Source organism: Paenibacillus cellulositrophicus, from assembly GCF_009363095.1.
Taxonomy (GTDB): domain Bacteria; phylum Bacillota; class Bacilli; order Paenibacillales; family Paenibacillaceae; genus Paenibacillus_AQ; species Paenibacillus_AQ favisporus.
Genome location: NZ_CP045295.1, coordinates 5,987,536 through 6,045,206 on the forward strand (window position 1 = coordinate 5,987,536; position 57,671 = coordinate 6,045,206).

Genomic DNA, 57,671 nt, shown 5'->3' on the forward strand with positions numbered 1-57,671 from the left:
ATGTTTGATGCCACTGTGCATCGGAAACTCCTTCAACCCATCTTCGAAGCCAGTAGGGCATTACGTTGATGCTCGGATTTTTCTCGTGGATTTTCATCCAGTTGATTTGAATTCCGGATAAGAGACCAATACTTAAAACCGTGCCGTTTGGACGAATACAATCAATAAGTGATTCTCCATCTGGCCCTCCTATGCTATCTATTCCTGCGGTTGCACCTGCCCCATCCGTTAATTCCATTACTCTATCGATCAAGAGTTCTTTCGCTGTATTAATCACCGCCCAAGCACCTAGCGATTGCAGTTCCTCGGTATGAACATCATTTCGTACAACAGCAATGAGCCTGAATCCCAAAATGTTTGAAAATTGCGCAAACAGACGGCCGATTGCAGATCCGCAAGCATTTACGAGCAGTATGTCGTCCGCATTCAGCTGCAGTTCATCTGAGCAAATGAGCCACGCCGTTACAGGATTGATGTACATTTGGCTGGCCGTTTCGTCTTCAATTCCATCCGGAACAAGGACGGCAAAATTGGCTTTGGTTTTGACATACTCTTGCCAAGTCCCTTCACCACGAAGCGGCAGTACCCGCTTGCCCAATAAAGACGCTGATACAGACGAACCGATTTTTTCAACAATGCCCACGCCTTCATAGCCTGGAATTGCCGGCAGTCGAATTCGATGTTTATAGGCGCCGCGAATCGGGATTAAGTCGGAGGGATTAATTGGACTCAGCGACATTCGAACCCAGACTTCGTCGTACTGGAGCGGGACATGCTCCCGATATTCCGTTTCTATGACTTTCCGGGGATCTCCAAACTCGTTATATTGTAAGGAAACAAATTTCATGGCGGGTCTATCTCCCTGCTGCATTAAATCGTTATTTAATAAATTAGGCAATATCATCAGTCTTTTAAGTATACACGTTAATCTTCTTTTTTCTTTTCTTATGAACGTCGTTATATAGATTAATCATATTTAAAAAAATTTCAATCGATTTCTCAATCTCACGCGTCTATATTATAGAGCGGCCGCCAAGAGGCCCGTCGGTGAACGGGTTGTAGAGATACAGAGGGGGGAGTGGGGACGCTGAATGCTGATAGTACATGGAGCGAGATCCATATGAATAGAACCACGCTGACGGAAGCGGAAGCGTTTTTTGAGCGTCTGACCGCCGAGCAGCGAAAATTGTATTCCATCGCCTACAGTTATTTGCGCAGTGAAGCCGATGCGCTGGAAGCCGTGCAGGAGGCGTCATACCGGGCGTGGGTGAAGCGGAAGAAGCTGAAGGACCCGCAGTCCTTCACCCCGTGGCTCATCCGCATCACGATTAACTGCTGCATGGACGAGCTGCGGCGGAAGAAACGGGTGTTTCCGGTGGAGGAGCCGCAGGAAGGGGCCGTGCAGGAGATGAAAAGCAGCGAGCGGATCGACCTGCAGCGCGCGCTGGAGCGGATGAAGCCGAAGTACCGGCATGTCGTCATGCTGAAATATTACCAGGACATGACGTCCGTTGAAATCGCGAAGGTGCTGGGCAAGCCGGAAGGAACGATCAAGACCTGGCTGCGGGAAGGCCTGAAGCAGCTCCGGAAATATATGTAGAGGCTGAGCAGAAGGGAGGGACAGGTTATGCCCGAAAAAGAACAGCGCATCCTGCTGCAGGATGCCTATGAAGTAAACAAGCATGCGGAAACGTTGCCTGAGATGAAATTGACTCTGGCTATGCGTAAAGGAATGGAGAGAGGAAAAATGCGTGAAAAGCGGCGTTTCTATTTTTGGAGTACGGGGACGGTTATGGCGCTCGCGGCGGCCCTGCTAATTATCAATTACTCGATCGGCAGCTTGGCCCATCGGGCGGAGCCGGCGCCGAAGCAGACGGCGGGGATACCAAGTCAGTCCGCCTTAGATCCGTACCGCTCTACCTATCTGGAGGGTCTGGCGAGCGCAATGGACCGGGGGCTCGTCAAGCCGATTGCCGAAAGCGTCGAACAAAAAGGGTATCGCGTAGAGGTGGACGGTGCCGTCACGGATGGCCGGATGGCTTATGTGCTGTTCGGTGTCCGCAACCAAACGGATAAAGAGGTCATCAACGCCGACGTATCCCTTGAGCTTGGCGGCGTGGAAGCCCCGTCCAAAGGAGCGTCGGTCGAATTGGCAGGAAGCAACAGCAACAGAATTTCGGCGAATGGAGCCAATCATTTTATTTACACCGTGCCCCTGAACCCGTCCGTTCAATATACCAAGGATGCCAAGTTTCATGTGACCTTGACGGAGACGTCAAACGAAGCGCTGATGTCCAGCTCCAATAAATACCGCACGGCGTTCGACATTTCGTTTGAGCTCGATCCCGGCATGTTCAAGGACAAAGAGCGCGTGCTGCGCCCAGATCGGACCCTGACAGTAGACGGCCAGCAGGTTCGTGTGACTCAGGTCATCTATACGCCGCTGCACACGTACGTCGACCTGGACTATGATCAGGCGAACGCGAAACAAGTATTCCGTCTGCTCAGTCCGGTGCTCATCGGAAAAGTCGGCGACGAAATCGAAAAGCTGTATTATCCGAAGTGGTACTCTCGGGACAATTCGGAGGCCCTCACGGAGGGTACAGATGCGATGCTGATGTACGGCAGCGGCCAGAAATACGCCGAGTATGATTCTATTAGGCTCAAGACGGAGGGCACTGCTGCGGTGGACAAGGACCAGCTGCAAATCGTGATCGACCTGAAGAAGAAGCAGATCGTGGAGGCGCCGGACGACCGATTTACCCTGATTTCATACACCCGGACGGCTGGCCCCGGCGAGGTGCTGATTCACCGTGAGCTCGAAAACGCCTATGCCGGCGAGAGCCTGTCGCTGTCGCTGGATGACAGCTTCACCGATGCCGACGGCAACGTCCACAAAAGGCAGTCTCCTGAAGGATACTCACAAGGTGGACATAGCTGGTCCAACAAGAAGGACACGATGGGAGACGATTACGATTACAACTTCGGCAAGGATGCGGTAGACTATCCGCAGCCGCTGACCATTAAGGTAAAGCAGATATGGATGCCGAATCGCGATACGCAGGCGGTTGAGCTGCTGAAATAGCCAGCGTACAACCGCGTACAACCACAAAATATACAGACAGGCAGTCTGAAGGCTGAGGAGCCCGAAGGCTGCCTTTTTGTTCCCTCAGAAAAGCCCGGCCGGTGGGATTGAAATGCGCCAGCAAAATTTGTATGTTGGATGCATACTATTTTTTCAACTGAACAAAAGGGGCTATGTCCGGTGAAATTGGCAGAAGATTACCTTCGGCTGCGAAGCGCTTATTCCGGTGAAAAGGAAGGGGAGCCGTTCCGGGTGACGATCGACGGGCTGGCCGAGGCCCTGTACTGCACGCCCCGTAACGCCAGGCTGATCCTGCGCAAAATGGCCGACGCCGGCCTGATCCGGTATGCAGCCGGGCAGGGCAGGGGCCATCGGTCGGAGCTAACGTTCCTCACGGACAGGCGGGAGCTTGTGATCCGGGAAGCGCAGCAATACGTGAAGCAGGGGGACGTGCAGGGCGCGCTGCTCTGGGTAAAAGAGCAGGCGGGCGAACCCGAAGCGATGCAGCGGTTTGTGGACTGGCTCACCGGCTATTTCGGATACCGGACGGAAACGACCGGGGAGGGCCGTATGGTGGAGACGCTCCGCCTGCCGGTATACCGGCCGATCGTGACGCTGGACCCGGCGGACGCAATGTATGCTTTCGATACCCATCTGATCCGCCAAATCCATGCGACTCTGGTCGAGCTGGAAATGGACACCGGCAAGGTTATTCCGGGCGTCGCGCACCACTGGGAGTCCAGCTCCGATGCCTGTTGTTGGACGTTCTATTTGCGAAAAGGCGTGACGTTTCACGATGGTACGGAGCTTACGGCCGATGACGTCAAATACAGCCTGCTGCGCGTCCAGCAGGAATCCAACAATCATTCCTGGCTGTGCAGGGATATCGTTGAGATCTACGCGGAATCGCGTTACACCATCCGCATGGAGCTGCGTCAGCCCAACGTCCTGTTTGCGGCATTTATGTCGCATACTGCGGCAGCCATCCTTTCCCGCGCCAGCGATGAGTCCGGGGCCGGAACGGTTCCCGGCAGCCTGCCCGTCGGGGCCGGGCCTTACCGGATCGCTAAGCTTACGCCGGGGATGTGCATGCTGGAGATTTTCCCGGATTATTATGCGGCCCGGGGCCTGATCGATCGAATCGAAGTGATGATCATCCCGGACACCGGCGGAGAATGGACGGTGGAGACCAATCCGGGCGTACTGGTCGTCGAGACGGGTGAAGCGCGCCGTCAAGAGCTGAAGACATGGCGGCGCAGCCGTCTCGTCACCGGATGCAGCATGCTGACGATTAACCTTGCGAAACCGGGAATTTTGCAAACCGGTTCCTTCCGCAGGGCGCTTGCACTTGCGGTTGACCGGAGCCGGATGGTCCGGGAGCTGGGGTACCCGCATGCTTCCCCTTGCCTTGGTTTTCACCTTGAGCCGCAGCCGGCTGCCGCTGATCCGCTGTATGATCCGGAAGAGGCATCCAGGGAATTGAAACGGTCCGGGTACGGCGGAGAGGCGCTGAAGCTGTATGCGTACCGTCGCCATGAGCAGGCGGCTTACTGGCTTCAACAGCAATATGGTCAAGCAGGAATCCAGCTGGACGTGCATATTCTGCCTTGGGAGGAATTAATGAAGGAAGAGCGGATCCGGGAGGCGGACCTGATCCTGTTCGAGGCGCTGCTGAGCGAGGGGCTGCTCCGGCAGATCGAATATTTGCTGTCCCGGTACAGCTTCATTCGCAGCATGCTGGATCCCGGATCGCAGGCGGAAGTAGGCCGGCTTGTGGAGCAACTGCTTCAGGAGGCGGAACCGGATGCCCGGGACGAGGCGTTTCAGCGGCTGGAAACCTGGCTGATTGAGCGCAGCACGGCCGTCTATTTGACCTACAACGAGGCCCGGGTGCTGTCCCATCCTGCGCAGCAGGGCGTTCGGTTGAATGCCGCCGGGTGGGTAGATTTTAAGGACATCTGGTTTAAAGGGGAAGGTTAACAGCAGGAGATCAATCGCGATTACGGTACGGGAAAACATGACATCTGGCGAAAGGGGAAATGTTTCCCGGAAAGATTGCCTTTTTCTGAAGCTCGTCCGGCTGTACAATGATCACAGCACATGAGATGAAACTTACCAACGGAGTGAAGGTGAACGGTATGAAAATTATGCTGGACGATTTAAGCGGGCCGGAAATAGCCGCGTTGATCCGCGAGCATCTTCAAGGCATGGCGGAGGAGTCGCCGCCGGAGAGCGTACACGCCCTAGATCTGGACGGGCTGCGGCGGCCGGATGTGACATTCTGGAGCGCATGGGAACAGGGGGAGCTGCTTGGCTGCGGGGCACTCAAGGAGCTTGATCCCAGTCACGGCGAGATCAAATCGATGCGGACCTCATCCGCCCACTTGCGTAAAGGAGTGGCCCGATCCATCCTGGCGCACATCATTGAGGAGGCCCGGCGGCGGGGATATCGGCGGCTGAGCCTGGAGACGGGCTCAATGGCGTCGTTCGAGCCGGCCCGACGGCTGTACGCGGCCTTTGGATTTGAGGAGTGCAGCCCATTTGCGGATTATAAGCTCGATCCTTACAGTACTTTTATGACCCGAGATCTGTAACCTAAATATGCGGAGCTTGATGTGAAAAAAGGACATGCTTCCTGTCATCGACAGGTTGAGCATGTCCTTTACTTCATGGGACGGAAGACTCAGCAAGGAATGACAGCGGTGAAGGTACTGCCTTGGCCGGGCGTGCTCTGCACGCTCAAAGTGCCGCCGTGGGCTTCGGCAATCCATCTGCCGATGGACAGCCCAAGGCCGTGGCCGCCCAGCTCCCGGGCGCGGGATTTATCCACGCGGTAAAAGCGTTCGAAGATGCGCGGCTGCTCCTCCGGCGGTATACCGATTCCGTTGTCACTGACGGTCATATGCAGCATTCTCCGTTTGTCCTCCCGGATCTCCAGGGCAAGGGAGACGGTGCCGCCTTCCGGCGTATACTTGATGGCATTGTCCAGCAGGATGACCATCAACTGCTGCAGGCGCTGGGCATCGCCATGAACCGTCATGCCGTCTTCCGCTTGTAGCTTCAGTGTAATTTGCTTGGCCTGCGCCAAAGGAAGCAGGGATGCCATCGTCCGCGAGGCTTCGGCCGCCAGATCAAAATTTGTTATGCTCAGCTGAACCTCATCCGAGTCGGAGCGTGCCAGCGTCAGAAGGTGGCTGGAGAGGTCGGTCATCCGCTTGGCTTCTTCCCGCATGTTGTCCAGCACCCTCCGGCTGAACGGATCATCCTTCAGGCTGTTTTCCATTTCGAGCACCTCAATGGAGGACAGGATGACGCTGAGCGGCGTGCGCAGCTCATGCGAGGCGTCCGCGACGAACTCGCGCTGCCTCGTATACGAGCGGGCGATCGGAACCATCGCCTTGACCGACATGTTCCGGCTGAGAAACACGGCCAGGACGCAGAACAGCAGCGCGAGCCCGATCAGCACAAGCAGGAGCCAGCCGAACAGCCGGTACTGGCTGCCTACCTCCTTGGCCACGTACAGCGTGCCTATAAAGACTCCGTTATCGTAAACGGCCTTGCCGGCCAGAAGCATGCGGACATTTCCGGGAGCCGCCTTACGGGGATCGTTCCCGTGTCTTGGCGGCCCTGCATCCCGGCCGGTTTCCTTGATCGTAACGGTCTTGTACTCCGTCTGATCGCCTTCGGGCGTCCACTCCGCCACCGCGCTGCCGACCGCTGCGCTCAGTCCCATCCGCTGCTGTGCTTCGTACAGAAAATTCCCATGAGGGTCCTTGAAGCAGCCCACCGTCTGGTTCGCTAACGATGGATAGCTGCTGCCGAGATTACCTTCTATATTATAGGAGCCGGTATGCTCCATCGATTCATGAAACGCATAGGACATATCCTGAATCCAGTCGTTCAGCTGATTTTTCTGGTCGTTGATCAGCAGAAAATACAGCAGCCCGTACACCGTTCCGATGAACAGGGCGAGGAAAGCGATAAGCACCGCGGTATACTGCAGCGTTAACCGGTTCTGGGTTCTTTTGAACAGGTCACTCCCCTGCCGGGGCCAGACGAAGGGGGATTTCCATTTCCATTTAGGCTTCAATTTTATAGCCGACCCCCCGGATGCTCTGAATCAGCTCTTGATCCAGTCCGCTGAGCTTCTTGCGGAGCAGCTTGATCATGGCGTCGATCGCTTTGGGGCCGACATCGGCGTCGAGTCCCCAAATCCGGTCCAAAATGACTTCCCGGGTCAAGGTGATGCCCTTGTTCTGGATCAGCAGGTCCAGCAGCTGAAACTCCCGTGGCGTCAGCTGGATGAGCGCTCCCGCGATGCTTGCCGTCTGGTTGGTCCGGTTCAGGATAAGGCCGGTAACCTGAACTTCCTCACCTTGAATGGGCGCAAAATTCCGCCGCGACAGGGCGCGGAGCCGGGCGAGCAGCTCCTCGATTTCAAACGGCTTGACCAAATAGTCGTCGGCGCCCGCATCCAGCCCATTGATCCGGTCCTGTAGTCCGTCCTTGGCGGTCAGCATCAGGATGGCGCCCATGTATCCTTCCATCCGCAGCTGCCGGCAAGCCCAGACGCCGTCGCCATCCGGCATCATCCAGTCGAGAATCAGAACGTCGTAATTGGTGGCCTCGGCATACTCGCAGGCTTCCCTGCCGGTAGTGACCCAATCCGCGGTATGGCCGCCTTTTTTCTTCAGCATGTGCACGACCAGCTCTCCCAGCCGCATATCGTCTTCTGCCAGCAATATTTTCATCCATATCCGATCCTTTCCCGCATCTATATAGATTGAACTAAAGTTTTGCATCAAGCTTCCTGTTAAAAAAGTCTAATACGGCCTGAACATTTCTTTCTTTAGTTCATTCGATCTAGCTCCTGAAATAGTGCCGGTTTTAAAGTTTAATAAGAGCATACTTCCGGCGGACAAACCGAGTCAAGATTCGGGGGCTGGCGGGTGCTACGACCGTCCCTTTCAGCTTGGGTGCAAGCCATGGATTGGGGGCTAAGCACGATTTTGAGGACTCTGCATATCACAAAAGCCCCAAAACCCAAGGCTTTGGAGCTCTTGAAGGTTTGGGGCTGATGACGAAGGCGGCATACCCCCCCGTTATACAACGGAGAGATGCGCTTTTTGATAATACGACGGGTTATGTCGTTAACTTCGCGTAGACGATGAAGAAAATCATGATCTCTCCGACGATGGCGTAATTGGGGACGGGGAAGATCAGGTCAATTACGAAGCAGCAAGCAAGAATCCCCAGCATGATAGCCAGATGATAGGGCTTCAGCCGCAAATGTTTGTGTCTGTACCGGTGAAACACCACAGAGGTCGATAAGAAATACAGGAGCACGGACCCAAACACGAATGCCAGCAAGAAGGAGTAGTCCATCTGGTCTTTGTATAACAGCTGAATGGCTGCCGCGATCATGCTCATCGACAAATACACAAATAAGTGACCGTAAATAATCATTTGGCCGGCCGTGTGGATTTCCCGGCTTACCTTTTTGTCGATGTTATCAAAGTACTGCCACCACATGGCGATGACCAGCAGGCTGGTAAAGGCGACGAATAAGACGGACGGCAGATCCCAGTGGTTAAACTGCAGCACAGCCAGAATACTGACGACCGATTCGCCTAGAAGAATCAAGGTAAACAGGGCGAAGCGTTCGAACAAGTGGTGCGTATTGATCGGCGTTTTGACCAAATGCCGGCGCCCGATTAAGGGAAGCAGAATATCTACGGCGATCCCCGCGTACAAGACGGCATACCGGATCCAGGAGTCGAAGAACAGCGAGCAGGCCGAGATCAGGATGCCGATCAAAAAGTGGGTGCCCAAATAGGAGGCGGTCACTTGCTGATGCGCCGCTTTGGCCCGATGGACCAGAAGATACTGCAGGGCCGTCAGCGCCCTTGAGCCTATGTATCCTACAAAGAAGGGAACATAGTATTGGTCAAAATCTGGGGACAAACTCGCCGTCATGACGAGAACGAACAACAGCTGAAGGATCATGAAGACCCTGTGAATTAAAATATCCTGGCCGAACCGATTCACAAAGAGTGTTTGTCCTACCCAACCCCACCAGATCGGGATAAAAATCAACACGAATTTGCTCAGGTACTCCAAGGGAATGGTCCCGTGTTCCGCATGCAGCAGGACATGCGTTGCTTTGGACACGGCTGCGACTAAGAGAAGATCGTAAAACAGCTCCAGCCAAGTCACCTTTTTTTCAATCATAGCCTTATAGATCCCCTCCTTGATGTGATGAATGCCGTCAAATGAGTCACAAGCGAATCCGCCGCTCATCCGAAGAATCAATTTATTATATCAATTTTCAAATCCCGGTCTACTACATTTTCGGAAATAGGACTGCAGGCTGTAACCGAAGTCCCGGATTGTTAAGCAAGGGTAAATGCAACGGCCTTTTTTACTGATTTTTTGTACATTAGAGAGAAAAACATAGTTAATATAATTTTATATACACAAAAAACATTATGTGCTATTCTAACGTTGCCAAAGAGATGTTATGCGTCAAGCATGTTTGTCGATTGCCACTACGCTTCTTGGCTGCACGGAGCACCGGATCAACATTCGAAGGTCCTTAGCCTGATAGACGGGCATCATGGGATGCCGTGGCCCTTACCGGGTGATTTTATGCTTTTTGAAACTACGCATTGTAGTATAAATTAAGGGAGGGAATACATATGACAAAGAAGGTTGTTTTGGAACCCGCTGCTTTGAAATTTGCACAAGATACCGCCAATCCGCCGTATTTGTTTGATCTTGGACCGGAAAAAGGGCGCGAAGCCGTAGACGAGGTTCAATCGGGCGACGTCCCGAAGCTCCCGGTTGAAATTCAGGATATCACCGTTGAGGGAGGGCCGAGCGGACAGGTTTCGGTCAGACTGCTTCGTCCCGAAAACGTTACAAATAAGCTGCCGGTCATTCTTTATATCCATGGCGCCGGCTGGGTGTTCGGAAATGCGCATACCCATGATCGCCTGATCCGGGAGCTTGCAGTCGGTGCCGAAGCCTGCGTCGTATTCCCGAATTACAGCCTGTCACCGGAAGCGAAATATCCGACAGCGATCGAAGAAATCTACGCGGTTCTGACCTGGATTGCGGAACATGGCGAGGTGTACGGCCTGGATACGGACCGCCTTACCGTGGCTGGGGACAGCGTTGGGGGAAATATGACCGCTGCGATCACGCTGATGGCGAAAGAACGGAAGGGCCCCGCCATTCATAAACAACTGCTGTTCTACCCGGTGACGGACTCGGGCAACGACACAGAGTCCTATCATCAGTTTGCGGAAGGTTATTTCCTGCGCCGGGACGCCATGGCCTGGTTCTGGGAGCAGTATATTGCGAAGCCGAGCGATAAAGAGGAGATCTATGCTTCCCCGCTGCGGGCAACGCGCGAACAGCTTGAAGGCTTGCCTCCTGCACTGGTCATTACCGCTGAAGCGGATGTTCTTCGCGATGAAGGCGAAGCTTATGCCAACAAACTGCGCGAAGCCGGCGTCCGGGTGACCGCTGCCCGTTTCCAGGGGGTCATTCATGACTTCGTCATGCTGAATGCTCTTGCGGATACCGCAGCGGCTAGAGGCGCGATCGCGCTGGCGAACGCTTGGCTCAAAGAATAGCAGGGGCGGTGAAAATAGAAAATGGCGACAACCATAGGCATTATGGTGGGGAGTTTAAGGGAGCATTCGTATAACCGGATGATTGCGGATACGATCCCGGAGCTTGTGGATTCCGCACAATATGTATTCATCTCGATAGCGGATCTCCCCTTGTACAACGCGGATTTGGACCGGGAGGAAAGCCCGGAGCCGGTCAAACGCTATCGCGAAGCGATTCAACAGGCGGACGGAATCATCATCGTGAGCCCGGAATATAACTCAGGCATCCCGGGTGTGCTGAAAAATGCGCTGGATTGGGCCTCAACCCCGACCAAAACCGCGGTCCTTATTCATAAACCGGCCGGGGTCATCGGTGCGACGCCGGGCGTTAAAGGGACGATTTTGTCGCAGCAGCAAATCCGGCAAACCTTGGACGCCGTTCAGTCTTATGTGATGCCGTTTCAAAAAATGTATATATCGCAGGCGATGGAGAAGGTTGATCCGGAGAGCGGTAAGCTGACCGATGAAACGACCCGCAGGTATGTACAGCGTTACGTGCGGTCGTTCATCCAATGGGTCGATCAGGTACAGCAGATGAACGGGCAATAACCATTTTAATCAGGAGCTGAGGCTATTATGGGTAACATTGCAATTTATGGATTCGGTCGGATCGGAAGACAGCTGCTTCGGGCGGCGTTGGAACAAAACTTGTTTGTTCCTTATTCCATCTCCGATATCAAAGATGAAGCGACGCTGGCGGCGCTGTTTGAAGTGGACACCAACTACAAGCGCTGGCCTGAGAACGTATCGGGCGGCGAGGGCGCGATCGTGATCGGCGGCCGGGATATCCGGTATTTGAATTCGGCCAAGGAAGTGCCTCATTGGGGTGAGCTCGGCGTCGACCTGGTCGTCGACTGCACCGGGCGGGCCGTGACGCGGCCTGTGGCCGAACAGCACCTGGAGCGGGGAGCCAAACGGGTGCTGGTCAGCGGACCAAGCAAAACGCTTGATGACTGCGACGCCGTTCTGCTGAAAGGAATCAACCTCGACAGCTTCGATCCGGAAAAGCATAAAATCATCAGTATGGCGAGCTGCACGACGAATGCGCTGGCTCCGGTCGTCAAATTGGTCCGGGAAAACTACGGGATCAAATACGGCTTATTCTCCACGGTACACTCGTATACGAACACGCAATCGTTAACCGATCAGCCGATGAAGGACCGCCGGGATTCCTGGGCTGCATCCGAAAACATCATTCCGTCGTCTTCCGGCGCCGCCAAAGCGCTCAAGTTCATCTGGAACGATCTGCAAATTACCGGCAAAGCGTACCGCATTCCGACGCGTACGGGCAGCATTGCCGAGCTGAACCTGATCACGGAGAAGCCTTGTACCGTTCAGGAGATCAATGATATGTTCCGGCAGGCCGCAAGCGAAGGCGATCTGAAGGGTGTGCTCGACGTTTTGGAAGGGGAATGGGCATCGTCACGCATCGTCGCCGATCCGCATTCCTCGATTATCGACCTGCCGTTAACCCAGGTGCAGGGGGAAATGCTGTCCGTCGCCACCTGGTACGATAACGAATGGGGTTATGCCTCCAGATTGGCGGAAGTTGCTGCTTATTTGGCAGGGAAATAGGATGAAATAAGATTGCAGTTACAGAGGACAGGGGCTGCCGGTGAGTGCCGGCGGCCCTAATTTGCTTGAGGATCGGATTCGCTCCGAAAAAATGGATTGACAATGAGAAGAACATCATATATCTTTAATTTAAGATAAATAAATTCGAAATAAAAAACCGGATCCAAACATCCTAAAGGAGCGATACAGATGTTCACGCGCACGGCAGGTATTCATCACATTACGGCATTTTCAAGAAATCCCCAGGAAACGATTGATTTCTACAGCGGTATCCTCGGACTCAGCTTGGTGAAGAAGACGGTCAACTTCGATGATCCTACGGTGTATCACCTGTATTTTGGCGACCCGGCGGGATCTCCGGGAACGATCCTGACCTTTTTCCCCTATCCTCGGGCCCGGCAAGGGCAGATTGGGGGCGGTCAGGTGGGCATCGTGACCTTTGTCATTCCGCCCGGGTCCATCGATTTTTGGCAGGAACGGCTGGCTTGGTTCGGACGGGATGCAGCAAGCAGCAAGCGGTTTGGCGAGAGCTATCTGCAGTTCTCGGATCCGGACGGACTGCGCCTGGAACTGGTGGAGCGGGAAGACGGAGCCGGGGGCGCAAGCCCGCTTGAAAGCATTCCGGATGACCAGGCCATCAAGGGATTAGGCGGTGCGGTTCTGTTTAGCGAGGCTTATGCCGACACGATCGACGTGCTGGAGAACCTTCTCGGACTGGCCAAAATCGGGGAAGACGACGGATACGCCCGTTTTCAAGCGACGGCTGAACTCGGCAACCTGATCGATGTCCGTATGGAGGACATGGAAGCGGGACATGGCACTGCCGGAACCGTACATCACATCGCCTGGCGGGCAAGCGATAACGCGGAGCATGAAGCGTGGAGGGAACGCGTGTCGGTCATTGGCTTTGACGTCACTCCGATTAAGGACCGCCAGTATTTTAACGCCATCTATTTCAGGGAACACGGCGGAATCCTGTTCGAGATTGCGACGGATCCTCCCGGATTCGCCCGGGACGAATCCCCGGATGCGCTGGGACGCAAGCTGATGCTGCCGGAATGGTTTGAACCGCAGCGCGGTGACATTGAGGCCCGGTTAGAGCCGGTTACGACCGAGAAAGTATGGAATTGACCGCGAAAACAGGCGGTGTGCGATATCGTGAGACAATCAGCATTTGGACATGAGGTGGTTTAGAGCCGCCGGCCATCGATGATCCCTGCAAGGACAGGGGTCATCTTTTTTTTAGCAATCTTCTGCCTGAACGCTAGACTTTATTGTGAGACATTGCCTTTTCACCATCTTTTCACCATCGCCCTGTACAATGACAGCATAACGGGAATGAACATACTTGAAACAAGGTGGTCTGTATATGGCAAATTCCAAATGGATCAAATGGACGGCAGGCATGGCGGGTGTGGTCATGTTTACAGGTTTCGTTGGATATATCTCCAAATTTAATCCGGCCGACACTGCAAAAGGGAATGTGGCGAGCGCTTCCCCGATCTTCGGAGCGGGACAAGATGACTCAAGCGGCGACGTCGAGAACCAATGGCGGGACGAAGCTTCCGGCGGGGACGCAGGGTTCTCCGGACAGGAACGCGGATTTATGGGCGGCCGCTCCCGGTCGGGCATGGACTTCGGTTCTGGGGAAAGCAGCAGCGGGGAAGGCTCCATGCGCACCCACGCTTCCTAGCGGCAGGCGGTGGACGGAGGTGATTGAAGATGCATACATTCAGAGCCATGAACACAGAATTCGTCACGCATGGACTGTCTGAGGCGGAGCAGAGGGATGCGGAGTCCTGGTTTGCTTTTGTAGAAAAGCATTTGACCCGCTTCGACCCGGGCAGCGAGCTGTCCCGGCTGAATCGTTCGGCAGGCAGACTGTTTATGGCGACGCCGATCCTGTTCGAAGCCGTCAGCGTGGCGGTGGATTATTACCATAGGGCCGACGGGTTGTTTAACCCTTTTCTCGGACAGCTCCTGACTGATCTGGGCTACGGCCGAAGTTTCGGAGAGGCAGCCGCGGAGGAGGTTTTTTCACAGGCACCCGACCGAACGGAGGCTAATGCAAAGCTGCTGGGCGCTTTTGGCCCGGAGATGGGGGCCAAGCTGAACCCGCTGCTTCGCAGCATCGAGCTGCCTCCGGCATGGTCGGTGGATCTCGGTGGCATCGCCAAGGGCTGGAGCGCCGAGAAGTTCGCGGGCATGATGCGCAGAAAGGGCATTGCACACGGGGCGGTCAGCGCCGGCGGGGACATGATGCTGTGGGGCGGGGAGGACCGTCCGCAGCAGGTTAACATAGCGGATCCATTCGCTTTGGACCGCGACATTGACTCGCTCGTTATCCGCAGGAACGCGGGCGTTGCCACAAGCAGCCGGCTAAAGCGGAAATGGCTGAACGGGGAGGGACAGGAGCGGCATCACATCCTTGATCCCCGCACCATGATGCCGAGCCTGACGGATGTGGTGCAGGCGACAGTCATCCATCCGTCGCTGACGGCGGCCGAGGTCTATGCCAAATGCCTGCTGATCCTTGGCCTGCAGGCCGGGACGGCATGGCTTGAACGCAAACATCCCGCCGCGGCGGCTGTACTCGTCTGCGAAGACGGCTCCGTCTGTACGGCGGGATTCATCGAAGCATATCGACAGGAGAATGGAAAGGAGGCGGGATGATGGCGGTCTTTCATCATTTCGGCAGCAGCATCAGTCAAATTTTATCGGTATGGGTCACGACGAGGGCGGCGGGGCTGACCTCTTATATGCTTCTGTTCGCTTCCATCGCGGCAGGGCTGCTGCAGGGAGGGTCGTGGGCCAAAGGACCGGTTAAAGCGAAGCTGAACATGGCCCATCAATGGTGCGGCTGGTTCGGTCTGTTATTCGGCTTGGCTCACGGACTCGTTCTCCTGTTCGACCGGTATGTCGGGTATTCCTTGGCGGATCTTTTGATCCCCTTTAAGGCGAGCGGCGACCGGTTGTGGATGGGGCTGGGGATTGTGTCGCTGTACTTGATGCTGCTGCTAATCATCAGCTCGGATCTAATGAAGAAGCTCGGCAAAAAGGCCTGGCGCTTGATTCACTTTCTGGCGATGCCCACCTATTTGATGGCGCTGGTCCACGGGATCGTGCTGGGAACGGACAGCCGGCAGGCTCCCGTGATTGTGCTCTATGCGGTGACCGGTGTGACGGTGCTCATCCTGCTGGCAAACCGGATCGCCGCTTCTCGCAGAAAGGGCGGGGGGAGACTGATCGTGGTGCAGGAAGGCGGGAAAACCCGCATTAAACAGATTCCTTCTTCACGCTAATAAGACAGGCGGAGTGCTTCTGCGCTCCGCCTGTTAAGCATGATCAAGCGTTATTCGGATGTTATCAAGAGTTCATATTCGCGGGGTTCGGGCCATTTAGCGGCTGTTCTCCTGCCGTCCGGCGTAGTAGGGGTCGCCTGGATCGATGTCGAGCACGACGCGGTGCGGCTCGGCCAGCGCATATTGATGCTCGCAGCGCCAGCGCATCTCTTCGGTGAAGCCGATCGTTTCGCCGTCTTCGATCACATCTCCCTGCCGGAATAAATAGTACGCCACATCCATCAGCTGGCCGGCCAACTCGGAAGGGTCGAGGTCAAAGAAGTGGCATTGGACGTCGGGAATCCCGAGCGCCGCCAGCCCAAGCGAATCCATCAGCCCTTCATTGCGCCCGCTCCCGGTCCCTTCCACGTTATAAAAGCGGATGTTCATCGCGCCGTACAGCAGCTCGCCTTGTTCCACCGCCGCCAGGTACGCCTGCGGTTCGACAAGCTTGTCGCTGGCCCGGAAATAGACGGCGTCGCATGGAGCCGCCTCCAGCACGGCCCGCAGGGCGCCGGTCATCAGCTGCAATCTGTCTTGGGGCTTAAGGCCGGAAGCCATCAGGTCGGTGAGCAGCAGCGTATAACCGCATCCGCTGACGACTTCTCCGGCTTCTCTCCAGTGCCAGGACTGCTGAACGGCGGTGGCGTAGTCGTCTACCGGGCGGTTTTGGACCGGCATCAGGCTGGTTTGCGCCGGCATCTCGCCTTCCGAATAGGCAACCTTATAGTCCAGGTGAAAAAAGTGCAGCAGATCATCCGGACCGGACTCATCCGGCTCCCACACCGCAAGGCAGGCATGTTCGCGTTCTCCGGCTTGCTGGGTGGAGCCGGTGTAACGCTCCATGCTTGCAAACAAACGGCTTCGGTCGATTTCCGGCTTGTGCCGATATTTCAGTTCGACTGCATATACCCGCGAGAAGCCAAAGCTTTGTTCTTCCTGAACTACCTCACTCGTCATGTTCCTCTTCTCCTATCGCTGTACTGTTCTCCATTCCTTATTGTAACGAATCTTTCCAATGCGTTCCAGCTCGTGCCCTGTATCCCGCCGGACAGGGAGAAGGAAATTTATTTATTTCGGCGAATCGCTGGATGTCATAAAACCGCAGGCCGGCAATAAGTTATAAAAGGCCCGGCTGAAATCGGAGTGTTCCGAAAACGCATCGGTCCCGGGACGTAGTTTTATGTCGAAAAAAGCACAATTAAAGAAGGGATTTGATGAAACATATCGAATAAAGAGAAGTGCATTTTTACCTCTATACCCAATTTTCAGGAGGATGTTTAATGATCGTTGTCATGATTGTGCTGTACCTAGCAATATATATCGCCATTTGCGGCGCGTATTTCCAGCTTGCCAAAAAGGCGGGCAGGGACGACATCGCGTGGTTTGCGTTTGTCCCGATTTTGAATTATATTCTCCAGTTGAAGCTGATCAAGGAGAGTGCATGGTGGATCCTGATCACACTGGTGCCGATTGCCAATATCGTGTTCGCCATTATCTGGCAGGTGAAGCTGCTGAACGCGTTCGGCAAGAACGGGGCCTACGTTCTTTTTGCCATTTTCCTGTCCCCGGTATATGTGATTCTGTGGATGGTTTGGGGCTATTCCAGCAAGACGACTTACCAGCTGTACAATCCGCCGGTTCCCCCAGGGCCAACAGCCGCTTTTTAAGCAGAAATCGTTCGTGGGCTCTGACCGGATCTTTGCTTACATACCGACAGAACTGAAGCGTGATTCTAAGATTTAACAACGCAGGGCATGATTCGTAATCGGGTCGGCCCAAATCATCAAGGTAAAAATGCACACAATGACCGTGACCGCTCCCGTTAGGGGGCGGTTTTTATATACCCAAGGGGCATTTCAATCGGCTGTTTCGGCAAACATCCGGAAAGAATGAGCGATTGCACATAATCCCGCTGCGGAGGTGGATACCCTATCCGTAACTGTCCTAAAGGGGGATGAAATATGGAACAACTGCTGCAATCGGAATCTTCAGCCCGGCGAATCCGCCGCGAGGCGTTGCCTTACCACAGCCCCGAAGATTTAAACCGGGTGGTCGAAGCCGCCAAGGATGCGAGGTTAGTATTGCTCGGCGAGGCTTCGCATGGGACTTCCGAATTTTATACGACCCGCGCCGAGATAACGAAACGGCTGATCACTAGCAAGACGATTCGGTTTGTGGCTGTGGAGGGCGACTGGCCTTCCTGCTACGAGGTCAACAAGTACGTCAAGGATTTGGAGGATAACGAAGCCAAATCGGCGGCAGAGGCGCTGCGGGCATTTTACAGATGGCCGTCCTGGATGTGGGCCAACCGGGAAATGGAAGCGTTCATCGAATGGCTCAGAAGCTATAACTTGGAGCGGCCCGCCAGGGAACGGATCGGCTTTTACGGCCTCGACGTATACAGCCTGTGGGAATCCATGCAGCATATCGTCGATTATTTGAAGCAAACGGAGTCGCCTCTCCTGGATACGGCGCTGCAGGCGTTCGGCTGCTTTGAACCTTATGGGGACGACTCGCAGTCCTATGGCATTTCCGCCGGACTGATCGGGGAAGGTTGTGAGGAGGAGATCGTGGCGCTGCTGCATGAAATGCAGAGCACCAGGCTCGGCCATCCGCAGAGCGAAGCGGAGCTGAACGCCATGATGAACACGATGGCGGCCGCCGACGCGGAGCACTATTACCGGACCATGGTCCGCGGAGGACCCGATTCCTGGAACGTCCGGGACCGTCATATGGTTCGGGCGCTCCGGCAGCTGCTCGATTATCATGGGCCGGATGCCCAGGCTGTGCTGTGGGAGCATAATACCCATATCGGGGACGCCCGCGCAACGGACATGGCGGCTGACGGCATGGTCAACGTAGGTCAGCTCGTCCGCGAATATTACCGTCCGGCCCAGACGTTCAGCGTCGGCTTCGGCACCCATCACGGGCATGTGCTGGCAGGCTCGGCCTGGGGTGCCCCCGTGGAGGTCATGGAAGTTCCGCCCGCCATCCAGGGCAGTTGGGAAGACCTGCTGGCCCGTGCAGGCGGAGGCGAGAACATGCTATTGCTGTTCGACGCCGATGCCCAGCCGGAGCTGCGGGAGGTATTCGGTCACCGGGCGATCGGCGTCGTCTATGACCCCGGGTATGAGCTGGGGAATTACGTTCCTTCGCGTGTGCCGATGCGTTACGATGCGTTCGTTTTTATCCATGAAACCCATGCGTTGGAACCGCTGGCACTGCCGCTGATGGTTTGATTAGCTCATATTAAAGCGTTAAAAGCCGCCTAAGAGAATTTAAAGGCGGCTTATTTATCGTTTGTTGTTTTGAAATGTCAACGATATTTAGAAGTAACTGCTATTGAAATGATAAACATGACATCAAAAAAGCGGCTCAAGGGATTTTCCCCGGTGGCCGCTTTTTGTGTGTAAAGGGATTACCAGTCCTCAGGATATCGGCAGCACTCCGTGAACAGGGGAGGAAATCAGGCATACGCTGCCGAAAACAATTAGGCGTCCAAGAACCAACCGATGGGTGATTACATCCGGAAAGGGAAGGAAGCACTGAACAGCCAGTTGAAAACTTTTTTTGAAGATATGTCGATCCGGGTTTCGTCCGTTCGTCGTCTATATAGAAACCATGAAAAAGGAGATTATTCTCATGCACACTGTCATTTCAAAAGACGGAACCAAGATCGCTTACGACCGGACCGGGAGGGGGCCTGCGCTCATCCTGGTGGCGGGAGCGTTCAGCTACCGCAAATTTCCGGCACAGGTCCAGCTGGCCCAGCTGCTGTCCAGTCAGTTTACCGTATATAACTACGACCGCCGCGGGCGGGGAGACAGCGGGGATTCCCAGCCTTACGCCGTGGAACGCGAGATCGAGGATTTGGAAGCGGTCATCGAAGCGGCCGGAGGCTCCGCGTATGTCTGGGGGCTGTCCTCGGGAGCCGTATTGGCCCTTGAGGCAGCCGCCGGAGGGGCGGCCATCACGAAGCTTGCCCTCCACGAACCTCCGTTTGTGGTCGATGCCTCGGACCGGAAGCCGCCACAGGACTTTTTGCCGCAGGTGACGGAGCTGATCCGCAGCGGGCGGCGCGCCGAAGCGATCAAGTATTTTATGACCAAAGGGATGGGAGCCCCCGGGTTCGTCGTCAGCATGATGCGAATGATGCCGAAGGTGTGGGCGAACCTGATGGCGGTGGCCCACACGCTGCCCTATGATGCCGCGCTGCTTGACGGTTACTGGGAAGGCAAACCGCTGCCTGTTGAACAGTGGAGCCGCGTGACGATGCCAACGCTTGTTCTGGAAGGGCCGGACAGTCCGGTTTCCCTTCGCCATGCCGCCGGTGCGCTGGCTCAAGGGCTGCCTAACGCCAACCTGCTGAGTAAGAAGGGGCTCGGCCATACGAAAAAGCTGGACGCTCCGAAAATTGCGGCGGAGCTGTCCGCATTTTTTGCAGACAAGGCGCAGGCATCCGGCATGTAAAGGCATGTTTGAACGATCCAGACCAAAAGAAATAAAAAAAATTTAAAAAAAATGAAGCGCTGATGTCAATTTCAGTCTCTCCCGTTCGTCGAAATGATAGAAGCTGAGTTAGGGAAGCTGTGAAGAGCACGGCGGCAGCTTCATCCAATCCTAGGAGGAATAAAACATGAGATTTATGATGATCGTCAAAGCTACAACGGATTCTGAGGCGGGAGTTCTGCCAAGTCCGGAGCTCCTCGAAGCCATGCACCGCTACAACGAGGAGCTGGCCAGAGCCGGCGTCCTGCTGGGAGGCGATGGCCTGCATCCGAGCTCCAGTGCAATCCGCATTTCTTATCCGGAGCCCGGTGGCAAACCGAAAGTGGTTGACGGGCCGTTCACCGAAGCCAAGGAGATGATCGCGGGATACACCCTGATCGAAGTCAAATCGAGAGAGGAAGCGATCGAGTGGGCGCTGCGGATGCCGGATCCCCACGGATTTGGCCAGGGACAAATTGAGCTGAGACAGGTGTTTGAGGTGGAGGACCTGACGGATAATCCGGAAGCGATCGCCAAGGAGAACGCGCTGAGACAGCAGCTGGAGGAGCAAAGAAAAGCGTGACTTCATCCCAAACGCACCGGACCATTGACGCCATCTGGCGGATTGAATCCCCTAAGCTGATCGCCGGCCTGACGCGAATGGTCCGGGATGTGGGCCTGGCCGAGGATTTGGCCCAGGACGCGCTGGTGATCGCCCTTCAGCGGTGGCCGGAAAGCGGCATTCCTGACAATCCCGGCGCCTGGCTGATGACGGCGGCCAAACGGCGGGCCATCGATCTGCTCCGCAGAAACAAGCTTCGGGATGAGAAATACGCGGAAATGGCGCAGACGACGGAATTGTATACCGAAGATGACCTGGAGCGGAATATGGACGGGGAGATTGGCGACGATCTCCTCCGTCTGATCTTTATGACCTGCCATCCGGTGCTGTCGCAGGATGCCAGGGTTGCGCTGACGCTTCGCCTGTTATGCGGCCTGACCACGGATGAAATCGCCCGTTCCTTTTTAACGGCAGAATCGACCATCGCACAGCGGATCGTCCGCGCCAAACGAACCTTAAGCAGCCGGAAGGTTCCTTTTGAGGTTCCGGAAGGAGAGGAGCTGCAGGAGCGCTTGAGCGCTGTGCTTGAGGTCATCTACCTGATGTTTAATGAAGGATACTCGGCGACGACCGGAGACCATTGGCTTCGCCCGCTGCTCTGCCAGGAAGCGCTGCGGCTAGGACGCGTTCTGGCCGAGATTGCCCCGGAGGAGCCGGAGGTTCACGGATTGGTGGCTTTGATGGAAATCCAGTCCTCCCGTTTCAAGACCCGGGTCAGCGCTTCCGGCGAGCCGGTGCTGCTGATGGACCAGAATCGGACGCAGTGGGACAGGCTGCTCATCCGCCGCGGGCTGGCGGCGCTGGAGCGGTGCCGGAAGCTGGGCCGCCCGCTCGGTCCTTACGCGCTTCAGGCGGCGATATCCGCCTGTCATGCACAGGCGCCCGCTGCAGCGGACACGGATTGGGCCCGCATCGCTGCCCTCTACGAGGCGCTGTCCAGGGTGGCGCCCTCCCCGATCGTCGAGCTGAACCGGGCAGTGGCCATTTCGATGGCCTTCGGTCCGGCATTCGGACTGCAGCTCGTCGATGAACTGATGCACGAGCCTGCCCTGACAGAGTATCACCTGCTGCCGAGCGTCCGCGGCGACCTTTTGGCCAAGCTCGGAAGGATGGACGAAGCCCGCTCCGAATTCGAACGGGCGGCCGCCATGACCCGCAACAGCCGTGAGCAGCAGCTGCTCTTGAAGCGGGCCGCGGAGTGCGGCGGTTCACCAAATTAATTATTTTTGCTGCTGCATGTCGATGAAGGACGTTCCCATTCGTCGTTATAGCAGGTGGAAGAATAAGAAGGGCAGGAAATCGTGGCCTTCGTTCTTCCTCCAACAAGGAGGGAAACGTTCATGAGATTTATGTTGATCGTCAGGGCAAACGGGTTGTCCGAAGCGGGTATTTTACACACGCACCGGTTCGAAGAAGGGATGGCCGAATATCGCAAGGCGCTGGCGCAGGCAGGCAAGCTCCTCGCTGCCGAGGAGCTCCAGCCCAGTTCAAGCGGGGTCCGAATCCGGCTTACCGGCCGGGACGCTAGTCCGGAGGTCTGCCCCGGTCCATTCCCGCTGGATCATCGGCTCATCGCGGGATACGTAGTCATCGAGGCGGAAACGGCGGACGAGGCGGTGGAATGGGCGTTGAAGATGCCGGTACCCGCAGGCTGTGAGGGCAGCGAAGTAGATGTCCGCGAGCTAAGGGAATGGGCTCAGGAAGACCGGAATCCTAGGGTGTTGGCCCTGGAAGCCGACCTGCAGGAGCAGGTCCGTATGCTGAATCAGATGCAGAAATTTTTATAAGCAACCCATTCATCGTTGACAAAGGAGCGAATTATAAATGAGTCAGGAAGTCATCGATTATATCGAGGCGTTGAAAGAACCGTGGCAAAACGAGCTGTCCACCCGTCTGCGTGAAGTGGTCCATCAGGCCTTGCCGGACGTGAGCGAGCGCATCCAGTACAAGAAACCCCATTTTTTGAAAAACGGAAAATACGCTGCCGTCATCTCCGCCTCGAAGGATGCGGTCAGCTTTACGATCTTTAATGCGGACGGGCTGGACCTTCCGGAAGGCATGTTTGAGGGACCGGAGGAAAGAAAAACAATGAAGCTGCGCAAAGGGGACTCGTTTGATGCCGGCCAACTGTCGGCTTGGCTCAGCCAGGCAGCCGAAACGCTGTAAATGTTATCCTTAGACCCGACGCGATATGGAAACCCAAACCCTTGAATGCCAAGGGTTTTTTTGTTTTTTTTCGCAGAACCGGGAATCATTCGGGCAGGATGGGACACCCTATAACAGGTCCAGGATTGACCGCCATATTATGCTTCTTGGAGTGGTTAAAGAGCTGATGAACCGATTCAAGTCTCGTTATGCCCGTTATATTGCCGCCGCCCTGTCGACTGCATTGATTGCAGGCGCGGTCCTGCTCTACCGGAACCTTCCGGCCAAGCTGCAGCCCGAAACCAAGCCGCATTCGGTGACACAAAAAGTGGTTAAGCCCCAGCGGGAAAAAACGATTCCCGAAAAACTCGAGGAGCTCGACCGGACTTATCCGTTTGGGGAGCCTCACGAGGGCAGTGCCAGATCCTATTGGGGGGCCGGAAAGGGCAAAAATCTCATTGTCGTTCAGCTGGAATCCTTTCAAAATTTTGTGATGAATGCATCGGTTCATGGGCAGCAGGTAGCACCGGTTATGAAAAAGCTGTCCAAAGAAAGCTTGTATTTTCCATACATATTCCAGCAAATCGGAGTAGGCAATACGTCAGACGCCGAGTTTGCCGCCAGCACGTCGATCTACCCCATCGGGTTTTCAGCCATGTCTACTACGTATGCCGACCGAAAGCTGCCGAGCCTCGCCAAGCTGATGGGCAGGAATCATTACGTTACGGCGACGTTCCATGTCAATGACGTGACCTTCTGGAACCGGGACCAAATGTATCCGGCGCTGGGGTTTCACGCGTATTATGACAAGCCCTATTTCAGCAAGGTCAAATTCAGCCGGTTCGGGGCGTCGGATGAGGAATTGTTCCGGGTCGGTATCCGTAAAATGAAAACGATGCGAAAGCTGGACAAGCGGTTCTACGCCCAATTTGTCACCGTGACGAGCCATTCTCCCTATAAAATCAAAGAAGCCGACAAGCGTCTTCATCTTCCCGACGACTTCGCCGATCGGTCCCTCGGGGACTACTTGACGGCCATCAACTATACCGATTATGCCTTGGGGACCTTTATCGACAAGCTGAAAAGATCGGGGCTCTGGGATACCAGCGTAGTCGTGATCTATGGAGACCATTTCGGCCTTCATAAAAGGTATCATCACCCCGCCACCGTCAGCAAAGCGCTCGGCATTCCGTACCATAAGCATATCAGCACGTACAACGTGCCGCTGATCATCCACCTGCCCGGCCAGCACGAAGGCAAGAGGATCGAGCGGACCGGAGGGCAGATCGATATTTTGCCCACAGTGGCCAATGTGATGGGCATTGATTTGAAACAGGAGAAATTTACCGCATTCGGCCACGATTTGGCCAACGTCGATCATAATATTATCGGATCGCGGTATTACATGCCGGCCGGCTCCTTTTTTAATGACGACATCGTGTTTATCGCTGGAAAAAACGGATTTGAGGACGGAAAAGCATACGATCTCCGAACGCTGCTGCCGGTGCAGAACGTCGAGCGGTACCGACCAGACTTTGAATTTATTCAAAAGCGGATGGGGCTGTCGGACCGGTACGTGAAGCGTCTGCCCGTCAGGCCCGGCGTCAAGCTGGAATCCCAGTCGAAACAGGAGCCCGTGGGGGCCAAAGCGCCGCCTAAAGCGGAAACCGGGCCGGGAGCAAAGCCGGTTGAAAAGCAGGCGGGCAATGATGGGCCAGCCGGCCCCCGTGCCAAGCCAAGTCCAAACGGAAAAGCGGGGAAGGACGGAAGCAAAGAGCGCATCAAGCAACCTGCAGCGGATCATCCGGCAAGGTGAGCGGAACATACAACGGCATGGATTCGTCATACCAAAAACAGCGGCCCCAACCGGATGCACCGGGGACCGCTGTTTTGCCGTTAAGGGGAGTGCAGCCTGGCGGAAATAGGAACTTACTCCGCCGAATCCGATTCGGAAGCGCCGGCGCTTCCGTCTGCCGGCGGCTGGCCGCCTTGGTCGCCGGGCACACCCTGCCCGCCCGGCATCCCGGCTGAGGCTCCTTGGCCCTGACCGCCGCCCATCTGTCCCTGAGGGAACTGCCCGGGCTCGAACGGACGGTGCACCATCTCACCTCCGAGGTGAGCGGTATACATCACCAGGACGACGGCTGCGAGGGTCACCACGAGGTATAGCGGGTTTCTGCCGATGTCCCGCTTCTTCCAGAGCCCAATCGCTCCGCGGACGATGCACAGCGCGATCGCCAAATACATCGTATAGACGCCGTACATTGCATGAGTTTCTACGTTCGGATTACGCATCATTTTCGGTCCGGTCAGTACCGCAGCGACCGTGCTGACCGTGCCGATGATGAGGCAGATGAGGGCTGCGGAATGCCACTCCCGTTTTTTCCAGATCAGTGCAGCCAGATCAAACAGCAAGCTGAACAGCAGGAGCACGATTGGAAAATGCGTAATGATAAAATGCTTGTTATCCCATAAATAATTCATCACCATTCCTCCTCAAGTTCAAATAACACTACATATCGTAGTTTTAAATTTCCGAAAAAACGCCGCTGCCTGATATGAAACGGCAAGGCGTTGTTTTACCGTATTATCCAATGCCAAATACGACGAATACGAATGCGATCAGCGAGACGATGCAGGGGATGAGCGGCGGACGCAGCGGCGGCTTAAAGTGCGGATCCACCAGCAGCTTCAAGCGCAGATTGATCGCATTGTCGGCAAACGACGCGCTGCTCGGTACCAGCGTGGCGGATGTCCCCCGCTTCAGCATCACGAGCAGGGCACTGCCGAGATCGGCGACGCTCCCGGTGGCGCGAACGGCCTGCCGGTCGGCCATCAGCTCGATCAGCATTTTGTATTTGCCGATCAGCCAGCGGTAGATCGGTATGTACCAGAACGTGGTGCCGACCAGCGTCAGCAGAAAAATTTTAAGCGGATGCCTCTCGCTCAAATGGTACTTCTCGTGAGCCATGACGGCCGCGAGTTCGCTCTCGCTCAGCTCGCATATGAGGCCTGTCGACAGGACGATGCGGGGCCGCAGCAGTCCCACCGTCATGGCTACCTGATCCGGATGATCGATCACAGTTAAAGCTTGGGGACCAAGACCGTGCTCTTCGCCGATCGCCTGCGATAAGTCGGGATCCAGGCAGCGGTGCAGAAGCTTCCTCCAGCGGAACGAAGCGATGCCTTCCCGGAGCCAGACGGCAAGCGACAGCAGGAGCGAGGTAAGCAGCAAAAACAGCATGACATTGATCCGGAGCGGGAACCCGATGAATCGCAAAAATTCAATGCAGACATTAAAGAGGTTGGCCGGCATACGGACATGGAAAATAAACTGAACCACAAACAGCGTCATCTGCACGTAGACCAAGCCGGCCGTCAGCATGACAAAGGCGAGCATCCCTTTCGATCGCTTTTCCCACATGGCTTACCGATCCTTTTTCCATTGTTTGATTTGCTTCTCCAGCTGGTCGAGCAGGTCGGGGTCCACCTGTTCCATCGCATCGATCATATGGGCGACGGCCCGGGAACCGAACTCCTTAACCAGATCGTAGGACAGCTCTTTCGATTGTTCCTCCAGAAACTGCTCCTTCGTCAGAACGGGGCTGTACACGTAAGATTTCCCCTGAAGCTTCTTCTGCAGAATCCCCTTGTCAACAAGCCGGTTCATAACCGTCATGATCGTGTTGAAGCTCATGGGTTTGTCTTCGCTGATCTTGGCGTTCACTTCCTTGATGGTCACCGCCTCCAGGCGGCTCCAGATCACGTCCATGACCTTGGCTTCAAGCGGGCCGAAGAATCGCTCCAATCCCCGTCCTTGATAATTGAACTTGTTCATCTTCATACAGCGCACTCCCTTTACACTACAAATTATAGTGTTATGTCGGCATGCCCGTCAACCAGGACCGGAGCACTGGCTCTCCAGGCCATCAACGCCTGCATAACCTGTGCAGTTAAAGGATATGATTTCAAGAAAAGTTCTTCTAGCAAACGGACGATGCTGTGATACAATAGGTAAGTCGTTTTTTTTGGCATACCGTAGGGAGGGAGTCACACCATTCATGAAACAGGTGCCGTTTATCGCCGTGGAAGGGCCCATTGGAGCGGGGAAAACCACGCTGGCTGCGATGCTGGCTAACAGACTGGGCTTTCCGGTGGTGAAGGAAATTGTGGAGGAAAATCCGTTCATCGAGTCATTTTACGAGAATATGGAGGACTGGAGCTTTCAGCTCGAAATGTTCTTTTTGTGCAGCCGGTACAAGCAGCTCACCCATACGGTGAACGGCTATATCGGCAAGAGCCAGCCGGTTATCTCCGATTATCATATGTATAAAAACCTAATTTTCAGCGAAAGAACGCTGCACGGCGTCGAGCGGGAGAAGTACCGGCAAATCTATCAGGTGCTGACCGGCGATCTGCCGAAGCCGAACGTCATTATCTATATCCGGGCCAGCCTGGATACGCTGCTGCAACGGATCGCCCGGCGGGGCCGCCCTTTTGAAGAAGGAATGGATCCCGCCTATCTCAAGCAGCTGATCGAGGACTATGATGCCGCGATGGGCAAGCTGAGTGCCAGCACAGACGGTGCATCGACGGTGCTGCTGACGGTTAATGGGGACGAAGTTGATTTCGTCAAGAATGAGGAACAATTTGAAACGATAGCCTCGCAAATAAAGGAGCTTGTGTATGAATCCATATAATATCCCGGATAATGCGGTCATTACGGTGGCGGGCACGGTGGGTGTCGGCAAATCGACGTTGACGGCGGCGCTGGCCGGTTCGCTCGGCTTTAAAACCTCGCTGGAGCAGGTGGACGACAATCCATACCTGGAGAAGTTCTACCACGATTTTGAGCGCTGGAGCTTCCATCTTCAAATCTATTTCCTGGCCGAGCGGTTTAAAGAGCAGAAGCGCATGTTCGAACTCGGCGGTGGCTTTGTCCAGGACCGTTCCATCTATGAGGATACCGGCATTTTCGCCAAAATGCATGCGGATAAAGGGACGATGTCGGAAACGGACTTCCGTACATATACCAGCCTCTTCGAGGCGATGGTGATGACGCCTTATTTTCCGCATCCGGACGTCCTGATCTATATCGAAGGGAGCTTGCCGTCCATTCTGTCCCGAATCCGGGAACGCGGCCGCGAGATGGAAATCCAGACCGACGTGTCTTATTGGGAAGAAATGCATGAACGGTACACGGCCTGGATTAACGGATTTCATGCCTGCCCGGTGCTGCGCCTGAACATCGAGGATTATGATGTGCACGACGAGCGGTCCATGTCCGACATCTTGACGCAAGTGGGCCGAACGATTGCAGGCACGCCGGCAAAATTATAGTTGTATAGGAAGACGGATCATGCCAGTTGGCGTGGTCCGTTTTTTAGATTATAAACGATCAGCGGAGCTGTCCAGCTACGTCAACGGTTAACGGACGAGAGTACCGGCGGGAACATCATGAAGCGCGCGTCTCCCCCGGTTAAGCAGCAGGAACACGATATACAGCAGGATCATTCCGTTCGGAATCAGAACCAATGCGGGATACGGCGGCTCCGGGACGTTCCACCATGGGTCCGGAACCAGGACGATCAGATGGGTCAGCTCCCACGGCAGCAGCTTTAGGCAGGTCCGGCCGGCGGCCTGGATGAAGGAAATCCGCCCTCCGTCTCTGCGGGTCACCGAGAGCCGCAGCAGCTTTTTGCCTAACGTCGCGCCGAAAAAATACTCCGACACGATAAAATACATCCACACGGGGAAGGACATCGTGGCGAGCACCCAGCATTCGATCTGATAGCCCTTGTCCAGCCTGTCAAACGGGAATCCTCCGCTCAGATGATAGGCCGCCAGCTGAAGACCGACGAGCACAAGCGCAAGCATCATAAAATCCAGCCCGTAGGCGGTAAGTCTTACCAAGGTCAGCTTCATGGCCGTTTCCCCTTTCCGTATCGTACGGAGCTGATGATGTTGGTCCTGCTTCTTCCAATGTACGTCGAACGCGGTTTGTCTAATCCTATTATCTATGACGGCGGGCTGCGGATCTACAACTTTTTATTCCGACTTTTTTGAATGATGTCGCTTCCTTGAAACATTATAACGTTATGTTTACTTGTGAGTGGTTCCATGCTATCTTAAACATTATAACGTTATAATAAAAAGACAGGTGATGACATGGAGCAAACTACCGTACTCCGCCAAGTGAAGCTTGTGAGTGGAGAAGAAATCGACATCGTCATAACCAAGGGCGTCATCACCGGCATAATGGCTGCCGGCGAGGGAAAAGGCGACGCCGTATGGGACGGCCGGGGCACTTACGTGTCGAGCGGCTGGATCGATATGCACGTCCACGCCTTTCCCGAATTTGACCCTTACGGCGATGACATTGACGAAATCGGCGTCAAGCAGGGCGTCACGACGATCGTCGACGCGGGAAGCTGCGGGGCCGACCGGATTGCCGATCTGGCCGCCAGCGGGCGTGCAGCCAAGACGAATCTGCTCGCCTTCTTGAACATTTCACGGATCGGCTTGCAACGGGTGGATGAGCTGTCCCGGCTGGAATGGATTGACCGCGGCGAAGCAATCGAGGCGGTGCAGGCGTATCCGGAGCTGATCGTCGGGCTGAAGGCGCGCATCAGCCGGAGCGTCGTGAAGGAGAGCGGGCTCGAGCCGCTGCGCCTTGCCCGGGGCTTGTCGGCCGATACCGGCCTGCCGCTGATGGTGCATATCGGCTCGGCGCCGCCGGATATCCGGGACGTGATCCCCCTTCTGGAGAAGGGCGACATCATCACCCACTATTTAAACGGCAAGAGCAACAATCTGTTTGACGCAGATGGCCGTCCGCTGAACGTGCTCACCGATGCCGTGCGGCGCGGCGTCCATCTGGACGTGGGGCATGGGACGGCAAGCTTTTCCTTCCGGGTGGCTGAAGACGCAAAACGGCACGGCATTCATCCGGATACGATCAGCACGGATATTTACCGGGGTAACCGGCTGAACGGTCCCGTGTACAGCTTGGCAAATGTACTTTCCAAGTTCCTCAGCCTGGGGTATTCTCTAGAGGAAACGATCAGCAGAGTCACGGTTCGTGCGGCGCAGTGGCTTGGCAGACCCGAGCTCGGGCGGATACAGGTCGGGGATGCGGCGAATTTGAGCCTCTTTACGGTGAGCGGCGAATCCGCGCAGCTTGTAGATTCCGAGGGTGTGCACAGAACGGCCGAGCAAGTCATTACTACCAAAGGAGTGGTCATTCATGGGGAATTCATTGTTTTCTAAGTATGGGCTCAAGCGGGTCATCAATGCCAGCGGACGGATGAGCATTCTCGGCGTGTCCGCGCCGACGGACACGGTCATGGAAGCGATGAAGCAGGGCGGGCAGAGCTATGTGGAAATCGCCGACCTGGTGGATAAGGCGGGCGGTCACATTGCCGGAGTTCTCGGCTCGGAGGCGGCGGTCATCGTCAACTCGGCATCCAGCGGCATCGCCTTATCGGTGGCCGGTATCGTTACGCAGGGAAACCGCCGCCGGAGCGAACAGCTGCATAAAGAGCCGATCGCGAAAAACGAAATTATCATTCTTAAAGGTCATAACGTGCAGTACGGCGCTCCGGTGGAAACGATGGTCTACCTCGGCGGCGGCAAGCTGGTCGAGGTCGGATATGCCAATGAGGGACGCGTGGAACATATCGAAGACGCGGTCACGGACAAGACGGCTGCCATCTTGTACGTAAAATCGCATCATGCCGTACAAAAAAACATGATCTCTGTTGAAGAAGCGTGGGAAGCCGCCAAGCGGGCAGGCGTCCCGCTGATTGTCGACGCTGCGGCGGAAGAAGACCTCCAGAAGTACGTGAAGTGCTCGGATCTGGCTATTTACAGCGGCTCCAAGGCGATCGAGGGACCGACCTCCGGCATTGTGGCGGGTAAACGGGAATATATCGAGTGGGTGAAGGTCCAGCTGCACGGTATCGGACGAAGCATGAAGGTTGGCAAGGAAACGTCGTTCGGCCTGCTGCAGGCGCTGGACGAATATATGGTCAAAGTCGATCGGAGCGAGGAGGAGAAGGCATCGCTGCAGGCGCTGATGCCGCTGAACGACATTCCCGGGGTCCGGGTAACGATCGTGCAGGATGAGGCCGGCCGGGCCATTTACCGGGCGCGGGTGCAGATCGATCCGCAGCAGGCGGGAACGACCGCCAAGGATGTGAACGACGGCTTGAGGCAGGGCGCCATTGCGATATATACCCGGGATTACGGCGTAAGACAGGGGTATTTTGACATCGATCCAAGGCCGTTGATGGGCGATGACATGACGGTGATTGAATCGCGAATCCGTGAATTGACAGGAGGAAAATAAAATGTCCCACATAGAGAAAAGATGGTATAAGGGCCGCGTCGCTCTGAACGTGCTGGCGAAGGATATCGCGAACGCCAAGGAGATTTTTGAAGCGGCCGAAGGCCATGTGCTTGTCGGCGTCCTGTCGAAGGACTACGCCAGCGTGGAAGAAGCTGTGGCGGCGATGAAGCAGTACGGCGAGGCGATCGACGAGGCGGTGTCGATCGGGCTTGGGGCCGGGGACAACCGCCAGGCTGCGGTCGTGGCAGAGATCGCCAAGCATTATCCCGGCAGCCACATCAATCAGGTTTTCCCGGCGGTCGGCGCGACCCGGGCGAACCTCGGAGCGAAGAACAGCTGGATCAACAGCCTTGTATCGCCATGCGGCCGGCCGGGCTATGTTAACATTTCGACCGGCCCATTCAGCGCGGCGCAGTCCGAGCCCGCCATCATTCCCGTAGCGGCGGCGATCGCGCTGGTGCGCGATATGGGCGGGAATGCGCTCAAGTATTTCCCGATGCAGGGGCTTTCGCGCGAGGATGAGTACCGTGAAGTCGTGAAGGCATGCGCCGCGGAAGGCTTTGCCCTGGAGCCGACCGGCGGCATCGACATGGACAATTTCGAAGCCATTCTCCGCATCGCGCTGGAAGGCGGCGTGCCGCAGGTCATTCCGCATGTGTATTCTTCCATCATCGACAAAGATACAGGCAATACCAACATCATGCACGTGCGGACGCTGACCGGAATCATGAAGAAGCTGGCGGACGATTATGCCTAAGCGCATCGCGGCTTTCGGAGAAGTGATGATGCGCCTGACGGTTCCGGGAGTTGAACTGCTGTCCCAGTCCGGGACGCTGCATTACACGTTCTCCGGCACCGGAGTCAACGTGGCTTCCGCGCTGTCACGCATGGGCCACGAAGGCATGCTCGTGACCCGCCTGCCGGACAATCCGTTGGGCGATGCGGCGGCAGCCTATCTCCGCAAGCTCGGCATCGACCTCTCCTTTGCCGGCCGCGGCGGAAAGTACCTCGGGATGTACTTTCTCGAGAACGGCTTCGGCGTCCGCCCGAGCCGGGTCACGTATACGAACCGGCTGGAGAGCAGCTTTAACACCGCTCCGGTGGGAACGTACGATTTCGCCGATATTGCGGGCAAGGTGGACGCCGTTCACTTCTGCGGGATCGCCCTGGCTATGAACGACGGGGTGCGTGCACATATGAAGGCGCTCGCCCAGGTGGTGAAGCAGCAGGGCGGCACGGTCATATTTGACTGCAACTACCGTCCTTCCCTGTGGGGGGAAGACGGATATGACCGGGCACGACCGCATTACGAGGAGATGCTCCGCCTGGCGGACGTCGTCCTGATGAACGAGCGGGACGCCATGCTGACGCTTGGCTTCCGTACGGAGAATGAAACCCGCCGGGAGCAGCTGGAAGAGCTGATCCCCCAGGCCGCGCGGACGTTCGGCATCCGCACGGTCGCCGGGACCCACCGCTTCGTGAACGGCGACAATTCCCATTCGCTGCAAGGATTTATGTTCACCAGCGGACAATTTGCGTATTCGGACCTGCTGACGTTCGCCGTCTATGATAGAATAGGGGCAGGAGATGCTTTTGCCAGCGGAATCATCCATGGCGAGCTGGAAGGCCTGCCGCCGGAGACGACGGTGCGTTATGCGGCGGCCGCCGGCATGCTGGCCCATACGGTGGCGGGCGATACGCCGATGTCCACCGCGCAGGACATTCTCAAGGTGATGACGGCATCCGCAGGTGACGTAGAAAGGTAGTGGAGCTGCTGTGAGCTTATCCCGCAAAGATAGGCCGTTGTACATACAAATCAAGCATATTTTGAAGGAACGGATTTTGCACGGCGTGTACCCCAAAGGCGAAAATATCCCTTCGGAGCCGCAGCTGGAGAAGGAATTTGCGGTCAGCAAAATTACGATCCGGGCCGCCGTTTCGGAGCTGGTCAGCGAGGGCTTTCTGGAGAAGGGCAGCGGCCGGGGAACGAAGGTGATCCGCAATACATCGGTATCCAAGCTGGCCAAGTGGAAGCATTTCACGGAAGTGCTGGTGGAGGAAGGGCATCAGATCCGGAAGCTGTGGCTTCAGGTCAAGCGCGTGACCAACGACGAATCGTCGGAAGCTTGGCGGCTGCTGGGAGAGACCAGTTTACTGTTGGAACGGGTGTATTTCCTGGATGACCGGCCGTACATTTATTACACGCATTATGTGACCCCGGATGCCGGCGAGGTGGATATGGACGACCTGAACGCCATGTCCCTGTATGAATGGCTCGAAGGGCGAGATATTCCCCTCGGCAATCTGCGGGATGAGTTTACGGTGGCCGTCCCTCCGGAACATGTGCAGAAGACGCTCGGCCTGGACGGGGGTACCCCGGTCCTCAAAAGGCTGCGTTACTCCTATGACGAGCTGGGCCAGGTGATCGAATACAGCATCGGTTACTATCATACCGGCCTTCAAAATTATGTGGTCACCTACGACAGATAGCGGCAGTGCGGGCTGTTCTCGAAGCGGATTCATCCGTTTTTCGGAACAGCTTTTTTGCATTTGGTTCATTTTTGGGGGAGCCACCGCCGCGTAGAATTTTGACGCCACGCAATCGCAGGTTTATGATATGATCAATTTACGGTTGTAAAATTTGGAGCCAAAATTTGCAGAGGAGGGACTTGGATTGGCGAAGCTAAAAGATATTGCCGAACGGGTGGGCGTGTCCATTTCCACCGTCTCCCGGGCGATCAGCAATGACACCAGCCGGCCGGTCAGCGAGGAAACGAAGCAGAAGATCCGGGAAGCGGCCCAAGAGCTGGGGTACAAATGGCACGGATCGCCGAAAGGCGCGCCGCAGCAGGTTGTCGAGACCAAGCGGATCGCCTGTATCGTTCCCCAGCATCTGATGGACGATCATCCGTATTTCTCCAAGGTGCTGGCCGGCTTCCATGAGAAGATGGAAGAGATGGGACAGCCGCCGGCGATGGTCCGCACATCGGAGGAAGTGTCGGATGCCGAGAGGCTGAAGCAGATGCTGAGGGAAACCGGGGCGGAGGGCGTCGTGGCCATCAGCTGGTATGACGAGGAGCTGTTCGGGCTGATTCAGAAGGAAGGGATTGCCATCCTGGGCGTGAGCCTGAACGACGATAGACTGTCGGTGCCTGTCGTGGACTGCGACCGGATCTTCTCCTCACGGGCGGCCGTGCGCCACTTGATCGAACAGGGACATACGCGGATCGGATTTGTTGGTGGTCCTGCCTATTCCAGGCAGATGGAGAGCGAGGAGCGTTTTGTCGGGTATAAATTCGCCATGCTGGAGGAGGGGCTTGCCCTGCGCCAGGACTGGCTGATCAATACGGACTGGAACGTGGACCGCAGCTACAGCGGGGTGAGCGATTTGCTGAGCCGGCTTCCGAAAGCGGAATGGCCGACGGCGATCTTCTGCGCCAGCGACATGCTGGCGATCCCGGCGATGCGGGCCGTTGTGGAGCATGAAGGCCGGATCCCGCAGGATATCGCTATCGTCGGCATGGACAATATTGATGTCGCCCAATATACAACGCCTCCGTTAACTTCAGTTTCGGTGCCCAAGCACGAAATCGGCCGGGTTGCCGCCAAATCGATTGTCGACTATTTGGACGGGCACTATCCGGCAGGGACCAAGATTTTGCTGTCCTGTTCATTGAGCGTCAGAGAGTCGTCCAGTTACAGCAGAAAATGACTTTATATGTTCGATAATGTTACATAATAATGACGCATTTTTGTGAGCAGCATCGGCTGGGAGCAGGTTCCGGCGGATGCTTTTTTGCATTTTTAAGCAAAATTTGAGCGGTTTTGAAACCAAAACAATCCAAAATAATGTTTGACATCCCCAAAAAGCTATATTATGATGAGGAAAAATTAAACAACGTTTGGATTGGTTTTCATCCTTTTGGAGTGATCGAAATCCAAACTTTCCGCGAACCATATGCTATATGATTGCGTTTTCATTTACTTTAAATAAAGGAATTATGAAAATGAGGTCATTCCTCCCTTTAACGATAACTCCCCGGGATATCCCGGTTTTGTCCTATAGATGATTGTTTATATCCAAAATTAATCCAAATTAAATCCGGATTTTTATCCAAAAATAATCCAAACCACTCCATTCCTGTAAGCGACACATCTCCAAACTCCGTTCCAATTGCTGTTATGTCATTTTATATTACATATAAACGGGTCGTTTGTTTGCGATCCCCAGTCATGACAGGGTTTGCGCTTATCCTATCCTTCATTCGAGGTGATGTCGTATGGCTGACATTCAAGTACAACCCGCCGTGCAGGCGGCAGCCGGCAAAAAACGCAAGGCGTTGAAGTGGAACCGGATCTACCGGAACTGGCAGCTCTATTTGCTGATTTCCCCGGTGATCGCTTATTACATCCTGTTCCAATACGTTCCGATGTACGGCATCCAAATCGCCTTCAAGGACTTTATTGCGACCAAAGGCATTTGGGGCAGCCCATGGGTCGGTTTTGACCACTTTGAGCGTTTCTTTCACAGCTACTTTTTCTGGCGGCTGATGAAAAATACGCTGGGCATCGGCCTGTACAGCCTGGCCGTCGGTTTTCCGATCCCGATCATCCTCGCTCTCCTGATGAACGAGGTAAGGGCCGAGAAATTCAAAAAATTCGTACAGACCGTTACCTACGCGCCGCATTTCCTGTCTACCGTCGTCGTCGTCGGCATGATGATGATTTTTCTGTCGCCGCGTTACGGGATGGTCAACCATGCCATTCAGCTGTTCGGGGGCCAGCCGATCAATTTCATGACCGAGCCCGCCTGGTTCAAATCGCTGTATGTGCTCTCCGACGTATGGCAGACGATGGGCTGGAGCTCGATCATTTATTTGGCCGCCCTGGCCGGGATTGACAACCAGCTGCATGAAGCGGCCCGCGTCGATGGCGCCACCCGGCTCCAGCGGATCTGGCACATCAACATCCCCGGCATTATGCCGACGATCGTCATCCTGCTCATTTTGAACATCGGCAGCATCATGGGCGTCGGGTTTGAGAAGGTGCTGCTGATGCAGAACAATCTGAATCTGGAGTCCTCCGACATCATCGCCACCTATGTGTACCGCAGCGGGATCCAGAACGCCGAATACAGCTTTTCCGCCGCGATCGGTTTGTTCAATTCCGTCATCAACTTCGTGCTGCTGGTCGTCGTGAATCAGATTTCCCGGCGCATCAGCGAGACAAGTCTATGGTAGGGGAGGCATGAGGCATGCTTATCGAATCCAAGGGAGACCGCATTTTTAACGTCATCAACTACGTCGTTCTGATCCTGGTTACGCTGGTGGTGCTGTATCCGCTCGTGTTTGTGCTCAGCGCTTCGTTCAGCGACCCGCAGACGGTGCTGCGCGGCGAAATGCTGCTGTGGCCCAAGGGCATTAATCTGAACTCATACGAGAAAATTTTTCAGAACAAAGACATCATCAGCGGTTTTACCAACACGCTTATTTACACGACGCTGGGGACAGCGATCAATCTCGTCATGACGATTTTGGCGGCCTATCCATTGTCCCGCCGAGACTTTGTGGGAAGAAACGGCATTATGGCGCTGCTGGTGTTCACGATGTTTTTCAGCGGCGGCCTGATCCCTACATACCTGCTGATCAAAAACCTCGGCATGCTGAACACCCTCTGGGTCATGATCATTCCGAACGCTGTCTCCATTTGGAATATCATCATTATGCGGACCTTCTTCCAGCAGTCCATCCCGCATGAGCTGCAGGAGGCGGCGACGATCGACGGCTGTTCCAACATTCAGATTCTGACGCGCATTATACTGCCGCTCTCGATGCCGATCATCGCGGTCACGATCTTGTTTTATGCGGTCGGCCATTGGAACGCGTTTTTTAGCGCGCTGCTCTACCTGACGGACAAGGACAAGTTCCCGCTGCAGCTGGTGCTCCGCGAAATTTTGATCCAGGGGCAGACGAACGACATGGTCAAAATGTCGACCGAATCGGCGATCAAGCAGCAGCGCGAGGTGGAAGGCATCAAATACGCTGTGCTGGTGGTGGCCAACATTCCGGTGCTTGTGCTGTACCCGTTCCTGCAGCGTTATTTTGTCAAAGGCGTCATGATCGGAGCCATCAAAGGATAATTCCTTGCATGGATAAATGATGGAATCGTGGTTGGAATCAGATCAAAGGGAGGAATCTTGGATGAAGCTGAAGCAATGGGGGAGTCTGCTGCTGACCTGCGTACTGACGGTATCGCTGGCGGCGGGCTGCAGCTCGGGGGACAAGGAAGGCGGCGCAGCCGCGGAATCGAAAGACGGGGGATCGGCCGGGGGACAGGTTAATGAGACCGGGATGCCGATCGTAACCGACAAGCTGACGGTGAACGCTTTTGCCGGCAAGTTTTTCGCCAATGCCGACTGGAACAACATCAAGCTGTGGCAGGAATACGAGAAAATGACCAACATTCACGTCCAGTGGGACACGGTCCAGAAGGATAATCTGGCGGAGAAGCGCAATCTGCTGCTGGCCGGCGGCGATTATCCGGAAATGTTCTACGCTTCCGCGTTTCCCCGGGCCGACTTGCTCAAATACGGCAAACAGGGCGCATTTCTTCCGCTGAACGACCTGATCGACAAATATGCGCCCAACTTTAAAGCGCTGATGGAGAAGTACCCGATCATCGAAAAAGGCATCACGATGCCGGACGGCAACATTTACGGCCTGCCGACGCTGTACGATCCGGAATTCAAGTCCGTGCTGTACGGAACGCCATGGGTGAAAAGCGAGTGGCTCACCAAGCTGGGCTTGAAGGAGCCGCAGACGCTGGATGAATTTTATAACATGCTGAAGGCGTTTAAGGAGAATGATCCGAACGGTAACGGACAGAAGGACGAAATCGCATGGGGCGCGGTCGGAGCGGCTGGCCTGGTCAATTACCTGCGCGGCTCGTTCGGCCTGAACAACCACGGAACGTCGAATATTTATGTCGATACGGATCCAGACAGCGGTAAAGTCCGCTTTATCCCGACCGATCCGCGTTACAAAGAGCTGCTTCAGTACGTCAACAAGCTCTACAAGGACGGCCTGCTGGAACAGGACATCATGTCGGTCAAGAGCACCGAAGTCGATGCAAAAGGGATGGAAGGGTTGATCGGGGTAGTGGATAACGTCGACCCGGTGGCGATTTACAACCAGAAGGGCTATGTCGGGCTGCCGGTGCTCAAGGGGCCGCATGGCGACCAAATGTTTAGCGCGACCGGATCGCCGCTCGGCAACATCGGGATGTTTGTACTGACCGATAAAGCGAAAAATCCGGAGGCGTTGATGCGCTGGATGGACTATTTTTACGGCGACGAAGGCATCAAGATGTTCTTCATGGGCTGGAAAGATGAGACCTATAAAGAAAACGCGGACGGCAGCGTGGATTACGTGGACGACATCAAAAACAACCCGAACGGCCTGAATCTGGACCAGGCGGTAGGGCAGTACCTGATTTGGCCAGGCGGTTATTATCCCGGCTTTGTCACCCAGAAATATTTCAAAGGAGCCGAAGGGCTGCCGACGTCCGTGGACAATGCCAAAAAAGCGGAGCCGCATGTCGTTCCGCAGGATCAAATCTGGCCGCCGTTCAACTTCACCGCCGAGGAGCAGGCCGACCTGACGGGCATCCAGACGGATATTACAACCTATGTCGACGAAATGCGCGACAAATTCATATCCGGCAACGCCTCCTTTGACGAGTGGGATGCGTACGTGTCCACGCTGCAAAAAATGGGCCTGGACCGCTACATCGCCATCTATCAGTCGGCGGCGGACCGTTATTCCAAATAATTGCAATGTATAGGTTGAACCCAGTTCAATTGTTCAACTTATATAGAGACTTCAAAGGAGCGAACAAGATATGACGCAACTGAAAGCGATTCTGATCGGCGCTGGCGCCCGCGGAGCCGGAGGTTATGCCCCATACGCGCTGGACTATCCGCATGAGCTGGAATTCGTGGCCGTGGCGGAGGCGGATCCGGTCCGGCGGCTCCGTTTTGCCGAGAAGCACGGCATTGAGCCGGAGCGGTGCTACGAATCCTGGGAGCTACTGCTCGCCGCAGAGCGGATGGCGGACATTGCCGTCATCTGCACGCAGGACCGGATGCATTACGTTCCCACCATGCAGGCATTGAGGCAAAAGTATCACGTCCTGCTGGAAAAGCCGATGTCTCCGGATCCCGGCGAATGTCTGGACATGGAGCAGGCGGCCAGGGACCATGACCGGCTGCTGACGATCTGCCATGTACTGCGGTACACGCCGTTCTGGAGCACGATCAAGCGGGTGATCGACAGCGGGGCGATCGGCGAAATCGCTTCGATCCAGCTGAACGAGAACGTGGGCTACTGGCATATCGCCCACAGCTTCGTCCGCGGCAACTGGAATCACTCGGACAAGGCCAGCCCGATGATTCTGGCCAAATCCTGCCACGACATGGATGTGCTGTCATGGCTTATGGATAAGCAATGCATGCGGGTGAGCTCGTACGGCTCGCTGATGCACTTCCATGAAGGCCGCGCGCCGGAAGGATCGGCGGACCGCTGCCTGGACTGCGCCGTCGAGCCGGACTGCCCGTATTCGGCGCCGAGGTTCTACCTCAGCGACCAATACAAAGGCTGGGCCGGACATTTCACGCCGGAGCTGACGAAGGCGAGCATCATCCAGGGCCTGCGCGAGACGGACTACGGCCGCTGCGTCTACCGCAGCGACAACAACGTCGTTGACCACCAGGTGGTCAACATGGAATTTGAAGGCGGAGCGACGGCGATGTTCAGCATGTGCGGCTTTACCTATGAGCAGGAGCGCCGGATTCAGATCATGGGCACGCGCGGCGAGCTCCGCGGCGAGGAAGGGAAGGTCACCGTCTTCGATTTTCTGACCCATCAGCAGACGGAAATTGCCATCCCGTCCCAGGCGAGCGGCCACGGCGGCGGGGACAGCGGCATCGTCCGCAGCTTCCTCAAGGAAGTCCGCGGCTACAACGGCCAGGAAAGCCTGACGTCGGCAAGCGCATCGGTGCGCAGCCATCTGATGGCGTTTGCGGCAGAGGAATCGCGGCTTCATCAAGGAAAATCGATCGATTTGAATGAATTTGCAAAAGCATGGACGACCAGGAAGCAAACGGCCGAGCAGCCGAAATAAGGCGATGAAGCAAACTGGCGGAAACAAGGCATCGCTGTCCTGGTTTCCATTGGACGGCAAGCCCAGAAAACAACTAAACTCCGATTGCCTCGGGTTTAGTTGTTTTTCATTTCCGCTGCTCATCAGCCCGGCAGGTGCTGTGCCCCGTAAAAAACCAAAATATTTTTGTCCTCAGTGGATGTACAAATTGAATAAAAGGTGATACATTAAAAATTAAATAAATCCTTTAATGACAAGGGATATAACGGATTTTAAATGTCTACCGTGAGAGGACATATGTATATTGAGGAGGGATTGATATGGCAAGTCAAGCATTGGACTTGTTTCTAAGCACGAACATTGAGGATCTGAAAGCCAAGGGATTGTATAACGTGATTGATACGGTGCAGGGACCAAACGGCCCGGTGATCCAAATTGACGGAAAGTCCTTGATTAACCTTTCCTCCAACAACTATCTGGGTCTCGCCACCGATTCCCGGCTGGTCGACGCGGCGGTGCAGGCAGCCAAGACGCACGGTGCGGGTGCCGGCGCCGTCAGAACGATCAACGGAACGCTGGATTTGCATAACCAGCTGGAGGAGAAGCTGGCCGGTTTCAAGCACACGGAAGCTGTCATTGTGTACCAATCGGGCTTTAACTGCAATATGGCCGCCATTTCTGCGGTGATGGACGCAAACGACGCCATTTTGTCTGATGAGCTGAATCACGCTTCCATTATCGACGGCTGCCGCCTGTCGAAGGCGAAAGTGATCCGCTACAAGCATTCTGACATGGAAGATCTGAGAAGCCAGGCGAAAGCAGCCAAGGAATCCGGCTTGTACAACAAAATTATGGTGATCACCGACGGCGTGTTCTCGATGGACGGCGATATCGCCAAGCTGCCGGAAATCGTAAAGATTGCCGAGGAATTCGACCTCATTACGTATGTTGACGATGCTCACGGCTCCGGCGTTTTGGGCGAAGGAGCGGGAACCGTCAAGCATTTCGGCCTGTCCGACCGGATCGATTTTCAAATCGGTACGTTGTCGAAGGCGATTGGCGTTGTAGGGGGCTATGTCGCCGGTTCGAAGCAGCTGATCGAGTGGCTGAAGCTGAGAAGCCGTCCGTTCCTGTTCTCGACCTCCCAGCCTCCGGCAGTCATTGCGGCCTGCATCGCGGCGGTGGACATTCTGATGAACGACAAGGAGCTCATCGACAAGCTGTGGGAGAACGGGCGTTTCCTGAAAGACGGTCTGCGCGCGCTCGGTTATGACATCGGGCACAGCGAAACGCCGATCACCCCTTGCATCATCGGGGACGAAGTGAAGACGCAGCAGTTCAGCAAGCGGCTGATTGAGGAAGGCGTCTATGCCAAATCGATCGTATTCCCTACGGTGCCGAAGGGAACGGGCCGGATTCGCAACATGCCGACAGCAGCTCATACGAAGGAAATGCTGGAGCAGGTCATCGGTGTATACGAAAAGGTCGGCAAAGAAATGAACCTGATCGGGTAAATTTTTTAGTGAATTTTCCAAGGAGGAATGACGCGTGAAAAGGATTCTGGTGACAGGGGCGCTTGGGCAAATCGGCTCCGAGCTGGTTGCCAAGCTGCGTGAAATATACGGCAACGACGCGGTCGTTGCGACAGATCTGCGTTCATCCGCCCACGAAATTACCCGGACGGGTCCTTTCGAGCTGCTGGACGTAACCAATGACAAGGCGATGCACGAAATTGCCAAGCGATATCAGGTCGATACGATTATTCATTTGGCGGCGCTGCTGTCGGCAACAGCCGAAGAGAAGCCGCTCCTGGCCTGGAATCTGAACATGGGTGGGCTGATGAATGCGCTGGAGGTGGCCAGAGAGCTGAAATGCCAGTTCTTTACGCCAAGCTCCATCGGGGCGTTCGGGCCGTCGACGCCGAAGGACAACACGCCGCAGGACACGATTCAGCGCCCCAACACGATGTACGGCGTGAATAAGGTGTCCGGTGAGCTGCTGTGCGATTACTATTTCCATAAATATGGGCTGGATACGCGAGGCCTCCGTTTTCCCGGGCTGATTTCCTATGTGACGCCACCCGGCGGAGGGACGACGGATTACGCGGTGGAGATTTATTATGCGGCCGTCACTCAAGGCAAGTACACGTCTTATATCGCCAAGGGCACCAACATGGATATGATGTACATGCCGGACGCCCTGACCGCCATCATTGATCTGATGGAAGCCGACTCGTCGCGGCTGACGCACCGCAATTCCTTTAACGTGACGGCCATGAGCGTAGATCCCGAAGCGATCGCCGCGGCGATCCGCAAAGAGATCCCCGGATTCACGCTGGACTACAATGTCGATCCGAAGCGGCAGGCGATTGCGGACAGCTGGCCGCACTCCATCGACGCTTCGGCGGCGAAGGCCGAATGGGGATTCCGGGCGCGTTACGACCTGGACGCGATGACGAAGGATATGCTGGGCCATCTTGGCGGGAGACAACTGCTCCGTAAAGCATGATTCAAGGGATACGAACATTTAATGAAGCTGGAAAGCTGTAACGGGAAAAAGCTGTACGCTCAAGGAAGGGATGCAATGGGATGCATGGACCTTGGGGGTGCGGCTTTTTTGGTTTTTTTGGCGGAAAAAAATAGGGATGATCTCCCTACCGCAGGCCGTTTTTTCGATATAATGGGAAAGAAAGCGTACAGGCGCAGCCAACACGAAGCATCATTGCAGCAGCAAGTATACAAGCGCCTAATCACAACTAATCCAAGGAGGCGAAGGTATGATATCATTTCCAAAACCGGATGTGGAGCAGTTTTTTCAGAGCTATGTCATCAGCAGCTTCGGAGTGAGCGCCGAAGAGTCGAGGCTTGTGTTCAGTGCCAGCCTGAGCGGGAAATTCAATGTGTGGGCCATGGATTTGAAAGGGGATACATCGTATCCGTACCCGCTGACGTACAACGATCAAATGGCCAGCTTCGTTAAGCCGGACCCGGAGGGAAGGCATCTGCTGACGGCGTTTGACCGCGACGGCGACGAAAACTACCAATTCCATGTGCTGAAGTGGAACGGCGGACAGCCGCTGCCGCTGTTTTCCGAGAGTGCTCCGGATGAAAAGCATTACTTTGTCCATCTGTCCGAAGACGGCAACCGCCTGTATTACAGCACCTCCCGGGATAACCCGATGTTTCTGAATTCCCGGGTGTACCGCCTGGATACGGGAGAGGACCGGCTGCTCCTGCAGGGCGAAGAAACGACGACCAGTCTTACGGCCGTCAGCCCGGATGAGCAGACCTTCGCATACACCAAGAGCTACGCCAATACATACAACGTCAGTTATTTACGCCGGGTAGGGGACGAGGCGGATCAGTGCCTGACGCCGGATCCCGGGCGGGTCCATAATGCCGGTGAGGTTCATTTTCTAAATGATGAGGAGGTGGTCTTTGCCACCGATTATGATGCGGAATTTGCTTATTTGGCTTCCTTCGATCTGGTAACCGGCACGTTTGAACCACGGCTGCACATCGAGCGGGAAAGTGTGGAGCTGATCCGTCTGCACCGGGAATCGCGGACAGCGTATCTGGTGACGGACCGCGGGGTCGAAGACCGGCTGTACGCGTATGCGCTGGACACCGGCGAGCTGACGCCGATTCCGCTGCCCGCCGATATCGTGCACCAGCTGACCGTAACCCGGTCAGGGAACCTGTACGTGCTTGCGCGCAGCGCTGTCAAGCCGCTGAATGTGTACCGTTACGCGGACGGACAGTGGACAATGCTGACGAAAAACGTGCTGACCGGACTAACCGAGGAGGATTTGTCCGCGCCCGAAGTGGTGTCCTATTCCTCTTTTGACGGGATGAAGATAGAGGCTCTTTTGTACCGGGCGAAGGAGGACGCGGCCAACGGGTATACGGTATTCTGGCCGCACGGCGGGCCGCAGGCCGCGGAGCGCAAGCAGTTCCGGTCGATGTTCCAATATATTATCGCGCAGGGCTACAACATTTTCTGCCCGAACTTCCGCGGCAGCACAGGCTACGGCAGCTCGTTTGTGAAGCTGGTGGAGCAGGACTGGGGCGAAGGGCCGCGCAAGGACTGCCTGGCAGGGATGGAGTGGCTGTTCGAGCAAGGCATTTCCTCAAGGGATAAGCTGTTCGTGGTCGGCGGCAGCTACGGCGGATATATGACCCTGCTCTTGGCCGGGCGCAATCCCGAGTATTTCCGGGCGGCCGTGGATATTTTCGGCGTAAGCAATCTGTTTACGTTCTACCATTCCGTGCCGGACCACTGGAAGTCGATCATGGAGCGCTGGCTCGGCGATCCGGAACGCGACCGCGAACGGTTCGTCAAGGATTCGCCGATAACGTATCTGGACCAGATGGTCAACCCGATGCTGATCATTCAAGGGGCCAACGATCCCCGGGTGGTCAAGGCGGAGTCCGACCAGATCGTGGAAGCGCTCCAGGCCAAGGGCCGCGACGTTGAGTATATTGTGTTCGAGGACGAGGGTCATGGCATGACCAAAAAGGCCAACGAAAAAATCGCGTACACCCGCATGGTGGAGTTCATGAACCGCTGCCAGTAGGGAGTGGAGGGGCTTTTGTAAGCCCGCGCGAATACGGTGCTTTCATCCAACTTAGGGCCGGCCGTGAAGCCGGGAGAGGAGACACAGGAATGTCGGAACGAACAGAACATGCTGGCAGGGAAGAGCGGCTGTATTGGCTTCATCATTTGGAACGCTGGGCGCGTCCGGTGCTGACGCGGCTTGCAGAGGGAAGGCTGCGCGCAGAGATGCCGGTGGAGAGCAGCGGGGAAGGGCGGGAGGCTTACACCCATCTGGAGGCCTTCGGCCGCCTCCTGGACGGCATCGCCCCTTGGCTTGGAGCGGAGGGTGGAAGCGCGGAGGAGCAGCGGCTGCGCACAGAGCTGCTGGGGCTGACACATCAAGCGCTGGAGCAGGCCAGCGACCCGGCCTCCCCGGACGTGCTGAATTTTGGCGAAGGGCATCAGCCCATCGTGGACACGGCCTTCTTGTGCCAAGCTTTTCTCCGTGCGCCCCATGTTTTATGGGATCCGTTAACGGACGGGCAAAAGCAAAGATGGCTATCCACCTGGAAGCTGACCCGCACGCGCAAGCCGTTCTTCAACAACTGGCTGCTGTTCTCGGCGGTCATCGAGACGGCTCTGGCCCGGTTTGGCGACCGGGACTGGGATCCGATGCGGATCGATTACGCCTTGAAGCAGCTGGAACAGTGGTACGCCGGTGACGGAGTGTACGGCGACGGGCCGGCGTACCACGCCGATTACTACAACAGCTTCGTCATCCACCCGATGCTGCTGGACGTGCTGGATCACGCCGGCGCGCTGCAGCCGGACTGGGAGGCGCATAAGGGACCGGCGCTCGTTCGGGCGCAGCGTTACGCGGAGCAGCTGGAGCGCATGATCGCCCCGGACGGCAGCTTTCCGGTGGTCGGCCGGTCCATCAGCTACCGGACGGGCGCCTTTCATCTGCTGGCCCAATTGGCCTGGCAGCAGCGGCTGCCGGAAGGGCTGGACGCGGCGCAGGTGCGCGGCGCGCTGACGGCGGTCATGAAGCGCTGCTTCGAGCCGGCCGGAACGTACGACGCCGAAGGCTGGCTGCGCATTGGCCTCAGCGGTCATCAGCCGGAGCTGGGCGAGGGTTATATTTCTACGGGCAGCTTGTATCTATGCGCGACCGTCCTGCTGCCTCTCGCGCTGCCGGAGAACGATCCGTTCTGGCAGGGCGCAGCTGAGTGGACGTCCAAGCGGATTTGGAGCGGCGGGCATGGCCGAATCGACCATGCGCTTGGACATTAAGCGCGGGATGACGGAACCGTGGGTGTCACAAACCAAGAGGCTGTCCCCCAGGCTACTTCGGCCTGGCGGGGACAGCCTCTTGTCCGTCATCGTACCATGGGTTCAGGTGCACCATGACGTCGGCCACCTGCTTCATGCGCTCCATGATCGTTTTTTTCACTTCCCGGCTGACGTCATGTCCTTCCTGTACGGTGAGATGGTTGGGGACGCTGACTTTGACGTCGACGATGATGGCGTTGCCGAGCTCTCGGGCCCGAATGCTGTCGACGCGCTTCACGTTGGGTACGGAGTAGATGATCGAGCTCAGCATGGTGAGCTGCTCGTTCGTGATGTTTTTGTCCATCAGAATGTCGATGGACTCCCGTCCCATTTTGTACCCGAGCCGGATCACCAGGTACGATACGATAATCCCGGCCACCGGGTCGCCGTATTCCGTATAGGGGATATGATAGGCTTCGCCAATCAGCGAAATGCCGATCCCGATGGACGCGGCTGCGGAAGCGTAGACGTCCGCGATATGGTCGTAGGCCGTGGCGATCAGGCTGCGGCTGTTCTCGGCCTTGCCGATCCGGATGCAGTACATGTACAGGATCTGCTTCCAGATCAGGGAAACCAGCGCGGCCGCAAGCGCGATCCAGCTGGCTTCGGCCGGAGGAACGAACAGCGATTCGATTGATTTATACACCATCAGCAGCGCCGCCATGACGAGAATGATCGCCACGATGCCCGATGCGATCGCTTCGGCTTTCCCATGCCCGTAGGGATGATCTTCATCCGCCGGCTTGCGGGATACCATGGCCGAGGTAAGTGCTGCGATCGTCGCCACGACATCGCCTGCATTATGAATCCCGTCGGCTACGAGAACCTTACTGCCGAATAACAGCCCGACGATGACTTTGAGAAGGGTCAGCAAGACGTTGCTGATGAGGCTGACCCATACCGCCAATATTGATTTGCTGGCCACGGACTCCAGTCTCCTCGCTCCATTCTTGGGTTTATTTCTTTTTATATAACCAAAAATAAACATTTCTTATTACGCCAAAACATGCCTCGCGGACAAAGATAACCCCCGCATGACACGACAATATCGCGCCTCGGGAGTCCTCCGAGTTAAAAGTATTCGGAAAAAGGTGGAATCGTATACATCATATTCCCACTTTCCGGCTCAAGCAACAGAACAAAAGCCTCCCGTGACATTTGTCTTCTCCGCACAAAATGAGGTGCAGGAGGCTGACAAATAACAGGAGGCTTATGCCGGTTATGAGGCCTAAATTGACGCTGCTTGGTTGATGAAACAGAAGCTTTTCCGGTACAAGGCTGGATCGTCTAACTGCGGAGGCTATTTAAACGGAAGTTTAAAGGATTTCCTGTAGAGCGGATACAGCCACTTCACACCGCTTGGCGTCATCGAATCAGCGATCAGATGGGACAAGTACCCGGCGGTGGACACGAGCATGATCCCTTCCAGATTGAGGTATGCCTCCAGTCCGGAACTGATCCAAGCCCAGAGCCAAACCGCCCAGACGGTATGGGTCATACCGCGGTGCTTGAGCCAAGGGGCGATACCCACAAATGCACCCAGTCCGGACATCCAGACCATGGCGTTATGTATTCCGGCGTAAATCAATATGCAGCCAATCAGGCTGACGAGCACGTTACGAATCATGCCGTCTTTAATGATCAGTCCGAGCAGAAACAGGACGAGCGCCAAGATGGAATATTCGAGATAAAAGCTCCCCTTAGCGATATACAGGTACCCCAGGACGATTACGAGCAGCAGCCCGGACCAGTACAGCCATTCTCTGAGCCATTTCGAGAACCGGCCGAGGGTAGAACTGAGCATGCTGGGGCCGTCGAGGTCTGCGCTGAGCGCTGATAAGGCGGAAACCGCGATGTACATCGCTGCATGCTTCAGCGTAAACGGATAATGGGCTGCGGCGGCAGCACCGATCACTACGCCTATAGCGAGATGTGTCGAACCCTTCATTTCTCCTCCTCTGACTGACATCAGGATGATTGCAGGCAAACATATGTTTGCTATCGTATTATACACGTTTTGGTGTCACGTGTATATGCCTGTCAGAGAGGATAGGACTAAAGTTCGTGAAACCATCAGGTCCGTTAATCAGCCGGATTGGCTGTATCCGAATTTTCGTCCGCTGCGGCTGCCTCTGTTCGTCCAAGCAAATAATCTATGGAGACTTGAAAATAATCAGCCAGCTTCGACAGCGTATCAAAATCCGGTTTCCTGCGGTTCTTCTCATAGTGGGACAAGGCCGCCCGGCTGATCCCAAGGGTTATGGACAATGCCTCTTGAGTCAATTTCCTCTGCTCCCTGAGCTCTGATATTCGGTTGCCGTAATTCATTTCTTTCCCCCCTTGGATACCCGGGTATGCGTGAGCAATTGGACCTGCTAAATAACGCTTGACATGATACAAAATGTATCGTAAATTAACAGTGTCGTCAATAGTGCAAGCTGTTTTTGAACCGATTTACCCAAAAAAACAGGTTCATTCTCCTCTTGGAAAGTCAATCTTTATTCATAGATTAAGCCAATTCCAGGAATAAAGACGCAATTCGTCACCATCTGTTACACCAGGAAGCCGGAACCAGTGCATATTCTGTCGAGCTTCCGTATTTAATGATACATAATGTTTCATTGTTTTTCGAAAATCAAAGGGATGGATGCTGATACGTATGATCGATACACACTGCCATATCCTGCCGGCTGTGGACGACGGGCCGAAAACGATCGATGGAGCACTTCGCTTGGCTGCGGCTGCAGTGGAAGAAGGGATTACGACGATCATCGCCACCCCGCACCACCGGGAGAGACATTATTTGAACTCCGCCAAAAAAATCAACCGCCGCGTGAAGCTGTTTAACGCCAAGCTCAAGCGCGCCGGGATCCCCCTGAAGGTGCTCCCTGGACAGGAGTACCACCTTACCGAACGTTATCCCACCGAATTCCGGCGCGGCCGGATCCAGACGCTTGCCGGCAGCCGCTATTTACTCGTAGAGCTTCCTTCCCGCAAGGTACCCGGGTATTTTACAGATTTTCTTGCCTTCATGAAGCGGGCCGATATTCGGGTCGTCATTGCCCATCCGGAACGGAACTTGGGGATTATCGATCAGCCCGATCAAGTGGCGGGATGGATTCGGGACTTCGGCGTCCTGCTGCAGGTAACGACCCAATCTCTTGCTGGATTTTTTGGGGAATCGGTACAGAGCACAGCTGCGTACTTGTGCAAACACCGGTTGGTCCATTTGATAGGAACGGATGCGCACAACACGGTCCGGCGGAAATTTTACGCACAGGAAGGGCTCGGCATCATCGACAAGCTGTGTGGAGCAAGCTTTCGGAAGAGCCTGGAGGACCATGCGGTGCAGCTCATCAGCGGAAAGGAGATCGGAACGTTTCATCAGCCCACCGTCTAGAGCGGAGGCAACCATTCGATGAAATTGGGGGGAAGGATTATGGAATTCAAGCTGCTGCTGCAAATGTTAAGAAAGCGCCTTTGGTTGATCGTATTGGTGGTGGTCTTGTGCTCGGCCGGCACCGGTGCCTACAGCATCTATGTCATGAATCCGGTGTATGAAGCAAGCAGCACGATGATCGTCAATAAGTCCAATTTGGACAGCGAGGGAAAACCGACGCTCGATATTAATGAAATCAATTCTAACATTATGCTGATCAACTCCTATAAGGTCATTATCAGCTCTGCTTCCATCATGGAAAAGGTCGTCGCCCAATACCCCGGTCTGCATGAGACCGCGCAGGACTTGATGGACCGGGTCGAAGTCGTGACGACCCAAAACTCGCAAATCATCGAATTGAAAATCCGCGATGCCTCCTACCAGCATGCCAAAGAGATCGTGAACGCCGTATCGCTCGTGTTCAAGCATGAAATCCCCCAAATCATGAAAGTGGACAATATTTCGATTCTGGACAGCACCTTGTCGACGAGTGCTCCCGATCCGGTCAGCCCGAATGTTGTCCTCAATATCATTATCGCTTTTGCCGCATCGTTCATGCTCATCGTCGGCGTGGTGCTGTTTATCGAGTACTTGGATGACACGATCAAGTCCGATGAGGACGTGGAGCAGTATCTTGAGCTTACGACCCTGGGCGCGATCCGGAAAATGAAAAAGCGGGACTTGCGAACGCGGGCGACCGCCCAATCCAAACAACAGGCAGGTGAAAAGTATGCGTCAGTCAGCCAATAGAAACAAGCTGATCATGAACGTCAACCGGAGGTCGTCGATCTCGGAAGGGTACCGCAACATTCGGACCAACATCCAATTTTCCGGCTGGAATCAAAAGCTGCAGGTGCTTGCCGTGACCTCGACCCAGGCGGGGGAAGGGAAATCGACGACGATCAGCAATCTGGCGGTGGCCTATGCCCAGGAAGGAAAAAACGTGCTGCTGATCGACGCCGATCTCAGGCACCCGTCGCTGCAGAGTATTTTTAACGTGCCGAACCGGCTTGGGCTCTCGAATCTTCTCGCCGAACAATGCGCTTTCGGTGATGTCGTGCAGACGACCGTGGTGGAGAACCTGACGCTGGTCACCGCCGGACCGGTTCCTCCGAATCCGACGGAGCTGTTATCTTCAGACCGGCTGCAGGAAGTGATCGACGGCTGGAAGCCCGTATACGACATCATCCTCATCGACACGTCACCGGTGATGGCTGTCGCCGACGGCTTGATCGTCTCCTCCATGTGCGACGGGGTGATCCTCGTTGTTCTATCGGGCAAGGTCAAGCGGGAGTACATTCAGAAAACGAAAGAGAAGCTGGAGCTTGCGAAGGCAACGATTCTCGGCGTCGTTCTGAATCAGAAAAAATACAGTAAGTCCGAGGCGAACCAGTACCGTTATTACGGTCATCAATAGTTTTTCGGGTATCAAGGAAACCATGTGTTAATGAAGCATGTTTTTACAGGTCATGTCTACTGTACCTTTATCACGGGTAGGCACTCGATCATGCTGTGGGTATTCGGATACCTTAGACGTTTATCGTCGAGAGTGTGATGTGAGGTCGGGTTCAATGCCCGAGTAACGCTCATGCTTCGGATGGAAGCATGAGCTATGCTGCCTGCAGGCGGTATAGCTCATCCTTTCATCCTGATAAACAGAAGAAAACATAAAACCGAAGGATACAACATTATGAAGTTGGGGGTTTATTCAAGTGAAAAAAGTGAAAAAGGCCATTATCCCGGCTGCCGGACTCGGTACCCGTTTCCTGCCGGCAACCAAAGCGATGCCCAAAGAAATGCTGCCTATCGTCGACAAGCCGACCATTCAATACATCGTGGAGGAAGCGATCGAGGCGGGAATCGAGGACATCATTATAGTCACCGGCAAGGGAAAACGGTCGATTGAGGATCATTTCGATTACTCCTTCGAGCTGGAGCTCAGCCTGCTGGAAAAAGGGAAGCTGGACGTGCTTGAGATGGTTCGGCGTTCGTCGGCCGTAGAGATCCATTATATCCGGCAAAAGGAAGCCAAAGGCCTCGGCCATGCCATATGGTGCGCGCGGAATTTTATCGGTGACGAGCCCTTCGCCGTGCTTCTCGGTGATGACATCGTCCGCGCGGAAGCGCCCTGCATCGGACAGCTCGTCCGCCAGTACGAAAAGCACGGCTGCTCCGTCGTCGGCGTCGGGCAGGTGCCGTCCGGGCACACATCGCGGTACGGCATCATCGACCCGAGTGCGATTCACGACACGGACAAACGTACCTTTGAGCTGCGGAAAGTGGTGGAAAAGCCCGCTCCAGGAGAGGCTCCGTCAAACTTGGCCATTATGGGCCGTTATGTGCTCACCCCGGAAATATTCAGCCTGCTGGAACACCAGGAAGCCGGGTATGGCGGGGAGATCCAGCTTACGGATGCCATCCAGCAGCTGATCGTCAAGCATCGCTGTCTGGCCTATGAGTTCGAAGGGGAGCGCTTCGACGTCGGCGAGAAGCTCGGGTACATTCTGACCACCATTCAGTTTGCGCTTCGCCAGGGAGAACTTCGGACGCCCCTCTTAAGGGAACTGGACCGGATTCTGCAAATCGAGAACGTGGAACCGAAGATTTGACCGGGATCAGCGTGCCTGATCAGCCGTATGAGCGGTGAAAGAAAGGTCATTACCATTTGAAATGAAGGCAGGGGCGGACTTATGGTCAAAAAAATTTGCGTCGTGGGACTCGGTTATATCGGACTGCCAACAGCCAGTCTGCTTGCGATTAAAGGCTTTGAAGTGCATGGCGTGGACACGAACCGGCATGCGGTCGAGCTGATTAACCAGGGCGAGGTTCATATTGTGGAACCGGATTTGGACATTATGGTCAAGGCGGCCGTCCAGAGCGGACAGCTGCATGTCTCGGAAGAACCGGAGGAGGCAGATGTATTTATTCTGGCCGTTCCAACCCCTTTCGAGGAGAACCAGAAGCCGGATTTGTCTTACGTCAGACAGGCGGCTGCTTCCGTGGCTCCTTTCCTCCGGCCGGGCAACATCGTCATCCTGGAATCTACGAGTCCGGTGGGGACGACCGAGATGGTTGCGCGCTCGATTTTGGACGCCCGGACGGACCTGACCGTGTCCGGTTCACCGCAGCAGGCCGCCCGGCGGATCTATGTCGCCCATTGCCCCGAGAGGGTGATGCCCGGGCAAATCCTCCGCGAGCTCGTGGAAAACGACCGGATTATCGGGGGGATCGATATCGAGTCGACCCAGCGAACCGTGGCCTTTTACAAGCAGTTCGTCAGCGGGAAAATCCTTGAAACCAACGCCAAAACGGCGGAGATGGCCAAGCTGACCGAAAATTCCTTCCGCGATGTCAACATCGCTTTTGCGAACGAGCTGTCTCTCATCTGTGACCAGCTGGACATTAACGTGTGGGAATTGATCCGGCTGGCAAACCACCATCCCAGGGTGAACATTCTTCAGCCGGGACCGGGCGTGGGAGGACACTGCATCGCGGTGGATCCATGGTTTCTCGTCCATGCGGCGCCGGAACAGGCCAAGCTGATTCATACCGCCAGAATCGTTAACGACTATAAGCCCGGTTACGTGGTAAATAAGGTAACGGAGCGGGCCAAACGGTTGAAGTCGCCCGTCATCGCCTGTCTGGGACTTTCCTTTAAGGCGAACATCGACGACCTGAGGGAAAGCCCCGCGCTTGCCATCGTGGAGCATTTGGCGAAGGCCCGGATAGGGGACATTTATGCGGTGGAGCCGCATATCCAGCTTCTGCCGGACTCGCTTGCGGCAGCCGGGGTTCAGCTGCTTGAAACGGTGGAGGCGGTCCGCAAGGCGGATATCGTGCTGCTGCTCGTGAATCACGACGCTTTCTCCCATATGGACCGCAACCTGCTTCAGGAAAAAATTGTGATCGATACGAGGGGCTTCTTCAGCGAATCGCCCCGGGAACGGGTCGGGGTGCACTGATGTCCACGCTGATGATGAAAGTGAAAAAACTGCGCAGGATGCCGCTGCATGCGGCGGCGGCCAAGGTCGCGGTAAAAGCGCTTGATGAAACGCGCACCGCCTATCTCAGCATCCGGCACAGGCTGGCTCCGGCAGTGCTGAAGCCGAGCCTGTTCAGCGGATTCCGAAGCTGCGGCCGCTTCCTGTTCGATCCGCAGGATAAGGAGCGGTATGCGGAGCTGCTGCGCGAATGGCGGTCCGATACGGAGATTATCAGGCAGGCGGACCGCATCCGCGTCCACGAGTTCGATCTGCTGGGATCGGGTCCCGTGACCCTTGGTGAGCGGCTTCCCTGGCACGAAGATTTCAAGACGGGATTCCGCTGGGAGCCCCGGTATTATAAACGAATTCGAACGGTCGATTTATCGAACCGGGCTGACGTGAAGGTTCCCTGGGAGCTTTCGCGTTTTCAGCATGTCTTTACGTTGGGGAAAGCTTATTGGTTGACAGGCAGAGAGGAGTATGCGCTTGAATTTCAAGCCCAGCTGGATGACTGGATCCAGGAGAATCCACCCGAAATGTCGGTAAACTGGACCTGCGCGATGGATGTGGCGATCCGTGCCGTCAACTGGATTGCGGGTATCTATTTTTTCCGGGACAGCCCTTCGCTGCCCGAAGCGTTCTGGGACCGGCTTCATGCGTCGCTGTACAGGCACGGCGGTTTCATTATGGACAATTTGGAAAACACGGGCGAGCATACGGGGAACCACTATTTGTCCAATCTCGCCGGGCTGATCGGATTGGGCCTTTATTTTGGGGATATAGAGGTGCGCGGCAAAGGAATAAGCGGCTCAAGCCCCAAGGAGTGGCTCGCTTACGGCATCCGGGAAACCGAGCGGGAAATGTTCGTGCAAGTGAACGCGGACGGATCGAACTACGAGGCCTCCACTTCCTATCACCGGCTCGTCGCCGAGCTCTTTGTCCTGTCTTCGGTCTGGTGCCGCAGCAACGGGATTGAATTCACGCCGGAATACATGAAGCGGCTCGAGAAGATGCACGAGTTCATGCTGGACCTCATGAAGCAGGATGGGCGAACGCCGGTCGTCGGCGACGCGGACGACGGACGCGTGATGATCGCGTCCGGTTACGGCCGGTGGGCGCCGGCGGATTGCCGCCATATGCTGGCCGTGGCCGGCGAGCTGTTCGACCGCGCCGATTTCCGCGCCGCCGGACGCCTGCACCGTGAGGAAGCGATGTGGATTGCCGGGCTGCCCGCGCTCCGACCTTATGCAGCGCCTGAAAGTGCGCCCTCGAGCCGGCCTTGCGCAGCGTATCCGGATGGCGGGTATTATGTGCTGCGCAGCAGCTCGGCGTACTGCCTGGTGCGCTGCGGAGAGCTGTCTTTTCGCGGCCATGGGGCCCACAGCCACAACGACCAGCTGAGCTTTGAGCTTCAGGTGTCCGGCCAGGACATCTTTGTCGATCCGGGCGCCTATATTTACTCCGCCGATTACCGGCTGCGCAACCTGTTCCGCAGTACGGGCATGCATAACACCGTTCAAGTGGGAGGGCATGAGCAAAACGATTTTGATGAACACGAACTGTTTCTGATGCGGGAGCAGACATTCGCACGCTGCGATGCGTTCAGGGAAGGCTTTTTCGCAGGCAGCCATTCAGGCTATGCCGGCAAGTGCGGCGTCATCCATCGGCGCGTGTTTGATTTTCATGAGGGGGAACTGACGCTGTCCGACCGTCTGGATCCGGTGTCACCAGAAGAGGAAGAGATCCGGGAATTTACGGCTTCATTCATGCTGGCGCCGGGTGCCGCTGCAGCCCAAACGGATGACATCGTCCTCATACGCCAAGCCGGAGTAACGATACATATGAATTTTGAGGGGGCATCCGCCATCCAGCTGGAAGATTCCTGGGTTTCGGAACGATATGGCGTGCGGCGCGCAAGCCGGCTGATCCGGGTTCGAAGCAGCCATCCGGAAGGGCTTAGCACCCGCATCCGTTGGAAATAAAACCGCAGCAGATGCACATGTTGACTTCGTAATCAAACGCAGCAGCTCAACTGAACGAGGTGATCCTTCCATGAAAGTCGTATTCATCGGTCCGCTTCCGCCTCCGCGCGGCGGCGTATCCATCCATCTCAGCCGTCTGTCCGCCGTCATGGAGCAGCAGGGCATCGATTATGAGATATATAACGAAGCCAAAGGCGCGGCCCGCAGCCCGCACGTCCATCCTTTGAACCGGTACCGGCGGTTTTTGTTCAAGATCCCTTTTCTGAAGGGGGACATTCTTCATTTCCATACGATCGACCCACGGCTGCGCAGTCTGCTTGGGCTGTATAAGCGGCTTGGCCACAAAATCATCCTCACGGTTCACGGCGTCAACCTGGAGGACCAGATCCGGCATGCCGGTCCGTTGAGGCGGCGGATTCTTCTACGCAGTCTGAAGAGCATCGACCTGATCATATGCGTCAATGAGGACACAACCCGGTTCTTGCGCGAGCTGGGATTTCGTCATGACCGGGTCGTTACCATCCCGGCATATATTCACCCGCCGGAACGAGCAGAGGAAGCCAGGGCCATCCCTGCCGGGGTGTACACGTTTTTGGAAGAAGCGGATTTTGCGATTTGTGCCAACGGCTATGTCCGGTTTTACCGCGGAGAGGATTTGTACGGGTTCGATTTGTTGATCCAGCTGATGAAGGAACTGTGCGGACGCGGCAGGCGGATCCGGCTGCTGATCGCGGTCATGGGGGTTTCCGCGCAAACCGGGGAGGAACGAAGCCACTACATGAGGCTTCAACGGGACCTCGACGCGTACGGCCTCAGCGGTGATGTCATGTTCTATGAAGTGGACGATACGGAGTTCTATCCGATTCTGAAGAAGAGCCACTTATTCATCCGGCCGACGAACACGGACGGCTATGGCATGTCCATTGCGGAGTCGCTGCACGGGCGTATTCCTTGCGCGGCGAGCGACGTATGCAGGCGGCCGGAGGGGACGGTCGTGTTCCGCTCCCGGGACTTGGCGGATCTTGCCGCCAAAGTGAGCGACATCATTGACCGCTATCCGCATTACAAGAATCAGCTGCAGAACCTTCAAGTCGGGGACTACGCGGCGGAGCTCATTCAGGTGTATTCCAGCATCGCAGGAAAGGAATCGCCGAGTGGCAAGCCGGCTGTGGAGGTCTATGGAAAATAAAAAAATTCTCTCCAACGGCGTCGCCTATTTCTGCTCCTCTCTGATGACCCAAATGGTGAACCTGATCCTCATCCCGCTGTACACCCGCAACTTAAGCCAGCAGCAGTACGGACAATATGACATCATTCTCAGCATTCAGCAGCTGCTGGCGCTCGGGATTACGCTGGGCGTATATTCGGGCATGGTCCGGTTTTACCATGAATATGACAACAAGCTGGAGCTGAGAAATACGGCGGTGAATTTTTCCCTGCTGTGGGGACTGGCATTTATCCTCTTGACGTGGGCCGTAAATCCCTGGATCTATCCCCATGTGTTCGTTCAGCTCTCGGACTCCACCCATCTGTTTATTCCCTATGTCGTGATGAGCTCGGTGCTGGCCTGTCATAACTTGATCTATACCAGCTACTACACGATGCAGTTTAAGGCGCTGCTCGCCAGCAGCATCCAAATCGCAACCGTGGTGTTCACGCTGGTCTACGCGCTGTACTTTTTTCTGGTGCTGAAGATGGGGGTTCTCGGTATTTTGCAGGCCCAGCTCTTCGGCCACTTGACGGTATTCGTCCTGCTTTTTCTCATTCATATCCGGCAGTACCGTTTCAGGCTGAGTATCCGGAAGCTGCGGATGATGCTCGGCTACGGCACGGGTTTGATGATCGGCGATGTCTCCGCATGGGTTCTGTCCCTCAGCGACCGTTTTCTGATCAAGGGCTTTCTGAACCTGTCTTCGGTAGCGGTGTATTCCATCGGTTACAAAATCGGCATG

The 57,671-nt window shown here is 55.6% G+C and carries 54 protein-coding genes and 1 pseudogene (2 of these 55 only partly in view); 43 read left to right on the top strand and 12 right to left on the bottom strand.

What is annotated here, in order from left to right:
• Positions 1–847, bottom strand: partial view of a zinc-dependent alcohol dehydrogenase family protein gene (locus GCU45_RS27235; RefSeq protein WP_152401980.1) — the 5' portion only. It extends 158 nt beyond the left edge of the window; 847 of the gene's 1,005 nt are visible here — the first part of the coding sequence; it begins with the start codon at positions 845–847; its stop codon lies off the left edge, out of view.
• Positions 848–1,120: 273 nt separating this feature from the next.
• Between GCU45_RS27235 and GCU45_RS27240 the strand changes: the two genes are divergently transcribed.
• From GCU45_RS27240 to GCU45_RS27255, 4 genes are all read left to right on the top strand, one after another.
• Positions 1,121–1,600 carry a sigma-70 family RNA polymerase sigma factor gene (locus GCU45_RS27240; protein ID WP_076168631.1) on the top strand — a complete coding sequence of 160 codons (480 nt, stop codon included), beginning with the start codon at positions 1,121–1,123 and terminating at the stop codon, positions 1,598–1,600.
• Positions 1,601–1,627: 27 nt separating this feature from the next.
• The gene (locus GCU45_RS27245; RefSeq protein WP_152401982.1) at positions 1,628–3,085 is read left to right on the top strand and encodes a DUF4179 domain-containing protein; all 1,458 of its coding nucleotides are present in this window, start codon (positions 1,628–1,630) and stop codon (positions 3,083–3,085) included.
• Between the two features lie 180 nt (positions 3,086–3,265).
• Positions 3,266–5,065, top strand: a complete 1,800-nt coding sequence (locus tag GCU45_RS27250; protein WP_167527243.1) for an ABC transporter substrate-binding protein — start codon at positions 3,266–3,268, stop codon at positions 5,063–5,065.
• Between the two features lie 158 nt (positions 5,066–5,223).
• The gene (locus GCU45_RS27255) at positions 5,224–5,679 is read left to right on the top strand and encodes a GNAT family N-acetyltransferase (protein WP_152401985.1); all 456 of its coding nucleotides are present in this window, start codon (positions 5,224–5,226) and stop codon (positions 5,677–5,679) included.
• An 89-nt stretch (positions 5,680–5,768) separates the two neighbouring features.
• Here GCU45_RS27255 and GCU45_RS27260 read toward each other — a convergent pair whose 3' ends face one another.
• The 3 genes from GCU45_RS27260 to GCU45_RS27270 form a co-directional block, all read right to left on the bottom strand.
• Entirely contained in the window at positions 5,769–7,175 is a 1,407-nt protein-coding gene (locus tag GCU45_RS27260; RefSeq protein ID WP_152401987.1) for a sensor histidine kinase, read from the bottom strand.
• On the bottom strand, positions 7,165–7,836 hold the full coding sequence (locus GCU45_RS27265) for a response regulator transcription factor (protein ID WP_152401989.1): 672 nt from the start codon (positions 7,834–7,836) through the stop codon (positions 7,165–7,167). The genes GCU45_RS27260 and GCU45_RS27265 overlap by 11 nt, the downstream gene beginning before the upstream one ends.
• A gap of 391 nt (positions 7,837–8,227) precedes the next feature.
• Complete coding sequence (locus GCU45_RS27270) at positions 8,228–9,316, bottom strand: low temperature requirement protein A (RefSeq protein ID WP_152401990.1); 1,089 nt, start codon at positions 9,314–9,316, stop codon at positions 8,228–8,230.
• A 467-nt stretch (positions 9,317–9,783) separates the two neighbouring features.
• On the opposite strand from GCU45_RS27270, the gene GCU45_RS27275 reads away from it, so the two are divergent.
• The 7 genes from GCU45_RS27275 to GCU45_RS27305 all read left to right on the top strand — a co-directional run bounded on the left by GCU45_RS27275 (position 9,784) and on the right by GCU45_RS27305 (position 15,641).
• A complete protein-coding gene (locus GCU45_RS27275; RefSeq protein ID WP_152401992.1) occupies positions 9,784–10,725 on the top strand; it encodes an alpha/beta hydrolase in 942 nt (313 codons plus the stop codon).
• Between the two features lie 21 nt (positions 10,726–10,746).
• A complete protein-coding gene (locus GCU45_RS27280) occupies positions 10,747–11,313 on the top strand; it encodes an NADPH-dependent FMN reductase (RefSeq protein WP_152401993.1) in 567 nt (188 codons plus the stop codon).
• Between the two features lie 27 nt (positions 11,314–11,340).
• A complete protein-coding gene (locus GCU45_RS27285) occupies positions 11,341–12,339 on the top strand; it encodes a type I glyceraldehyde-3-phosphate dehydrogenase (RefSeq protein WP_152401995.1) in 999 nt (332 codons plus the stop codon).
• A 189-nt stretch (positions 12,340–12,528) separates the two neighbouring features.
• Positions 12,529–13,470, top strand: a complete 942-nt coding sequence (locus GCU45_RS27290) for a ring-cleaving dioxygenase (RefSeq protein WP_152401997.1) — start codon at positions 12,529–12,531, stop codon at positions 13,468–13,470.
• Between the two features lie 238 nt (positions 13,471–13,708).
• Positions 13,709–14,032: a hypothetical protein gene (locus GCU45_RS27295; protein ID WP_152401999.1), complete on the top strand. Its 324-nt coding sequence runs from the start codon at positions 13,709–13,711 to the stop codon at positions 14,030–14,032.
• Positions 14,033–14,061: 29 nt separating this feature from the next.
• The gene (locus GCU45_RS27300) at positions 14,062–15,012 is read left to right on the top strand and encodes an FAD:protein FMN transferase (protein ID WP_152402001.1); all 951 of its coding nucleotides are present in this window, start codon (positions 14,062–14,064) and stop codon (positions 15,010–15,012) included.
• Positions 15,009–15,641 (top strand): ferric reductase-like transmembrane domain-containing protein, encoded by a 633-nt coding sequence (locus GCU45_RS27305; protein WP_244364296.1) that lies wholly within the window; start codon positions 15,009–15,011, stop codon positions 15,639–15,641. Before GCU45_RS27300 ends, GCU45_RS27305 begins: the two co-directional genes overlap by 4 nt.
• Before the next feature lie 96 nt (positions 15,642–15,737).
• Here GCU45_RS27305 and GCU45_RS27310 read toward each other — a convergent pair whose 3' ends face one another.
• Positions 15,738–16,640: a DUF4261 domain-containing protein gene (locus GCU45_RS27310; RefSeq protein WP_152402003.1), complete on the bottom strand. Its 903-nt coding sequence runs from the start codon at positions 16,638–16,640 to the stop codon at positions 15,738–15,740.
• 323 nt (positions 16,641–16,963) lie between these two features.
• Between GCU45_RS27310 and GCU45_RS27315 the strand changes: the two genes are divergently transcribed.
• The 8 genes from GCU45_RS27315 (at position 16,964) to GCU45_RS27350 (ending at position 24,754) form a co-directional block, all read left to right on the top strand.
• Positions 16,964–17,350: a DUF5684 domain-containing protein gene (locus tag GCU45_RS27315; protein WP_076168600.1), complete on the top strand. Its 387-nt coding sequence runs from the start codon at positions 16,964–16,966 to the stop codon at positions 17,348–17,350.
• A 294-nt stretch (positions 17,351–17,644) separates the two neighbouring features.
• The gene (locus tag GCU45_RS27320; RefSeq protein ID WP_152402005.1) at positions 17,645–18,922 is read left to right on the top strand and encodes an erythromycin esterase family protein; all 1,278 of its coding nucleotides are present in this window, start codon (positions 17,645–17,647) and stop codon (positions 18,920–18,922) included.
• 403 nt (positions 18,923–19,325) lie between these two features.
• On the top strand, positions 19,326–20,153 hold the full coding sequence (locus GCU45_RS27325; protein ID WP_152402007.1) for an alpha/beta fold hydrolase: 828 nt from the start codon (positions 19,326–19,328) through the stop codon (positions 20,151–20,153).
• 166 nt (positions 20,154–20,319) lie between these two features.
• Positions 20,320–20,754, top strand: a complete 435-nt coding sequence (locus GCU45_RS27330; protein ID WP_152402009.1) for a YciI family protein — start codon at positions 20,320–20,322, stop codon at positions 20,752–20,754.
• The gene (locus GCU45_RS27335; RefSeq protein WP_152402011.1) at positions 20,751–22,013 is read left to right on the top strand and encodes an RNA polymerase sigma factor; all 1,263 of its coding nucleotides are present in this window, start codon (positions 20,751–20,753) and stop codon (positions 22,011–22,013) included. Before GCU45_RS27330 ends, GCU45_RS27335 begins: the two co-directional genes overlap by 4 nt.
• A 120-nt stretch (positions 22,014–22,133) precedes the next feature.
• Positions 22,134–22,580 carry a YciI family protein gene (locus GCU45_RS27340; RefSeq protein ID WP_152402013.1) on the top strand — a complete coding sequence of 149 codons (447 nt, stop codon included), beginning with the start codon at positions 22,134–22,136 and terminating at the stop codon, positions 22,578–22,580.
• Positions 22,581–22,617: 37 nt separating this feature from the next.
• A complete protein-coding gene (locus tag GCU45_RS27345; RefSeq protein ID WP_152402015.1) occupies positions 22,618–22,959 on the top strand; it encodes a DUF1801 domain-containing protein in 342 nt (113 codons plus the stop codon).
• 166 nt (positions 22,960–23,125) lie between these two features.
• The gene (locus tag GCU45_RS27350; RefSeq protein WP_167527244.1) at positions 23,126–24,754 is read left to right on the top strand and encodes an LTA synthase family protein; all 1,629 of its coding nucleotides are present in this window, start codon (positions 23,126–23,128) and stop codon (positions 24,752–24,754) included.
• A gap of 113 nt (positions 24,755–24,867) precedes the next feature.
• Here GCU45_RS27350 and GCU45_RS27355 read toward each other — a convergent pair whose 3' ends face one another.
• The 3 genes from GCU45_RS27355 to GCU45_RS27365 all read right to left on the bottom strand — a co-directional run bounded on the left by GCU45_RS27355 (position 24,868) and on the right by GCU45_RS27365 (position 26,782).
• Positions 24,868–25,422, bottom strand: coding sequence for a DUF2231 domain-containing protein (locus GCU45_RS27355; protein WP_167527245.1), 555 nt, complete (start codon positions 25,420–25,422; stop codon positions 24,868–24,870).
• 103 nt (positions 25,423–25,525) lie between these two features.
• Positions 25,526–26,362: a M56 family metallopeptidase gene (locus GCU45_RS27360; protein WP_152402021.1), complete on the bottom strand. Its 837-nt coding sequence runs from the start codon at positions 26,360–26,362 to the stop codon at positions 25,526–25,528.
• A 3-nt stretch (positions 26,363–26,365) separates the two neighbouring features.
• Positions 26,366–26,782 carry a BlaI/MecI/CopY family transcriptional regulator gene (locus tag GCU45_RS27365; protein ID WP_089546433.1) on the bottom strand — a complete coding sequence of 139 codons (417 nt, stop codon included), beginning with the start codon at positions 26,780–26,782 and terminating at the stop codon, positions 26,366–26,368.
• 217 nt (positions 26,783–26,999) lie between these two features.
• Here GCU45_RS27365 and GCU45_RS27370 point away from each other — a divergent pair, with 217 nt between their 5' ends.
• Both GCU45_RS27370 and GCU45_RS27375 read left to right on the top strand, forming a co-directional pair.
• Complete coding sequence (locus GCU45_RS27370) at positions 27,000–27,638, top strand: deoxynucleoside kinase (protein ID WP_152402024.1); 639 nt, start codon at positions 27,000–27,002, stop codon at positions 27,636–27,638.
• The gene (locus GCU45_RS27375) at positions 27,625–28,278 is read left to right on the top strand and encodes a deoxynucleoside kinase (protein WP_152402025.1); all 654 of its coding nucleotides are present in this window, start codon (positions 27,625–27,627) and stop codon (positions 28,276–28,278) included. The genes GCU45_RS27370 and GCU45_RS27375 overlap by 14 nt, the downstream gene beginning before the upstream one ends.
• 87 nt (positions 28,279–28,365) lie before the next feature.
• Here GCU45_RS27375 and GCU45_RS27380 read toward each other — a convergent pair whose 3' ends face one another.
• Positions 28,366–28,863, bottom strand: a complete 498-nt coding sequence (locus GCU45_RS27380; RefSeq protein ID WP_152402027.1) for an RDD family protein — start codon at positions 28,861–28,863, stop codon at positions 28,366–28,368.
• Positions 28,864–29,106: 243 nt separating this feature from the next.
• Between GCU45_RS27380 and GCU45_RS27385 the strand changes: the two genes are divergently transcribed.
• From GCU45_RS27385 to GCU45_RS27450, 14 genes are all read left to right on the top strand, one after another.
• Positions 29,107–30,207, top strand: coding sequence for an amidohydrolase/deacetylase family metallohydrolase (locus GCU45_RS27385; RefSeq protein ID WP_152402029.1), 1,101 nt, complete (start codon positions 29,107–29,109; stop codon positions 30,205–30,207).
• Positions 30,185–31,288, top strand: a complete 1,104-nt coding sequence (locus GCU45_RS27390) for a DgaE family pyridoxal phosphate-dependent ammonia lyase (protein ID WP_152402031.1) — start codon at positions 30,185–30,187, stop codon at positions 31,286–31,288. The genes GCU45_RS27385 and GCU45_RS27390 overlap by 23 nt, the downstream gene beginning before the upstream one ends.
• Position 31,289: 1 nt before the next feature.
• Complete coding sequence (gene dagF / locus GCU45_RS27395) at positions 31,290–32,045, top strand: 2-dehydro-3-deoxy-phosphogluconate aldolase (RefSeq protein WP_152402033.1); 756 nt, start codon at positions 31,290–31,292, stop codon at positions 32,043–32,045.
• Entirely contained in the window at positions 32,038–33,054 is a 1,017-nt protein-coding gene (locus GCU45_RS27400) for a sugar kinase (RefSeq protein ID WP_152402035.1), read from the top strand. Before dagF ends, GCU45_RS27400 begins: the two co-directional genes overlap by 8 nt.
• A gap of 10 nt (positions 33,055–33,064) precedes the next feature.
• The gene (locus GCU45_RS27405) at positions 33,065–33,778 is read left to right on the top strand and encodes a GntR family transcriptional regulator (protein WP_076168559.1); all 714 of its coding nucleotides are present in this window, start codon (positions 33,065–33,067) and stop codon (positions 33,776–33,778) included.
• 184 nt (positions 33,779–33,962) lie between these two features.
• Entirely contained in the window at positions 33,963–35,000 is a 1,038-nt protein-coding gene (locus tag GCU45_RS27410) for a LacI family DNA-binding transcriptional regulator (protein ID WP_152402037.1), read from the top strand.
• Between the two features lie 568 nt (positions 35,001–35,568).
• On the top strand, positions 35,569–36,528 hold the full coding sequence (locus GCU45_RS27415; protein ID WP_076168555.1) for an ABC transporter permease: 960 nt from the start codon (positions 35,569–35,571) through the stop codon (positions 36,526–36,528).
• Positions 36,529–36,542: 14 nt separating this feature from the next.
• Positions 36,543–37,427: a carbohydrate ABC transporter permease gene (locus GCU45_RS27420; RefSeq protein WP_152402039.1), complete on the top strand. Its 885-nt coding sequence runs from the start codon at positions 36,543–36,545 to the stop codon at positions 37,425–37,427.
• Positions 37,428–37,488: 61 nt separating this feature from the next.
• Positions 37,489–39,117, top strand: coding sequence for an extracellular solute-binding protein (locus GCU45_RS27425; protein WP_152402041.1), 1,629 nt, complete (start codon positions 37,489–37,491; stop codon positions 39,115–39,117).
• Between the two features lie 70 nt (positions 39,118–39,187).
• Entirely contained in the window at positions 39,188–40,468 is a 1,281-nt protein-coding gene (locus GCU45_RS27430; RefSeq protein WP_152402043.1) for a Gfo/Idh/MocA family protein, read from the top strand.
• Between the two features lie 299 nt (positions 40,469–40,767).
• Positions 40,768–41,961 carry a glycine C-acetyltransferase gene (locus tag GCU45_RS27435; protein ID WP_105443752.1) on the top strand — a complete coding sequence of 398 codons (1,194 nt, stop codon included), beginning with the start codon at positions 40,768–40,770 and terminating at the stop codon, positions 41,959–41,961.
• 34 nt (positions 41,962–41,995) lie between these two features.
• Positions 41,996–42,955 carry an L-threonine 3-dehydrogenase gene (locus tag GCU45_RS27440; protein ID WP_145156660.1) on the top strand — a complete coding sequence of 320 codons (960 nt, stop codon included), beginning with the start codon at positions 41,996–41,998 and terminating at the stop codon, positions 42,953–42,955.
• 268 nt (positions 42,956–43,223) lie between these two features.
• On the top strand, positions 43,224–45,023 hold the full coding sequence (locus GCU45_RS27445; protein ID WP_152402045.1) for a S9 family peptidase: 1,800 nt from the start codon (positions 43,224–43,226) through the stop codon (positions 45,021–45,023).
• An 89-nt stretch (positions 45,024–45,112) separates the two neighbouring features.
• Positions 45,113–46,276, top strand: a complete 1,164-nt coding sequence (locus GCU45_RS27450) for a DUF2264 domain-containing protein (protein WP_152402047.1) — start codon at positions 45,113–45,115, stop codon at positions 46,274–46,276.
• A 52-nt stretch (positions 46,277–46,328) separates the two neighbouring features.
• Here GCU45_RS27450 and GCU45_RS27455 read toward each other — a convergent pair whose 3' ends face one another.
• The 3 genes and pseudogenes from GCU45_RS27455 to GCU45_RS27465 all read right to left on the bottom strand — a co-directional run.
• The gene (locus GCU45_RS27455; protein WP_425281309.1) at positions 46,329–47,249 is read right to left on the bottom strand and encodes a cation diffusion facilitator family transporter; all 921 of its coding nucleotides are present in this window, start codon (positions 47,247–47,249) and stop codon (positions 46,329–46,331) included.
• A gap of 366 nt (positions 47,250–47,615) precedes the next feature.
• Positions 47,616–48,263 carry a metal-dependent hydrolase gene (locus tag GCU45_RS27460; protein ID WP_076168532.1) on the bottom strand — a complete coding sequence of 216 codons (648 nt, stop codon included), beginning with the start codon at positions 48,261–48,263 and terminating at the stop codon, positions 47,616–47,618.
• 176 nt (positions 48,264–48,439) lie between these two features.
• Positions 48,440–48,643, bottom strand: a pseudogene (locus GCU45_RS27465) (helix-turn-helix domain-containing protein); the annotation flags it as partial.
• 331 nt (positions 48,644–48,974) lie between these two features.
• On the opposite strand from GCU45_RS27465, the gene GCU45_RS27470 reads away from it, so the two are divergent.
• The 8 genes from GCU45_RS27470 to GCU45_RS27505 form a co-directional block, all read left to right on the top strand.
• Positions 48,975–49,715, top strand: coding sequence for a tyrosine-protein phosphatase (locus GCU45_RS27470; RefSeq protein WP_208837079.1), 741 nt, complete (start codon positions 48,975–48,977; stop codon positions 49,713–49,715).
• A gap of 39 nt (positions 49,716–49,754) precedes the next feature.
• Positions 49,755–50,504 (top strand): YveK family protein, encoded by a 750-nt coding sequence (locus tag GCU45_RS27475; RefSeq protein ID WP_167527246.1) that lies wholly within the window; start codon positions 49,755–49,757, stop codon positions 50,502–50,504.
• Positions 50,485–51,171 (top strand): CpsD/CapB family tyrosine-protein kinase, encoded by a 687-nt coding sequence (locus tag GCU45_RS27480; RefSeq protein WP_152402052.1) that lies wholly within the window; start codon positions 50,485–50,487, stop codon positions 51,169–51,171. The genes GCU45_RS27475 and GCU45_RS27480 overlap by 20 nt, the downstream gene beginning before the upstream one ends.
• Positions 51,172–51,466: 295 nt before the next feature.
• Entirely contained in the window at positions 51,467–52,363 is an 897-nt protein-coding gene (gene galU, locus GCU45_RS27485) for a UTP--glucose-1-phosphate uridylyltransferase GalU (RefSeq protein ID WP_152402054.1), read from the top strand.
• 81 nt (positions 52,364–52,444) lie between these two features.
• Complete coding sequence (wecC, locus tag GCU45_RS27490; RefSeq protein WP_152402056.1) at positions 52,445–53,716, top strand: UDP-N-acetyl-D-mannosamine dehydrogenase; 1,272 nt, start codon at positions 52,445–52,447, stop codon at positions 53,714–53,716.
• On the top strand, positions 53,716–55,719 hold the full coding sequence (locus tag GCU45_RS27495) for a heparinase II/III family protein (protein ID WP_152402058.1): 2,004 nt from the start codon (positions 53,716–53,718) through the stop codon (positions 55,717–55,719). Before wecC ends, GCU45_RS27495 begins: the two co-directional genes overlap by 1 nt.
• 70 nt (positions 55,720–55,789) lie before the next feature.
• Positions 55,790–56,908, top strand: a complete 1,119-nt coding sequence (locus GCU45_RS27500; RefSeq protein ID WP_152402060.1) for a glycosyltransferase family 4 protein — start codon at positions 55,790–55,792, stop codon at positions 56,906–56,908.
• Positions 56,898–57,671: the 5' portion of a lipopolysaccharide biosynthesis protein gene (locus tag GCU45_RS27505; protein WP_152402062.1), read on the top strand. It continues 711 nt past the right edge of the window; the window shows 774 of its 1,485 coding nt (coding positions 1–774); the start codon lies at positions 56,898–56,900; its stop codon lies off the right edge, out of view. The genes GCU45_RS27500 and GCU45_RS27505 overlap by 11 nt, the downstream gene beginning before the upstream one ends.

Coding starts and splice junctions, on each gene's coding strand:
- GCU45_RS27285 (WP_152401995.1), top strand. CDS start 11,341: ATGGGTAACATTGCAATTTATGGATTCGGTCGGATCGGAAGACAGCTG.
- GCU45_RS27255 (WP_152401985.1), top strand. CDS start 5,224: ATGAAAATTATGCTGGACGATTTAAGCGGGCCGGAAATAGCCGCGTTG.
- GCU45_RS27310 (WP_152402003.1), bottom strand. CDS start 16,640: ATGACGAGTGAGGTAGTTCAGGAAGAACAAAGCTTTGGCTTCTCGCGG.
- GCU45_RS27280 (WP_152401993.1), top strand. CDS start 10,747: ATGGCGACAACCATAGGCATTATGGTGGGGAGTTTAAGGGAGCATTCG.
- GCU45_RS27265 (WP_152401989.1), bottom strand. CDS start 7,836: ATGAAAATATTGCTGGCAGAAGACGATATGCGGCTGGGAGAGCTGGTC.
- GCU45_RS27240 (WP_076168631.1), top strand. CDS start 1,121: ATGAATAGAACCACGCTGACGGAAGCGGAAGCGTTTTTTGAGCGTCTG.
- GCU45_RS27415 (WP_076168555.1), top strand. CDS start 35,569: ATGGCTGACATTCAAGTACAACCCGCCGTGCAGGCGGCAGCCGGCAAA.
- GCU45_RS27290 (WP_152401997.1), top strand. CDS start 12,529: ATGTTCACGCGCACGGCAGGTATTCATCACATTACGGCATTTTCAAGA.
- GCU45_RS27445 (WP_152402045.1), top strand. CDS start 43,224: ATGATATCATTTCCAAAACCGGATGTGGAGCAGTTTTTTCAGAGCTAT.
- GCU45_RS27400 (WP_152402035.1), top strand. CDS start 32,038: ATGCCTAAGCGCATCGCGGCTTTCGGAGAAGTGATGATGCGCCTGACG.
- GCU45_RS27350 (WP_167527244.1), top strand. CDS start 23,126: ATGAACCGATTCAAGTCTCGTTATGCCCGTTATATTGCCGCCGCCCTG.
- GCU45_RS27315 (WP_076168600.1), top strand. CDS start 16,964: ATGATCGTTGTCATGATTGTGCTGTACCTAGCAATATATATCGCCATT.
- GCU45_RS27450 (WP_152402047.1), top strand. CDS start 45,113: ATGTCGGAACGAACAGAACATGCTGGCAGGGAAGAGCGGCTGTATTGG.
- GCU45_RS27360 (WP_152402021.1), bottom strand. CDS start 26,362: ATGTGGGAAAAGCGATCGAAAGGGATGCTCGCCTTTGTCATGCTGACG.
- GCU45_RS27365 (WP_089546433.1), bottom strand. CDS start 26,782: ATGAAGATGAACAAGTTCAATTATCAAGGACGGGGATTGGAGCGATTC.
- dagF (WP_152402033.1), top strand. CDS start 31,290: ATGTCCCACATAGAGAAAAGATGGTATAAGGGCCGCGTCGCTCTGAAC.
- GCU45_RS27330 (WP_152402009.1), top strand. CDS start 20,320: ATGAGATTTATGATGATCGTCAAAGCTACAACGGATTCTGAGGCGGGA.
- GCU45_RS27245 (WP_152401982.1), top strand. CDS start 1,628: ATGCCCGAAAAAGAACAGCGCATCCTGCTGCAGGATGCCTATGAAGTA.
- GCU45_RS27345 (WP_152402015.1), top strand. CDS start 22,618: ATGAGTCAGGAAGTCATCGATTATATCGAGGCGTTGAAAGAACCGTGG.
- GCU45_RS27460 (WP_076168532.1), bottom strand. CDS start 48,263: ATGAAGGGTTCGACACATCTCGCTATAGGCGTAGTGATCGGTGCTGCC.
- GCU45_RS27275 (WP_152401992.1), top strand. CDS start 9,784: ATGACAAAGAAGGTTGTTTTGGAACCCGCTGCTTTGAAATTTGCACAA.
- GCU45_RS27340 (WP_152402013.1), top strand. CDS start 22,134: ATGAGATTTATGTTGATCGTCAGGGCAAACGGGTTGTCCGAAGCGGGT.
- wecC (WP_152402056.1), top strand. CDS start 52,445: ATGGTCAAAAAAATTTGCGTCGTGGGACTCGGTTATATCGGACTGCCA.
- GCU45_RS27385 (WP_152402029.1), top strand. CDS start 29,107: ATGGAGCAAACTACCGTACTCCGCCAAGTGAAGCTTGTGAGTGGAGAA.
- GCU45_RS27430 (WP_152402043.1), top strand. CDS start 39,188: ATGACGCAACTGAAAGCGATTCTGATCGGCGCTGGCGCCCGCGGAGCC.
- GCU45_RS27320 (WP_152402005.1), top strand. CDS start 17,645: ATGGAACAACTGCTGCAATCGGAATCTTCAGCCCGGCGAATCCGCCGC.
- GCU45_RS27495 (WP_152402058.1), top strand. CDS start 53,716: ATGTCCACGCTGATGATGAAAGTGAAAAAACTGCGCAGGATGCCGCTG.
- GCU45_RS27390 (WP_152402031.1), top strand. CDS start 30,185: ATGGGGAATTCATTGTTTTCTAAGTATGGGCTCAAGCGGGTCATCAAT.
- GCU45_RS27325 (WP_152402007.1), top strand. CDS start 19,326: ATGCACACTGTCATTTCAAAAGACGGAACCAAGATCGCTTACGACCGG.
- GCU45_RS27425 (WP_152402041.1), top strand. CDS start 37,489: ATGAAGCTGAAGCAATGGGGGAGTCTGCTGCTGACCTGCGTACTGACG.
- GCU45_RS27475 (WP_167527246.1), top strand. CDS start 49,755: ATGGAATTCAAGCTGCTGCTGCAAATGTTAAGAAAGCGCCTTTGGTTG.
- GCU45_RS27300 (WP_152402001.1), top strand. CDS start 14,062: ATGCATACATTCAGAGCCATGAACACAGAATTCGTCACGCATGGACTG.
- GCU45_RS27355 (WP_167527245.1), bottom strand. CDS start 25,422: ATGAATTATTTATGGGATAACAAGCATTTTATCATTACGCATTTTCCA.
- GCU45_RS27305 (WP_244364296.1), top strand. CDS start 15,009: ATGATGGCGGTCTTTCATCATTTCGGCAGCAGCATCAGTCAAATTTTA.
- GCU45_RS27370 (WP_152402024.1), top strand. CDS start 27,000: ATGAAACAGGTGCCGTTTATCGCCGTGGAAGGGCCCATTGGAGCGGGG.
- GCU45_RS27435 (WP_105443752.1), top strand. CDS start 40,768: ATGGCAAGTCAAGCATTGGACTTGTTTCTAAGCACGAACATTGAGGAT.
- GCU45_RS27500 (WP_152402060.1), top strand. CDS start 55,790: ATGAAAGTCGTATTCATCGGTCCGCTTCCGCCTCCGCGCGGCGGCGTA.
- GCU45_RS27270 (WP_152401990.1), bottom strand. CDS start 9,316: ATGATTGAAAAAAAGGTGACTTGGCTGGAGCTGTTTTACGATCTTCTC.
- GCU45_RS27375 (WP_152402025.1), top strand. CDS start 27,625: ATGAATCCATATAATATCCCGGATAATGCGGTCATTACGGTGGCGGGC.
- GCU45_RS27480 (WP_152402052.1), top strand. CDS start 50,485: ATGCGTCAGTCAGCCAATAGAAACAAGCTGATCATGAACGTCAACCGG.
- GCU45_RS27380 (WP_152402027.1), bottom strand. CDS start 28,863: ATGAAGCTGACCTTGGTAAGACTTACCGCCTACGGGCTGGATTTTATG.
- GCU45_RS27420 (WP_152402039.1), top strand. CDS start 36,543: ATGCTTATCGAATCCAAGGGAGACCGCATTTTTAACGTCATCAACTAC.
- GCU45_RS27295 (WP_152401999.1), top strand. CDS start 13,709: ATGGCAAATTCCAAATGGATCAAATGGACGGCAGGCATGGCGGGTGTG.
- GCU45_RS27470 (WP_208837079.1), top strand. CDS start 48,975: ATGATCGATACACACTGCCATATCCTGCCGGCTGTGGACGACGGGCCG.